This is a genomic window from Paeniglutamicibacter psychrophenolicus (genome assembly GCF_030812255.1).
Lineage (GTDB): Bacteria > Actinomycetota > Actinomycetes > Actinomycetales > Micrococcaceae > Paeniglutamicibacter > Paeniglutamicibacter psychrophenolicus_A.
Genome location: NZ_JAUSSH010000001.1, coordinates 516,753 through 574,423 on the forward strand (window position 1 = coordinate 516,753; position 57,671 = coordinate 574,423).

Consider the following 57,671-nt stretch of genomic DNA (forward strand, 5'->3'; position numbering starts at 1 on the left):
CTAGGCGGGTGGCGGGATGGGACTCGAGCACAAGGTCGCGAACCTGTCCCTGCACGAGGCCGGACGCCACCAGATCCGCCTGGCAGAACACGAGATGCCCGGCCTGATGTCCCTGCGCGCCGAGTACTCGGCGGCGCAGCCGCTGGCCGGTGCCCGCATCGCCGGCTCCCTGCACATGACGGTGCAGACGGCCGTGCTCATCGAAACCCTCGTCGCCCTGGGCGCGCAGGTCCGCTGGGCTTCCTGCAACATCTTCTCCACCCAGGACGAGGCCGCCGCCGCGGTGGTCGTGGGCGCCGGCACCCCCGAAAACCCCGCAGGGGTCCCGGTCTTCGCCTGGAAGGGCGAATCCCTGGAGGACTACTGGTGGACCGCCGAACAGATCCTCACGTGGCCGGGGGCCGGGCAGCACCCGGAACTTGGCCCGAACCTGATCCTGGACGACGGCGGGGACGCCACCATGCTGGTGCACCTGGGGGCGCAGTACGAGGCCGCCGGCGCGGTGCCCGGACCCGAGGCCGCCACAAGCCACGAGCACGCCATCGTGCTCGACACCCTGCGCGCCTCCCTGGCCGGCGACCCGGGAAAGTTCACCCGCATCACCGCCCGGATCAAGGGCGTCAGCGAGGAAACCACCACCGGGGTGATGCGGTTGAACCAGATGGCCGCCGCCGGCACGCTGCTCTTCCCGGCGATCAACGTCAACGACTCGGTGACCAAGTCCAAGTTCGACAACAAGTACGGCATCCGCCACTCGCTGCCCGACGGGATCATGCGCGCCACCGACGTGCTCATCGGCGGCAAGGTCGTGGTCATCTGCGGCTACGGTGACGTGGGCAAGGGCGCCGCCGAGGCCATGCGCGGGCAGGGCGCCCGCGTCATAGTCACCGAGATCGACCCGATCTGCGCGCTGCAGGCGGCCATGGACGGCTACCAGGTCGCCCGCCTGGAATCCGTGTTGGGGCAGGGGGACATCTTCGTGACCACCACCGGCGGCCACGACATCATCACCGCCGCGCACCTGCAGGGGATGAAGGACAAGGCCATCGTAGGCAACGTGGGCCACTTCGACAACGAGATCGACATGGCCGGCCTGGCCCGGGTCCCGGGCGTGCGGAAGGTCGAGATCAAGGCCCAGATGCACGAATGGACCTTCGCGGCCGGGACCGCGGCGGAGCGCTCGGTCATCGTGCTCTCCGAGGGCCGCCTGCTGAACCTGGGCAACGCCACCGGACACCCCTCGTTCGTGATGTCCACGTCCTTCGCCAACCAGGTGATCGCGCAGATTGAGCTGTTCACCAAGGCCGGCACCGGGGAATACGCCAAGGCCGTCCACGTGCTGCCCAGGGTCCTCGACGAGAAGGTGGCCCGCCTGCACCTGGCGGCCCTGGGCGTGGAGCTGACCGAGCTGTCCGAGGCCCAGGCCGCGTACCTGGGCCTTGGGGTCTCCGGGCCGTACAAACCGGAAACGTACCGCTACTGAGCGATGGCTCCGGGCGGCCGCCAACCGTGGCCGCCGGAGGGTTTCCGGTGCCGCCGTGCGCACCGCGATCCCGGACGTCAACCGACGTTGGCCAGGCAGGTTCCGGACAGGTCACCTTGCCGACACGCGGGGGCCAAAGCCGCCAGTGGGCCCCGGGGGAACCGTTGGCTCGATAGTCTTGGGACTGTGTGTTTGGCAGTGGTCGGCAAGTGTCCGGTGCTGCCGTGCACCGCACGCGCACCGCATGTCAGAGTTTTGAGGGAGAAGCATGGCTGAGCAGGACGAACCGCAGACCGGCAAGCCGGGTACGCCGGCGACCGCACCGGCAGTGCCCGGTCCCGCTGCCAAGGCCGAGGCGAAGCCGGCTTCCGGCTCGTTGAGCGCCGCCGCCGCGGCCGCCGCCGCGAAGATCGAGGCCTCGCTGGTGGCAACGCGCGCCGCCGCCGCGCAGAAGGCCGCCAAGCCGGCCGCCGCCCCGCAGGCAGCTGCCGCGCCGAAGCCCGCAACGTCTTCCCCCGCTGCTCCCGCCGCCGCACCGGCCAAGCCGGCACAGGCTCCGGCAACCGCGGCTCCTGCGGCCAAGCCCCCGGTCGCCAAGGCCGACGCACCGCTGAAGCCCGCCGCGAAGCCGGCGGCCAAGCCGAAGCCGGAGGAACCCGAGGAGGTCGAGGACATCATCGCCCAGATCCCGGTGGAACCACTGCCCGAGACCACCAAGGTCTCGGTGTCCACGGCACCGGCAACCGCTGCCGCACCGGTGGGCGACGACAAGACCCGGACGCTGCCGCGCCCGGGTGCCGCGGCACCGGGTGCCGGAACGCCTCCGCAAACTGCCTCCGCGATCGCCGAGGCCCGCAGCCGCGTCTTTGGCGCCTACACCCCGGTGCCCGAGCCGACCCCGGCCGCGCGCGAACGCCGTGCCGCCCGCGAGGCCGCCCTGGATTCCAAGCCTCCGCTGGCCCGCACCCTGCAGGTGCTGCTGGCGATTGCCTACCCCTTCATCTTGCTGATCCTCGCCATCCGGCTGATCGCCAGCCCGATCTTCCTCTGGATCGCCTACCAGCGACCCGGCTTCCCGGCCGACGGCTTCGGGTTCACCACCGCCGACAGGCTGACCTACGGGTCCTACGGCGTGGACTTCCTGAACAACGTCGCCGACAACCGGTACCTGGGCGAATTGCGGTTCCCCAACGGCAACCCGCTCTTCCTGGGCACCGAGGTCCAGCACATGGCCGACGTCAAGAACGTCATGTCCTTCACCTACCTGGGCGGAATCGTCCTGGGCGTCATTGCGGTCATTGCGCTGGCCTACCTGGGCAAGCGATATGCCGGCGGCATCCGCCGCGGGCTCTTTGCCGGATCCGTGGTGACCCTGGTGCTGCTGGCCGGGCTGACCACCGTGGCGATCCTGGGCTGGGACAGCTTCTTCACCACGTTCCACGAGATCTTCTTCGCCCAGGGCAACTGGACATTCAACTACTCGGACACGTTGATCCGCCTGTATCCGCCGCAGTTCTGGGTGGACGCCGCGATCGGCATCGCCGGGCTGGTGGTGCTCACCGCGCTCATCACGCTGATCCGCACCTGGCCCACGGCCAAGCGCCGCGAGGCCGCACGCCTGCGCCAGGAAAAGCGCGTCTTCGGACTGTAGCCGCCGCCACGGCGGACCACGACACGATCCCCCCCCCGGGGGTGCCCCACGGCAGCACCGGGAGGATCTGTGCGTTCCCGGGTGGTTCTCAGCGCTCGTAGAGTGCGTCGATCACCGCGGAGTAGTCGGCGATGACGCTGGCCCGCTTGAGTTTCAGGGACGGGGTCAGGTGCCCGGATTCCTCGGTGAGCTCGGCGTCCAGGACCGTGAACTTGCGGATGCCCTCGGCCTTGGACACCGTCTCGTTGGCCGCATCCACGGCCGCCTGGATCTCCGCCAGCACCCGCGGGTGCACCGCTGCCTGCGCCAGCGAAAGCCCGCCGAGCGAATTGGCGCGGCACCACGGGCCGAGCTCGTCGGGATCCAGCGTCACCAGGGCCGCGATGAACGGGCGGTTCTCACCAACCACGACGACCTGGTTGACCAGGCGCGAGGCCCGGATGATTTCCTCCAGCGGGCCCGGGGCCACGTTCTTGCCCCCGGCGGTGACCAGGATGTCCTTCGTGCGGCCGGTGATGCCCAGGAACCCGGAATCGTCCAGGAACCCGGTGTCCCCGGTCTTGAAGAACCCGTCCTCGTCGAAGGCCTCGGCCGTCGCCCGGGCATTGCGGTGGTATCCGGCAAAGACTCCGATGCCCTTGATGCGGATCTCACCGTCCTCGGCGATGCGGATCGTGGTGCCCGGCACGGGGATCCCAACCGAGCCCACCCGCACGTCCCGGGCCATGTTCACCGTGGCCGGGGCCGTGGTCTCGGTGAGCCCGTAGCCCTCCAACAGGCCGATGCCTGCGCCGCGGAAGAAGTGCGTCAGCTCGGTGTTCAGTGCGCTGGCGCCGCAGATCGCGTAGCGGACCCGGCCGCCGAACACCGCCCGCAGCCTGGGGTAGAGCACCTTGTTGAACAGGGCGTGCCTGGCCAGCAGCACGGGGGAGCGGCGGGTGCGATTCCCGCGGGCGCGGGCGTCGGCGGCACGGGAGTATTCGATGGCCACCGACTCGGCCTGGGCGAAGACCTCTCCCTTGCCGGCGGCCTGCGCGGTGTTGGACGCGGTGGTGCGGATCTTCTCGAAGATCCGGGGCACGGCCAGCAGGAAACCGGGCTTCACCGCGGCCAGGTCTTCCACGAGGGTGGATGCGGTGGAGGTGTGGGCGATGGTGGAGCCGGCGTGCACGCAGACCTGCTGCACGGCGCGGGCCAGCACGTGGGCCAGCGGCAGGAACATCAAGGTGCGCTCACCGGTGCCCAGCACTGGGGCCATGTGCGGGGCCAGGTTAACGGCGATCAGGGAAAAATTCGCGTGCGTCATCATGCAGCCCTTGGGCCGCCCGGTGGTTCCGGAAGTGTAGACCAGGGTCGCCAGGTCCTGCAGGCCGGCCGAGGTCCGTGCGGCCTCGAGTTGTTCGTCGGTGAAGGCACTGCGGGAGCCGGCATCCACCAGGTCCCTGAGCCCGGCGGACGGAATGCCCTGCGGATCGGCATCCGTGCCGTCCTCGAAGGCGAGCACCGTGACCTGCTCGCCGAGGGCTGCGGCGGCCTGGTCGATCACCTGCGCGCGCCGGGGGTCCTCGGCAAAGGCGAGCCGGGCCCCGGAATCCCGGAGGATCCACTCGACCTGGAACGGGGAGCTGGTTTCGTAGATGGGCACCGACACCGCGCCGGCGAACCAAATGGCCTGTTCGGCCAGCGCCCATTCGTAGCGGGTGGAGGACATGATCGCCACGGTGTCCCCCGGGGCGAGGCCGTGGGCGAGCAACGTCTTGGCCAGGGACCGGACCGAGGCCGTGAAATCGGCGGTTGACACGTCGATCCACGAGGCGCCGCGCTTGACACTGAACAGCGGTGCCGAATCCCCGCGGGCCAGGCGCGCCAGCAGCAGGTCCGTGGTGTTCGAATCCTCGGGCAGGTCAATGATCAGTCCGGTGCTTGCTTCGCGCATGGTGTGGTGTGTTCCCGTGGTGGTCGTCATGTGGTGTGGACCATAGTCTATGTTACTGACGAGTAATCAACGGCCTATCCCCAGCTGGGCATCCAGATGTGGATGCGCCAATTCTCGTACGTGATCATGTCCCCGGTCCACACCGGCAGGAAGAACGCGGACACGGCCACCACCAGCGCCAGGAAGATCCCCACGCCCCACAGCACACGCCGCCGGTGCCAGGGGACCTGCTTGTCGGTGGGCAGGAACCTGCCCAGCACGTAGGCCAGGGCCAGGACCATGAACGGGGCGAAGGGCAGGGTGTAGAAGAAGAACATGGTGCGGTCCGGGTAGGCGAACCACGGCAGGAACCCGGCGGCAACGGCGGCAAGGATCGCCCCGGCACGCCAATCCCGCGCCCCGATCCAGTAGAACAGCACCAGCAGCAGGGCCAGGGTCGCGGACCACCACATGATCGGATTGGGCAGATCGGTGATCGCCTGGACGCAATTGGCGCGGGTGCACCCGAATTCGCCGTTGCTGCGCGACTCGTAGAAGAACAGCACCGGGCGACCGGCAAAGAGCCAGCTCCACGGCGAGGATTCCCAGCCGTGCGGCGAACCCAGTCCCTGGTGGAACGCAAAGGCGGCCCGGTGGTACTCGGCCAGGGAGCGGAACACATCGGGCACCCAACCCCAGATGTCCGAGGGGTTTTCCACCGCCCACTGGCGGTAGCGGCCATCGGCGGAGCGCAGCCAACCGGTCCAGGTGGCCAGGTACACCGCCGCGGCCGTGGGAATGATCAGCGCGAATGCGGGGATCCCGTCGCGGAACAGCCCGGCGATAACCCAGTGTCGGATCCCGGCGCGGCGCCGTGCCGACAGGTCCCAGAGCACGGTCATCAGCCCGAAGACGGCAATGAAGGACAGCGCGGACCACTTCACTCCGGCCGCGGCCCCCAGCATCACCCCGGCGACCAGCCGCCAGGGGCGCCACCACAGCCATGGCCCGTAGGCCAGCAACCTGTCGGAGGGCCGTGAACCATCCGCAGTGGACAGCGCCCGGGCCAGCTTCGCCCGCCCGTGGAAACGGTCAAGGAGCAGCGCGTGGAAGCCGGCCAGGATGAAGAACATCAAGAAGATGTCCAACAGCCCGGTGCGGGACATGACGATTTGGTGGCCATCCACCGCGGCCAGCAGGCCGGCAATCCCGCCCAGCAGCACCGAGGAGAACAGCTTCTGGGCCACCAGCGCGCACAGCAGCACCGACAGCGTGCCAAAGAGCGCTCCGGAAAAACGCCAGCCCAGCCCGTTGTCGGTCCCGAAAAGCCACATTCCGGCGGCAATCAGCCACTTGCCCAGCGGGGGATGGACCACGAATGAAGCCGATTCCTTGGGCTCCGGGTGTCCGGAGATGAACGCCTCGTTGGGGTTTTCGCCCCACTCCAGCTCGTAGCCCGCGTGCATCATGGTGTAGGCGTCCTTGACGTAGTAGGTCTCGTCAAAGATCAGCAGGTGGGGGTGGGCGAGGTTGGTGAAACGCAGCACCGCCCCGAGCATCGCCATGGCCAGCGGAACGATCCAGCCCCAGGCCCCGGCCCGGTGCAAGGGGCCGGACAAGCGGTCCCCCAGGGCCTGGATCCCGAAGGCGTCGGCCGGGGTCTGGACCCAGCGGCGCGTTCTGTGCATGGAAGCGGTAGTCACCGTCAATACTCTACCGGCGGCCCCCTGCGGGACTTGGAGGCACGCGCGGGCAGTAGGCTTGGGGCGTGGAAACTCAAGAAACCCCGGGCCAGATCGTCCTTGCCGCGACCCCCATCGGCAACCTTTCCGACGCGTCCCCACGCCTGATCGAGCTCATGAAGAGCGCGGACATCGTGGCGGCCGAGGACACCCGGCGCTTCCTGCACCTGGCCACCGGGCTGGGCGTCCGGGTTCCCGGGCGGCTGATCAGCTACCACGAACACAACGAAACCCACCGGCTCACCGAGCTGCTCGAACTGGTGGCCGGCGGCGCCACGATTCTGGTGGTCTCCGACGCGGGCATGCCCGCGGTCTCGGACCCCGGGTTCAAGCTGGTCGAGGCCGCAGTGGCCGCCGGCGTCACGGTCACCGCGGTGCCCGGGCCCTCGGCCGTGCTCACCGCCCTGGCCCTGTCCGGGCTGCCCACCGACCGTTTCACCTTCGAGGGCTTCTTGCCCCGCAAGGCCGGGGAACGCTCCAAGCGCCTCGAGGACCTGGCCGCCGAGCAACGCACCATGGTCTTCTTCGAGGCCCCGCACCGGCTGGATGCGATGATCCGCGCGCTGCGCGACGCCTTCGGACCCGAACGCAAGGGTGCCATCGCCCGGGAACTGACCAAGATGTACGAAGAGGTCATCCGCGGGAGCCTCGACGAGCTGCTGCTCTGGGCCGAGGGCGAGGTCCGCGGGGAAATCGCCGTGGTTGTCGCCGGTGCGCCTGCCGGGGAACCGGCCCGTGCGGTGGACCACGTGGCCCAGGTGCAGCAGCTGGTCGCCGAGGGCCTGCGGCTCAAGGAAGCGGTGGCTGCGGTGGCCGAGACCGAACGGGTGTCCAAGCGCGAACTCTATGCGGCGGTGCTCGAGGCCCGCGCCTGAGCCCTGCGCCCCGGAATCGCCGTCGGTGCGCCCCTTGGGGTACCTGCACAAAACGGGGGCTGCGTCATAGTGCAGTTGGAAATTTACAGTGACTTGCCGCGGCACTAGCGTGGAGACCAACAAGAACCTGCACGTTTCGCAACACCCCACCGTTCAAGGGAGAACGCCCCAATGACCATTACCCCCGAGCGCGAAGCCGAACTACTGGCCTCCGTCCCGACCGGTTTGCTGATCAATGGCGAATGGCGCGACGCCTCCGACGGCGGCACCTTCGACGTCGTTGACCCGGCCACCGGAGAAAAGCTTGCCACCCTGGCCTCGGCCACCTCCGAGGACGCCATGGCGGCCCTGGACGCCGCCGACGCCGTGCAGAAGACCTGGGCGCTGACCGCACCGCGCGAGCGTGCCGAGATCCTGCGCCGCGCCTTCGACCTGGTCACCGCCCGCGCCGAGGACTTCGCGCTGCTGATGAGCCTGGAAATGGGCAAGCCGTTGGCCGAGGCCCGCGGCGAGGTCACCTACGGCGCCGAGTTCCTGCGCTGGTTCTCCGAGGAGACGGTGCGCGACTACGGCCGCTACCTCACCACCCCCGAGGGCAAGAACAAGATGATCGTGCAGACCAAGCCGGTCGGCCCGTGCCTGCTGATCACCCCGTGGAACTTCCCGCTGGCCATGGCCACCCGCAAGGTCGCCCCGGCGATCGCCGCCGGTTGCACCATGGTGCTCAAGCCCGCCAAGCTCACCCCGCTGACTTCCCAGCTCTTCGCCGCCACCATGATGGAAGCGGGCCTTCCGGCCGGCGTGTTGAACGTGGTCTCCTCCAAGAGCGCCTCGAAGATCTCCGGCCCGCTGATGCAGGACGACCGCCTGCGCAAGGTCTCCTTCACCGGCTCCACCGCCGTGGGCAAGATGCTCATGAAGGACGCCGCCGACAAGGTGCTGCGCACCTCCATGGAACTGGGCGGCAACGCGCCGTTCCTGGTCTTTGAGGATGCCGACCTGGACGCCGCCGTCGAGGGCGCCATGGCGGCGAAGATGCGCAACATGGGCGAGGCCTGCACCGCGGCCAACCGCTTCCTGGTCCACGAGTCGGTGGCCAAGGAGTTCATCTCCAAGTTCTCCGCCGCCATGGGCGCGCTGAAGACCGGCCGCGGCACCGAGGCCACCACCAACGTTGGCCCGATCATCGATTCCGGCGCACGCGACGACATCCACGCCCTGGTTGCCAAGGCGGTCGAGGCCGGCGCCGTGGCCGAGACCGGCGGCGCCCCGGTCGAGGGCCCGGGCTACTTCTACGCACCCACCGTGCTGTCGAACGTTGCCAACGACGCCGAGATCCTGCGCCAGGAGATCTTCGGGCCCGTCGCCCCGGTGACCACCTTCCGCGACGAGGCGCACGCCATCGAACTGGCCAACGCGTCGGAGTACGGGCTGGCTTCCTACCTCTACTCGCGCGACATCAACCGCCTCCTGCGCGTGGCGGAGCAGATCGAGTTCGGCCTGGTCGGCTTCAATGCCGGGGTCATCTCCAACGCCGCGGCACCCTTCGGCGGCGTGAAGCAGTCGGGCCTGGGCCGCGAAGGCGGCGCCGAGGGCCTGGCCGAGTACACCACCACCCAGTACATCGGCATCGCCGACCCGTACGCGGCCCGCTAAGCGGCCCACCGGCACGCCGACGGCGGCGCTTCCCGCCCTTCTTCGCCCAACCACCCACCGGTTGGGCACAGGGGGACCAAGGGGCGCCGCCGTTTTCTTGTTGCCCGGGGCGCACCCCGGCCGGCGATCCCTAGTGGTACGGGTCCTCGAAGTCGTGGGCCAACAGCGTGCGCAGGTAGGCACCGTAGCCGCTCTTGCCCAGTTTCGCCGCACAGGCCTCCAAGGCCCCATCGTCGATCAATCCGCGGCGCCAGGCTACCTCCTCGGGAACCCCGACCTTCAGCCCCTGCCGGGCCTCGATGGTGCGGATGAAGTTCGAGGCGTCGTTGAGCGAATCAAAGGTCCCGGTGTCCAGCCACGCGGTGCCGCGGGCCAGCACGTGCACGCGCAACGAGCCTTCCTCCAGGTATTGGCGGTTGATGTCGGTGATTTCCAGTTCCCCGCGCGCCGAGGGCTCCAGGTCCCGCGCCCGGTCGATCACCGAGTTGTCATAGAAATACAGCCCGGGCACCGCATAGTTGCTGCGCGGCTTGGCCGGTTTTTCCTCCAGCGACACCGCGGTGCCCGCGGCATCGAATTCCACCACGCCGTAGGCGCCCGGGTCCTTGACCCAGTACCCGAAGATCGACGCCCCGGAATCGGCATGGAAATCGGCAAGCTGCGACCCGAAGCCCGGACCGTAGAAGATGTTGTCGCCCAGCACCAGTGCCACCGGTCCGTCCCCGATGTGCCCGGCGCCGATGATGAAGGCCTGGGCCAGCCCGTCGGGCGAGGGCTGGATGGCGTAGTCGATGGTGATCCCGAACTGCGATCCATCCCCCAGCAGCCCGCGGAACTGGTGGGCATCGGCAGGGGTCGTGATCACCAGCACCTCGGTGATCCCCGCGAGCATCAGCGTGCTCAGCGGGTAGTAGATCATGGGCTTGTCGTAGACAGGCACCAGCTGTTTTGAAATCCCGTGCGTGATCGGATGCAAGCGCGATCCCGTTCCCCCGGCAAGTATGATCCCCTTCATGGCCCCATCCTAGGCACACCTAGTCACGGATGGGGAGGGGCGATAGCCTTGCAATCATGAAAAGAATCCTGGTTACCGGGGGTGCGGGATTCATTGGGGCCAACTTCGTGCACTATCTGATCGAGCACTCCGACACGCATCTGACCGTCCTTGACTCGCTGACCTACGCCGGAAACCTGGCCTCGCTGCAGGGAATAACCGGGCCGCGGCTCACCGTGGCCATCGGCGACATCACCGATGCGCCGCTGGTCGACGAACTCGTCGCCGCCTGTGACGCCGTGGTGCATTTTGCCGCCGAATCCCACAACGACAACTCGCTCTTCGACCCCAGGCCGTTCCTGGACACCAACGTGGTGGGCACCTACACGCTGCTCGAGGCGGTGCGCCGCCACGATGTGCGTTTCCACCACATCTCCACCGACGAGGTCTACGGGGACCTGGAACTCGATGACCCGAACCGGTTCACCGACACCACCCCCTACAACCCCTCCAGCCCGTACTCGGCCACCAAGGCCGCCTCGGACATGCTGGTGCGGGCCTGGGTGCGTTCCTTCGGCGTGCGGGCGACCATCAGCAATTGCTCCAACAACTACGGCCCCTACCAGCACGTGGAGAAATTCATCCCGCGGCAGATCACCAACATCCTGGCCGGGGTGCGGCCCAAGCTCTACGGCACCGGGGCCAACGTCCGGGACTGGATCCACGTGGAGGACCACTCCTCGGCGGTGTGGGAAATCCTGCGCCACGGCACCCTGGGCAAGACCTACCTCATCGGCGCCGACGGGGAAAAGTCCAACCGCGAGGTCCTCCAGTCGATCCTGGGGCTCATGGGCCAGGACCCCGACGCGTACGACATCGTCGCCGACAGGCCGGGCCACGACCTGCGCTACGGGATCGATGCCTCGGTGCTGCGCACCGAACTGGGCTGGCGCCCGGCACACCAGGACCTGTCCGCCGGCCTGGGCCAAACCATTTCCTGGTACCGCCAGAACGCGTGGTGGTGGGAGGGTGCCAAGGCCGGGACCGAGCAGCGCTACCTGCTCCAGGAGGCCGCCCACGCGGCGCAAGGCATCGCGGCACCGGAGAACGGGGCGGGGGAGTGAACAATGCACCGATCGTGCAGGAAACCGGGATCGCCGGCCTGCTGCTGGTCCACCTGCCGGTCCACGAGGATGCCCGCGGCTGGTTCAAGGAAAACTGGCAACGCGCAAAAATGGTGGCGGCCGGGCTGCCCGATTTCCGCCCCGTGCAAAACAACGTCTCCTTCAACCGCCTGGCCGGGACCACCCGCGGCATCCACGCCGAGCCCTGGGACAAGTACGTGGCGGTCATCGGCGGATCCATCTTCGGAGCCTGGGTGGACCTGCGCGCCGGGGCGGGCTTCGGGGCGAGCTTCAGCGCCACGCTGGGCCCCGGGCAGGCGGTCTTCGTGCCGAGCGGGGTCGGCAACGGCTTCCAGACCCTGGAACCGGACACGGGATACAGCTATCTGGTCACCGAACACTGGTCGGAAAGGGCCCGTTCCGGATACACCTTCCTGAACCTGGCGGACCCGTCCGCCGGCATCCCCTGGCCGATCCCGCTGGCCAAGGCCACCGTCTCGGATGCCGATCGGACCCACCCGATGCTGGACGCGCTCACCCCGGTGGGCCCGCGCAAGACCCTGGTGCTCGGCGCCAACGGGCAGCTGGGCCGCGCCCTGGCCGCCCTGGCACCAGCCGACGACAGCTTCGAATTCGCCGCTCGCGGGCAACTGGACATCACCGATGCCCGCCAGCTGGCCGCCCTTGACCTCTCCGGGTACCGGGCGGTGATCAACGCCGCCGCCTACACCCACGTCGACGAGGCCGAAACCCCGGCCGGGCGCAGGGCCGCCTGGGCAGCCAACGTAACCGCCGTGGGGCAGCTGGCCGCAGCCTGCACCGCACACGGGACCACGCTGGTGCACCTATCCAGCGACTACGTCTTTGACGGGCGCAAGCCCGGCTACACCGAGGAGGACGCCCCCTGCCCGCTGGGGGTCTACGGGCAGACCAAGGCCGCAGGGGACGCGGTGGTGGCGCAGGTGCCGCGGCACTACCTGGTCCGCACCAGCTGGGTGGTGGGGGACGGGAAGAACTTCGTGTCCACCATGGCGCGCCTGGCCCGCGCGTCGGTGAATCCGAGCGTCATCGACGACCAATACGGACGCCTCTGCTTCGCCAGGGACCTGGCCGCCGGCATCCTGCACCTGCTCGATTCGCAGGCCCCCTACGGGACCTACAACCTGACCAACGAGGGTGATGCGGTCTCCTGGGCGCGCATCGCCGCCGAGGTCTTTGAGGCCCTGGGCCACGACCCGGGCCGCATCACCGCCACGAGCACCGATGCCTACCGGGCCGGGCACCCCGCAATGGCCCCGCGCCCGTTGCACAGCACCCTGGAGCTGTCCAAGCTCAAGGCCACCGGATTCACGCCCCGGGACCAGTTCGAGGCCCTGGCCGACTACCTGGCCGCCGGCCTGCCCGAGGCGTAGCCGAAGGGCTCCAGCGGGCGCGGGGCAAAGAGCGAACGCGGCCACAGCGCCCGGCCCAGGCGCTCGCCGGGGCCCATGCCGGCGGCCAGGGCGTGCTTCACCCCGGACAGCGCCTCGGCCAACACCGCGGTGTCCGGCTGCCCGTGCCCCGGCGCGTAGCGCATCCGTTCGTAGGCCTGGGCCAGGACGGACAGGTCCCCGGCAGCGCTCGGCAGGATGCGGGCCAGCCGGCGGGAGTAGTCCCCGGCCGATTCGTCGTGGCGCATGGGCGTCGAATGGTCCAGGCCAAGGGCCACCAGTTCGGCCCACGCCGCCGCGGCGCCGGTTTCCCTGCCGTAGTGCTGGTCGAATTCACCTCTCCGCCGCATGCGGGCCAGCCGTCCGGTGCGCTGGATGCGGCGGGCCGCCCACGGACCGGCACCGGCCAGCAGCACGATCAGCACCAGCGGCAGCAGGCCGGAGAAGGGGGTCCCGGAGTCGGGGCCGGAGCCCGGGGCCGCGGCCGGGGTGCTCGCGGAGGACTCGGCCGATGACGGCCCGGAGGCCGAGTTGGAAGGGTTGGTCAGGCGCGGGTCTTCGGCGGAGCTGGCGGTGGACGCCGGAAGCGCCGGCGCGTAGGCCGGCGGGACCCCGCGCCCGGGTGTCGGCTCGAAGGCGACCCAGCCGGCGCCGGGGAAGTAGAGTTCCGGCCAGAGGTGGGCGTTGCGCGAGTTCACGATGTATTCGTTCAGTTCCGCGCCGTTCTGCCCGGTGATCTTCACCCCGGTGGGGGTGCCGGGGGAGTAACCGGTGACCAGGCGGCTGGGGATGCCCAGCTCACGGGCCATCAGCGCCATGGTGGAGGCAAAGTGGATGCAGTACCCGGCCTTTTCCCGCAGGAACGCGTCAATGACCTTCATCCCGCTGCCGTCGTAGCCGTCCTCCACGGGGGTCTTTTCCGAGTAGGTGAACACCGTGGAACGCAGGTAGTCCTGGATGGCGACGGCCTGCCCGTACGCCACGCCCCCGGCCTTGGCCACGGCCGTGTTGGTGGCCTCGGCCAGCGAATCGGGGGTGTCCTGGGGCAGCGCCAGGTACTCCTGGTCGACCTCGGCGAAGAAGCCGCCGGGCATGGAGGCCGACAGCTCCCGCAGCGACTTTGCGGTGATCTCGGGGTTCACGCTCATCACTGTGTAGTCCTCGGCCTCCGGGGTGGCGCCCTTGGCGGCGCGCAGCGTCCCGGTGTCGGGGCTCCAGCCCCAGGAACCGCCCAGCCCGCTCAGGGTGATGGCGTTGGCCGGCAGGGGCATCCACGCTCCCCGGTACTTGTCGGTGACCACGCGGGTGAAGGCCGGCTGGGCGGCCTCGAAGACCGTCGGGAAGGCACGGGTCACCAGGTTCTCGGTGGCCGGGACCCGGTAGATGTCCGGATCCGGTTCCCACCGATCGGTCGTGAGGTCGCCGGTGACCGAGGTGCGCAGGTAGACGGGGGTGTGCGAATCGGTGAAGTAGTGCAGCACCGTGCCCGAGGTCCGGTTGCGCAGGTCGTTGCCCAGGGCGATCATCGGGTCGATGTTGGTGGCCAGCTGGCCCCAGGAGGGCCGGGTGCCCTCGGTGAGCATGCCCTTGGAGAAGCCGGGGATGGCCGAGGGCAGCACCAGCAAGGCGGCCAGCGCCCCGGCGATGATCGCGGTGCCCTGCAGCAGTGCCGAACGCGTCCCCGGCCCAGGGGTTCCCCGCCCGCCGGAGCCCGGATCCGGCAGCTCCATGGCCCGGCGCCCGGACCCGGAACCGTCCTGCCAGCGGGAAGCCGCCAAGACCAGCAGGTAACCCACCGCGGTGACCGACACCGTGCCGATGCCCGCCCCGTTCGCCTCGAAGAGCGAGGAGATCGAAAGCAACATGGCCAGCGGCAGCCCGGCCAGGGCCGCGGCCCGGATCTCGAAGGCCAGGGCGTCCACCGCCAGGGCCACCGCGGCCACCCACACGCATACGGAAAAGACGATCACCCCGGTGCTTTGCACCGGGGGCACCTGGGAGCCCATTTGGTCGTTGGCCAGCGCCCACACCCGCAGCAGTGCGCGGTAGGTCGAGGCCGTGGGCACCACGCCCAGCCAGGCGGTGTTGGCGAAAAACAGGAAGGTCAGCACGGCCACCGCCACCACGGCTCCGGCCGCGGTGCCCAGGTAGCGGCGGGCACCAAGGGCCCGGACCAGGTTGGTGGCCAGCACGATGGCGCCGACCACCGCGGTGACCTGCAGCATCCAGCCCCAGTCGCTGACGACCCCGTGCAGCGAGGCGGCGGCCCCCAGCACGGCCACCAGCACGGCGAAGGCACAGAAGGCCGCGGCCGGCAGTCTCCGGGCCGGTGCCCGGCGGCGTGGCGCCGGCGGGTCGGGGTTCGGGACCCGTGGCTTGTCCAGGGTTGGTGTGCTCATGAGGTGCGCCCCAATTCGGCCCAGGCTTCGGCGAGACTGGATTTCGGGTTGACGGCAACGGCCGCCCAGCCGGCCTGCCGGAAGCGGGAGATGACCGGGGCGAGGTGTCCCTCGCGGTTGGCCACGCACAGCACCGTGACCTTGCTGCGGGCGCCAACCACCTCGAGCCAGCTGTCGGCCTGCGCCTCGGTGATCTCGCCCAGGATCAGCACCAGCCGGTCCCCGCGCTCGCGCAGGCGTTCCTTCAGGGCCGCGGCCAGCGTGGCCCGGGCCGGTTCGCGGCGTTCCCCGGCTGCGTCCTCGAGTCCCAGCGCTGCAAGTGCCTGCTGCATCCGCGCGGTGGCGTGGGGCCCGGCAAAGAGTTCCGCGGAGTCCTCGGTGCCCGAGGCCGAGACGGCGTTGATCGAGGTGCCGCGGTGGTCGATCAAGTCGATGCCGAACCCGGTTTGGGCCAGGTAGGCGCCGATGCCCAGGGCCGCGTGCAGCCCCCATTCGAAGCGGCGGCTCGAGTCCTTGGGGGTGGAGGTGAATTGCGGGATCTTCAGCACCGGTTCGGCGCCCACGCCCTGGGCGAGGAACGCGGCGCGGGAGCGGTCCAGCATCAGCACCGCGCGCGGGGTGGCCCGGTAGTCCTCCTGGCGCACCATCAGCGTGCCCTTCCGGGCGGTGGCCGGCCAGTGGATGCGGCGCACGGTGTCCCCGGGGCGGTATTCGCGGGTCATCACCTCGAAGGAGTCCGGGGTCAGCCGGCGGTTCGAGGCGGCCTGCCCGTGGGAGCCGTGCTCGCCGGGAATGCCGGTGGGTTCGAGCATCTCGCACACCGGCAGCGCCAGCAGCGCGCTGGGCGCATCCAGGGCCGCGGGCCGGGAGGCCAGCCCGAAGACGTCGCCGACCTGGGCTCGGACCGGCCCGATGGAGTAGATGCCGCGGGTGGCCAAGCGCAGCCGGTATTCGTACCAGCTGCCCGAGCCCCCGGGGCCGGGGATGGCGGTGCGCGAGGGGTAGCGGAATTCCGGGCCCGCCCCGAAATCCTCCGGCAGGGTGTCGCGCAGCGTGACCGGCCCGGCCCCGCTGCCCCGGTGGGTGATGTGCAGCCGCACCCGCACCCCGGAGTCGGTGGTGGCCTGCTGCGGGTTGAAGGTCCTGGTGACGTCCAGCTCGGAATTGCCAAAGCGCAGCAGGAAGGCGGCCAGCAGCGGGGTGAGCAGCAGGAACAGGGAGATGGCCAGCAGCTCGCGCCGGCCCATCAGGAAAGCCAGCAGCAGGGCGATCGCCCCGGCGGCAAAGAACCCCCAGCCGCGCGCGGTGAGGAACCCGAGGTGGACCTTTTCGCGCAGCGTTGCGGGTTTTTCCGCGGTGATCCAGCGGTTGCCGGACGGGGATTCGCGGAACTCGTTGGGTTCCGCCGACGGGATGCTCATGGAGGTCGCTGCCTTGGCCTGTGATCTACCGGCTAGCCGCGGGCCCCGGCGCGCACCGGTATCGCGTTGAGGATGGAGACCAGGATCGATTCGGCGTTCGAGCCGGCGGCCTCGGCCCGCCGGTGCAGGATCAGCCGGTGCCCCAGGACCCTCGCGGCGATGTTGCGCACGTCCTCGGGCAACACATAGTCCCGGGCGTTCAGTGCGGCCTCGGCCTTGGCTGCGCGCAGCAGCTGCAGCAGGGACCGCGGGGAGGCGCCCAGGCGGATGTCCGCGTGCTCGCGGGTCGCCCGGCCCAGGGCCACCACGTATTCCTTCACCGGGTCGGAAACGTAGACCGCGGCCACGGTGTTGATCAGGGTGTGCAGCGATGCCAGGTCAAGGACCGGGCGCAGGTCATCCAGCGGCGAGGTGGACTGGTGGGTCTCGAGCATCGCCATCTCGGCGGCGGCATCGGGGTAGCCCATGGAGATCTTGGCCATGAACCGATCGCGTTGCGCCTCGGGCAGCGGGAAGGTGCCCTCCAGCTCGATGGGGTTTTGCGTGGCGATCACCATGAACGGGCTTTCAAGCATGTGGGTGGTCCCGTCGACGGTGACCTGTCCCTCTTCCATGCATTCAAGCAACGCCGACTGGGTCTTGGCGTTGGCCCGGTTGATCTCGTCGCCGATCACGATGTGCGCGAACACCGGTCCGGGCCGGAACTGGAACTCGTGGGTGTTCTGGTTGAAGATCGACACCCCGGTCACGTCCGAGGGCAACAGGTCGGGGGTGAACTGGATGCGGTGCACCGTGCAGTCCACCGACTTGGCCAGGGTCTTGGCCAGCATGGTCTTGCCGACCCCCGGCACGTCCTCCAGCAGCAGGTGGCCCTGGGCCAGCAGGACGATCAGCGCGGTGCGCGCCACCTCCGCCTTGCCGTCGATCACCGTGGCAATACCGGCCAGCACTTCTTCGCAGACCCGGCCGAATTCATCGGCCGGAAGAATCTGGGACTCGGTGGAAAGCGACATGCAAGGTCCTCCTGGAACGCATCCGTACGGTGGAAGGTATGTGAATCTCCTTTCCAACGATACCGTCATTGGCGTGCGCTGCGTCACGCTGGGGGGCACCGGAGTGCCGGGCCGCGTACGCTGGATGGGCCAACGGCCATCGGCCCGTAAAACCGGGACACCAAACGAAGGGGGAGAAGGCACCCATGCCAGTCTCAAAACAGCAAGCGGACCTCGGCGCCACCCTGGGTGTGCCGACCGCCTACCTTCGGCCCGATGCCGGGCACGAACCGGGCGCCCCGAACCGCAGCGCCCAGGACGAGCACGGCAAGAAGCGCAACCTCTCCTACCCTCCGGCACCGGCGCCGCTGCCCTTCGGCGTCCCGGACAACCACACCCACCTGGACTTCCGTGACGGCTCGGTGCACGTCACCGTCGCCCAGGCCCTCGACGCGGCCAGCGCGGTCGGTGTGCCCGGGGTCGTCCAGGTCGGCTGCGACGTGGAATCCTCCGAGTTCGCGGTGCGTGCGGCCACCGAGGATTCCCGGGTGCTGGCCGCCGTGGCGATCCACCCCAACGACGCCGCGCGCCTGGCCGAGGCCGGGGACCTTGACGCGGCCATTGCGCGCATCGAGGAACTCGCCGCCCACGAGCGGGTGCGCGCCGTGGGGGAGACCGGACTCGATTATTTCCGCACCCGGGAGCCGGGCCGCCCGGCCCAGGAGCACTCCTTCCGCGAGCACATCCGCATTGCCCGCGAGCATTCCAAGGCCCTGCAAATCCACGATCGTGACGCACATCTCGATGTGGTGCGCGTCCTGCGGGATGAACCGCTTCCCGAGCGCGTGGTCTTCCACTGCTTTTCCGGCGACGCGCAGCTGGCCGAGATCTGCAACGAAAACGGCTGGTACCTCTCCTTCTCCGGCACCGTGACATTCAAGAACTCGCACGACCTGCGTGCGGCATTGTTGGTGGCCAGGCCGGAATTGGTGCTGGTGGAAACGGACGCCCCGTTCCTCACCCCGCACCCCTACCGGGGACGGCCGAACGCCAGCTACCTGATCCCGCAAACCGTGCGCTTCATGGCCGAAACCACGGGGGTGGACCTCGAGGAATATTGCCGTGCCCTGGCCGCAAACACCCGGCGCGTCTACGGGGACTTCTAGCCGGTTTCATGCACAAGGCAAGCACGAAGTGCTTGCGGCCTTATTACGATTCGGTTACGGTAGTTCTTTAGTAGCCGGGATCGGGGAAGGTTCCCGGGTGCATTTGATTCTGCACGGGGCGTGTTCGCAAGCGCCCCGGCGCAACATCGATGAGATGACAAAGAATTGGATTGTGCTCGCACCAACCAATGAGCACACGGTGGGCTGCGCCCGGTTTCTGCCGGGGGCAACCGTTCACCCGCCGTGTGGCATTGCTGCCCCCGTGCCCGGGATCGACCGAAGTTTGGAATCCTGTGCAGAATGCCCTTAAGAATCGCTGGGTGAAAGTCGGCGCGCAAGCAGCCGTTTTGACCGCGTTGATCCTCGGCCTGGTCATGTTCGTCGGTGCCGGCAAGACCATTGCCGTGGCCATCGACGGCCAAAGCCAGTCCGTTTCCACGCGCGCCGCCACCGTCGGCGATGTCTTGAAGGACTCCGCAATCCCCGTGGGGGACCGCGACGTGGTCACCCCGGCACTGGATGCACCGGTTGCCGACGGCGCCCTGATCGACATCAAGCGCAACAAGTCCGTGAACGTGAGCATCGACGGCGTCGACCGCGTCGTGCACACCACCGGACTGACCGTCGCCGATGTCGTGGACCAGCTGAACGTTTCGGAAAAGGCACAGATCGCCCAGGGCCCGGCACTCGCCCTGGCCGCACTGTCCACCCCGATCGACATCTCCACTCCCAAGGACGTCTCGATCAAGGTCGACGGCAAGACCAAGAAGCTGAACACCACCGCCGAGACCGTTGAGGCGGTGCTCGAAGAGGCCAAGCTCACCCTGGGCAAGGACGACGAGCTCAACGCCAAGGCCACCGACGCGGTCACCGACGAGATGAAGCTCAAGATCGTGCGCGTCGAGACCAAGACCGTCACCAAGACCAAGGTCGTTGCCCACGGTACCGACACCACCAAGGACTCCGACGCCCTGGTTGGCTCCAAGAAGACCCTGGTCAAGGGCAAGGACGGCGAACGGACCCTCACCTACACCGTGACGCTGCGCGACGGCAAGGAAACCGACCGCAAGCTCGAGGCCGACAAGCTCACCACCAAGGCCGTTGACGCCGAGGTGTCGGTGGGCACCAAGCCCAAGCCCAAGCCGAAGCCCAAGTCCACCAGCACGCCCGGCAGCGTTTCGGCCACCTGGTCCGCGCTGGCCAAGTGCGAGTCCGGCGGCAACTGGTCCATCAACTCCGGCAACGGCTACTACGGCGGGCTGCAGTTCTCCGCCAGCAGCTGGCGCGGGGCCGGCGGCGGCAAGTACGCCGCCCTGCCGCACCAGGCCACCCCCGCCGAGCAGGTCGCCACCGCCGAGGTGCTGCGCCGCAGCGGCGGCTGGGGCCACTGGCCGGCCTGCTCCAGCAAGCTGGGCCTGCGCTGACATCAACACCCAGGGCCCTCGGGTCCGGGCGCCGGAGGCTCCGGTGCACACCAGAACACCTTGACCAATGGGTTCCGCCAATACCGGGCGGGGCCCATTGGCCATTTCCGCCAACCGTGCCCTGGCCCGCCCGGGCAAACGCCCCGGTCCGCGGGCGCCGGGCCCTGAACTAAGATTGAACCGTGACTTCCGTAGAATCGACCCCGCCACCACTGCTCGGCGCCACCGAGATCCGCCGCCTCGCCGGCGAACTCGACGTGCGCCCCACCAAGACGCTGGGGCAGAACTTCGTCATCGACGGAAACACCATCCGGCGCATCGTGGCCACCGCCAAGCTGGACCCCGCCGAAACAGTGCTGGAGGTCGGGCCGGGCCTCGGCTCGCTGACCCTGGGCCTGCTGGATGCCGCCGCCCGCGTGGTCGCGGTGGAAATCGACCCGAAGCTCGCCGCGCGGCTGCCGCAGACCGTTGCCGAAATTCGTCCGGAGAAGGCGGAAAACCTCACGGTGGTCCTCTCCGATGCCATGAAGGTCACCGAGCTGCCGCACGCGCCCACCGCACTGGTGGCCAACCTGCCCTACAACGTCGCGGTGCCCGTGGTGCTGCACCTGCTCGAGCACTTCCCCTCCCTGCAACACGGCCTGGTCATGGTCCAGGACGAGGTCGCCGACCGCATGGCCGCGGGCCCGGGCAACAAGACCTACGGCGTGCCCTCGGTCAAGGGCGCCTGGTACGGCACCATGCGCAAGGCCGGTGTCATCGGCATGAACGTGTTCTGGCCCGCCCCCAAGATCAACTCCGGGCTGGTCGGCTTCGAACGCGGCAACCCGCCGGCCACCACCGCCACCCGCCAAGAGGTCTTCGCCGTCATCGACGCGGCCTTCGCCCAGCGCCGCAAGACGCTGCGCGCCGCCCTGGCCGGCTGGGCCGGATCCCCGGCGATGGCCGAGGCCGCGCTGCTGGCCGCAGGAGTCGACCCGCAGGCCCGCGGCGAAAAGCTCGGCATCGCCGAATTCGCCGCGATTGCCGAGGCCAAGGTCGCATCCGTACCCGGTACCCCATGACCCACACCGTCGTTGCCCGTGCCCCGGGAAAGATCAACTGCTACTTCAAGGTCGGCCCGCCCCGGCCGGACGGCTACCACTCGGTGGCCAGCCTGTACCTGGCCGTCTCGCTCTACGAGGACGTCTCGGCCACCGCACGCGCCGACGAGGAAATCCAGGTGTTCCTGCACCCCGATTCCACCGCGGTCGCGGACCCCGAGTCCTTCCCGCTGGGCCCGGACAACCTGGTCGTCAAGGCCGCACTGATGCTGCGCGAACACACCGGGCACTACGCCGGGGTCGATCTGTGCATCACCAAGCGCGTGCCGATCGCCGGGGGCATGGGCGGGGGATCGGCCGATGCCGCCGCCACCCTGGTGGCCTGCAACGCCCTGTGGGGCACCGGGCTGAACCGCGAGGAACTGGCCAGGCTGGGCGCACGCCTGGGCGCGGACGTGCCATTCGCGATGCACGGGGGCGCAGCCGTCGGCCTGGGCGTCGGCGACGAGCTGGCCCCGCTGCTGCTGCGCACCCGCACCGACTGGGTGCTGGTCCCGGCCTCCTACGGGCTGTCCACCCCCAGGGTCTACGGCATGCTCGACCGGCTGCGGGCCAACGAGGAGGTCACCACCCCCGTCGAGGTCGATCCGGCCATGGTCGGGGCGCTGCTCGAGGGGGACCTCGACGCCCTGGCGCCGCTGCTGGCCAACGACATGACCCGCGCCGCCCTGGCCCTGGCCCCCGAACTCGGCGTGGTGCGCGACCTGGGCGAGGCCGCCGGCGCGCTGCACGCCCTGGTCTCCGGATCCGGCCCCACCCTGGCGCTGCTGGCTCGCAACCCGGACCATGCAGCCCAAATCATCACCCAGCTTTCGGATGAGGCGGGCGTGGCAACGCTGTGCGTCCACGGCCCGGTCCCCGGCGCCAGCATCCTGCCCGCCGTCATCGAAACCCCTTAACAAAAGGAGCACCACACCGTGGCCCACCTGCTCGGCGCCGAAAACGTCTCGATGTCCTTCGGCACCCGTACCGTCCTTGACTCGCTCTCGCTGGGACTCGAGGACGGGGACCGCATCGGCATGGTCGGGCGCAACGGCGACGGCAAGTCCACGCTGATGCGCCTGCTGGCCGGCCGCATGGGCCCCGACGAGGGCCGGGTGACCAAGCGCGGGGACGTGCGGGTGGCCTACCTGGACCAGACCGACGTACTCGACGGTGCGCTCAGCGTCGGCGAGGCCATCGTGGGGGAGGCCGCGGACCACGAATGGGCCTCGAACCCGCTGGTGCGCGAGGTCATGGGCGGGCTGGTCGGCGAGGTCGACTGGCACGCCGAGGTCAACTCGCTCTCGGGCGGCCAGAAGCGCCGGGTCGCCCTGGCCAAGCTGCTCATCGGCGACCACGAGGTCATCATGCTCGACGAGCCCACCAACCACCTCGACGTCGAGGGCGTCGCCTGGCTGGCGGCGCACCTGAAGAACCGCTGGCGCGCCAACCAGAACGGGCTGCTCGTGGTCACCCACGACCGCTGGTTCCTCGATGAGATCTGCACGCGCACCTGGGAGGTCCACGACGGCACCGTGGACCCGTTCGACGGCGGCTACGCCGCCTACGTGCTGGCCCGCGCCGAGCGCGACAAGACCGCCGCCGTGGTGGAGAACAAGCGCCAGCAGCTGGTCAAGAAGGAACTGGCCTGGCTGCGCCGAGGTGCCCCGGCCCGCACCGCCAAGCCCAAGTTCCGCATCGAGGCAGCCAACACGCTCATCGCCGACGTGCCGGCCGCCCGCGACACCGTGGAACTGAACAAGATGGCCACCGCCCGCCTGGGCAAGGACGTGCTCGACCTGGAGAACGTCTCCCTCGACTTCGGGACCGGCAAGCCGCTGTTCAACAACATCACCCTGCGCCTGGCCCCGGGCGAACGCCTGGGCATCGTGGGGGTCAACGGCGCCGGAAAATCCACGCTGCTGCAATTGCTCAACGGGCAGATCGAACCCACCTCCGGGGTGATCAAGCGCGGCAAGACCGTGAAGACCGCGATCCTCACCCAGGAGGTCAAGGAGCTCGACGAGATCAAGGACATGCGCCTGATCGAGGTCATCAAGGCCGAACGGATGTCCTTCGAGGTCGGCGGCAAGGAAGTCTCCGCCGGTCAGCTCGCCGAACAGCTGGGATTCGGCACCGACAAGCAGTGGACCACGGTCAAGGAGCTCTCCGGTGGCGAGCGCCGCCGGCTGCAGCTGCTGCGCCTGCTCATCGGCGAGCCGAACGTGCTGATGCTCGACGAGCCGACCAACGACCTGGACACCGACACCCTGGCCGCCATCGAGGACATGCTCGACGGCTGGCCAGGAACCCTCGTGGTGGTCTCCCACGACCGCTACCTGCTCGAGCGCGTCACCGACCACCAGCTGGCGCTGCTGGGCGACGGCAAGCTGCGCGGTCTGCCCGGCGGCGTGGACCAGTACCTGGAACTGCGCGCCGGGGTGCACGGCACGACCAACACCGGGGCCCCCACGGACAAGACCGGTCCCGCCGCAACCCCGGAGGCCGCCGGACCGACCGAGGCCGAAAAGCGCGAGGCGCGCAAGGAACTGAACCGCGTCGAGCGCCAGATGGGCAAGCTCGAATCGCTGATCAAGAAGCTCCACACCGAGATGGCCGTGGCATCCGAGGCGATGAAGTTCGACCACGTCGCCACGCTCAACGCCACCCTGCAGGGTGCCCAGAGCGAGAAGGACGAGCTGGAGATGGCCTGGCTGGAGGCCGCGGAGACGCTCGGGGAGTAGCCCGGTCGCCCCACCGGGCGGCACGCGTGCGCAAGGGTCCCCGCAATCAATGCGCATTTGTCCTTGAGGGGCCCGGGAGGTGCCAGGAGCATCGCCTTGGACGGCCCGGGAACAGCGTCGTGTCCCCCGGTTCCAGGCCATGTGACGATCCGGTCAGGATATTGCCCGTGCCGGTGCGCTGCCCGGGGCCGGGGGCTCGAGGCCCGCGTCCAGCAAGTCCGGAAGCCTGGTCTGCGCCGACATCAACCAACGCGGCAGGACCCAGGATCCCAACCGGCCGCGCCCGGCGCGGCGGGTGCCGTGAGCCTTCGCCGTGGCCGCGGTGACCCGGCCGGACCAAGGCACCGGGCTCCATCCCGGCGGCCACCTGCAGCCTCGGGCAACTGCGCCCGGGAGGAATCCACAGGGACCGACATGCCCGAATCCCACCCGTTCGTGGTTAGAATCACATATACAACATTGACGTGGTGCAAGGGGGGAAAACGCAATGGAGATTGGCCGGGGGGCGGCCGACGACGCATATGCCGGGGGGAAAACTCCGGAAACGATCGTTTCCGGAGCGAGCTGGGAACATTTCATCCGCGACGACCTCGTCGATCAGGTTTGTCACGCCGTGCTGCAGGAGTCGGGCGCAGTGCTGGAAGGGGAACCGGGCACTGGAAAAGCGCCGTTGGCCGCCGCCGTCTTGGCACGGATCCGCGACAGGGTCCACGTGATCCAACTGGGTAGCCACGAGCTCCGAGACGGGAACGAGGGGCTTGGGGGCCTTTTGGCGAGCCTTTCGGCCGACGACCCCGGGTCCGAGCGCGAGGTCATGGAAGCGATCCGCCGGCTGGTCGCCGATTCCTCCGGGGGAATGCCCGTGTTGCTCCATATCCCCGACTTCAAGGTTCTTGCCGGACAGGTAGCCGGAGTACTGGCCGGGCTTGCGCTGTCGGGCACCTTTTCAATCCTGGCCATCTCCGGAAACCACGTGGGCGAGAACATCTCCAAGCTGGTGCAATCCATCCGGCTGAAACGGATCTATCTTGAAGCGCTCTCGCTGGACCAGACCCAGTGGCTGTTGGAACGCGTACTGGGCGGGGAACCGAGCAGGGCGGCCGTTTTCGCCCTTTGGTCCGGGGCGGCCGGGCATCGCAGGCTGCTGGAAACCTTGACCTTGGACTGGCACGACGCAGGTTTCCTCTCCCGCAGGGATGGCGTCTGGGTGGTGGCCGGGAACCATCCGCCGGTGGGGGAGCGGACCGCCAGGGCATGGCGGGAGATGCTTGAGGTCCTGCCCGAGGAGCAACGGGAATTGGTTGAGCTGGTCGCCTTGGCCGGCAGGATCCCGCTGCATGATTTACTGGGCCTGGTTTCGATCGATGACGTCGATGTCATCCATGATCTGGGTTACCTCCGGTTCGGCCGAGACCATTTGCGGGCCGTCAAGCTGCGCGGCACCTGCTCGGCCGCCGCAGTGGCAGAACAGGTGCCGCCGGGGCGCGCTGCCATGTTGCTCGAGCGCCTGAGCACCACTGTGTCGGGTCCGCTGCCCGTCGGCGCCGCCCACCTGTATTCCTGGCAGGTTGTCGCTGGCATGAACCCCCGGAATGACCTGGCCGTTGAGGCTTCGGAACACTGTTTGGGAACGGGGGACGTGCAGGGCGCGCTCGGGTTCCTGGACGGTGTTGCCGATCTGTCCTCGGATCCCCGGTATCTCGACGCCTACATGCGTGCCCTGCATGCCGCGGGCCACGTGGAGCGGGCCCACGACGAGCTGGAATTGCACGGGCTGGCCGACTGGGTCTTGGACGGCGGCGACCACGATGCCGGGCAGCTGGCCGGGCAGCTGGCATCCCGCCACGGTTTCCGGCTCGCACTGACCTCGTTGCAGGTCGCCGCCGAGGCGCGCAACATTTCCGACACGGTCCTGCACGAGGTCTTCAGCGGCCTCGTCGACCGCATCGGAGAGGCCCGCACCTCCGGGAACCCGAATCCGGAGGAGCTCGACGAACGCTCCGCGACCGCCCGCCTACATCTGCTGGAATTGGCGCACCGGCACGGCCAACCGTCCTGGTGCGCCGATTTCCAGTATTCGGACGCCTCCTTGGAGGGGGACCGCCTGTGGCGGTGGCAGTTGCTCCTGAATTCCGCCGCGGTTTCCCTCGGCGATGTGAAAACCGGCATCCAGCGAGGGCGCGAGCTGACCCTGCTGGTCCACCAGACTGCCTCGTCGGGCTCCCAGCGGCTGGCCACGCACGTGGGCCTGTTCACGCTCTGCATGGTCGCCGGGGAATGGGCGGCAGCGGCCGAGGTCATCGATGGATCCTGGATAGGCGGACGGGAATCCAGCCGCCTGGACGACACCAGCAACCTGTATGCGGGAGTGGTCCTGGCGCTGCAGGGCCGTCCCGACGAGGCCCTGGCCAGACTCGAAAACGAACTTGTCCAGCGCAAGTTCCTCGACGCCGAGGGCGTCCACGGAGTCGGCCTGGCAGCGGCCGCTTATGCCAGCGCCCGCCGCAAGGACTTCGAGGACGCCGAGCGCCTTCTGTATGCGCTCAACGACGTGGAGGACACCCTCTGCAGGCCTCCCATGGACGTGGTGCGGGCGACCAGGCACCTCCGTGCCCTGACCGAGGCGGAATTGGGGCATTTCAGGGAGGGGATCGGGGATCTGATGTCGGTAGCGGCGCAGGACCGGGAATGCGGTCGGATTTCGTGGGAACTGTTGGCGCTGTCGGCAGCAGCGATGCTGAAGCATGAGCCGGCGTTCGAGCTGCTCGAGGAGCGGGCCGGGGCCTCGACCGGGAGGTTTGCCACAGCCTGCCGGCAATACGCGGCGGCCCACCGGCACCGTGACCTTGAGGAGTTGCATGTGGCGGCTCGTACGTTTGAACTGCTGGGGCACCCGGAATTGGCGAGCGCGGCCAAGGGATCCGTGCCCGTGCCCGCGCCAGGCACGAGGGCGGACCGGCATGGGAACCGAATCCTTGCGGAGCCCGCCAGACGTGGACCAGATGTGCCGGAAGGCAGACCTGGCCCCACGGGCCTTGCTGGCCGCTTCAAGTCCCTGTCGCTCACGTCGCGACAGGTCGACATCGCGGGATTGGCTGCGTCGGGAAAGAGCAATAAGGAGATAGCCGACGATTTGGAGCTGTCGGTACGCACCGTGGAGAGCCACCTGTACCAGATATACTCGCGCCTTGGCGTCACCAGGCGTGAAGAACTCAAGAATGCGCTCGCCCGAACAGGTGAATGAGCGCGAATCACTTGCGTAGTTACTTAAGTACAATTGCTTGACTCAAGTACCGTTTCACAGAGACTACTGGTGATAGTCGCGGTGCTTGTGCCTAGCATGTAGAAGAGTAGTTATCGGTTGGCTGTCTTGGGGGCAGCCTTGATTTGAGCCGAACCGCTATTGGGGAACGGATGTCAGAGAATCATGAATACAGGTGAGGGCTACGTCTTTCAGGACGGGTCCCGTCTTGGAAGCCTGCTTTTGGGGGAGCCAGGGTCGGAAACAGAACCACGCGAAACGGCAAGTGCCCGCTTGGGGCGGGCGCTTGCCGAGAGCACCTATGCAGGTGTGCTGATCAAGGGCGAGTCAGGCAGCGGCCGACGTGCCTTGGCCGACACCGCCGCACAGAAATACGCACCCGGCCGTTCGCACATCAACGTGGTGGGGACCAGATACGGCAAGGGAATCGATTACGGCGCCATCCTGTTCCTGCTGGCGGAGGCGGAGGTGGAATCGGACGAAAACAGTTCCATTGGGGCCATCATGACCGGATTGACCCGTTACTTCAATCAGCAGCGCAAACCGCCGCTGGTGTTCATCGAGCACCCCGACGAACTTGATCCTCTCACCGGGAACCTGATGTCGCAGCTGGCGCTGCACGGCTCCATCTTCATCGTTGCCATCTGCGACAACCAGCATGGCCTGGGGGCCGACCTGGACGCGTTGATGAGGTCGAGCAAGCTGCTGACCATCGAGGTCGGTCCGCTGAGCCTACCCGAGGCCGGTGCGCACATGGCCCGGATGCTCGGGGGACCGGTGTCCAATTTGGCCGCGGGGACGCTCTGGCATGCCGCTGAGGGAAACCAGTCGTGGCTTGACGCCCTGATCCGCGAGTCCGTGGACACCGGGGTCCTGCGCTGCATGGGTGGAACCTGGGTGTTCACCGGCGAGCGGGTGCCGCTCGGCGGCGCGGTGGGACAGTTGGCAGCGAGCAGGATTGCCCGGCTGAGCGCCGAGGAGCGCCGCGTGATGCACATCCTGGCCCTGCAGCGGCACGTCCCCACGGGCCTGTTGCGGCATTCCTTCCCGGATGCGCTGGACTCCCTGTTTGCGGCCGGATACATCCAGGCATCGCCCACGCAGGCGGGGACGGTTCGGCTTGCCAGCCGGATGCTGCGCTGGAGCATCCGTGAAACCAGTGGCGTGACATATCGGCTGGTGGACACGTATGCGGACGCCGGTGCCGAATCGGAACAGGCCATGCTCCTGGCCGAACCAACCGACGTCACGGGGGCGCGTTGGGTGATGCGCTACGACGCATGCGAACGAGAGGTGCGCCGCTTGGTCCGTGGTGGCCGGCTCGACGAGGCACAGCGCGTTGTGGCAGAAGTCCACCGGAAGCTAAGGGCCGAACCCGGGCCGGCGCGACAGTCTCCGGAATGGGGCGCCATGAATTCGGACATGCTGCTGCTGCGCTCGGCCCTGGCCGGCCGGAGCGGGGACACGGCGGGACAGTCCAGGCTGGCCGGCGAATTGCTCGGCGCCAAGGGCGCCTCGTCGAGGGCCTGCCTTTCCGACAGCCAGAGGTACCTGATCACCGCCCAAATGGCGGAGGCCGAGGCACTGGGCCACGGTCAGGACAAGGCCGTCCGGCTCGTCGGACAGGTGCTTGCCGAGATCCGGGAGAACGGTTCGGGCCGGGGAGGGGAACCGGCTGTTGCCGCTCGGCACGTCCCGGCGCTGGTCCGCTCGCTGCTGGGGGCACTCGTGGCGGCCGGCGCGTGGACGCAGGCACGCGAACTGGCGCAATCGATCCTTTCGGGAAGCTGCCCCCACCCCGAGGCCATCGCCATGGCCGGAACATGGGAGGGTCTGCTGGCACTCCTGGACGCCGACACGCAAACGGCACTTCCCTACCTCGAAACTTCCATGCGGCAACTGGAGGCTACGGGGGACGAGGGGGAACTTCACCTGGTCGGGAGCGCCCTGGCCCTGTGCCGCGCCGAGTCCGGACAAACTGCGGAGGCCGCCGTGTTGCTGCATGACCGCCCCGATAGCAGTAAGAGCCCGGACCGCGGAGCGGGCCCGACGTTGGGAATGCTCTTTCGGAGCCTGGCCGGTGCCTACATTGGCACTCCGCAGGCGACGCTCGAGCGGACCCGGGAACTGGCGGTGCTGGCCGGCGAGGTGGAATCCCCGATGCTGCGCATGCTGGCGTTTGGGCTTGCCGCACAACTGGGGTGCGAAGACGGACCGGCGCTGCTGGCCGCGGCTGCCTCCACGGTGCAGGGGCGCCTGGCGGACGGCACGCGGCTGCTGGCGGACGGGGTGATCCTCGAAGACCCGGCAACCGTGGCCACCGGCCTGCGGATCCTTGTCGAGGCGGGCTACTCGCGCATGGCGATGCCGCAGCACAACACCTTTGCGGCCATGCTCACGATGCCCGATCGGCGGCAACTGGCCCACATCGTCCTCGAGCACCGCAGGGCACGCGCACGGTGGCGCCCCCACCCCGTGGACGGGGTTCCGCGCCACAGCCAGTTCGGGGACGTCGCGGAGCTGGGATTGCTCACTCAGCGCGAGCGCGACATCGCCGCGGCAGTGGTGGAAGGGCTGAGCAACCTGGAGATCGCCAAGCGCAGCGCCGTGTCGATACGCACCGTGGAGGGGCACCTCTATCAGGTGTACGCGAAGCTCCGGGTCAAGGGGAGACGGGAGTTGGTCACCCACATCTCCACCCTGGGACGCGGCGACGCGGAGTCCTCGCGATGAGCCCCGTGTTGGGCGGCCGGGTTGCGGAATTGCGCTGGGTCCGCTCACTGGTGGCTGACGGACGGAACCGCAGCGGCATCATTGTGGCGTCACCCGGGATGGGGAAGACGGCATTGGTCGAGGCCGCGCTGGAGTCCGAACTCGGGCAGCAGGGAACCGCGGTGCGCCGGGTGCTACGGCTCCATGGCAGTCCCGTGCTCTCCGGCATGGCATTTGGCGCCCTGGCTCCGCTGCTTGGCTCGCTGGGCGGAGCCTTGGACGAGGCCCGCGTGCTGGGCGAGCTGATGGTTTCGCTCAGGCCGGGACCGCACGAGCACGGCGGGGCCTTGCCGCTGCTGGTCATCGACGACGCACAGTTCCTCGACCCGGCCAGCAGCTTCGTGATCTCCCAATTGGTCCAATCGGCCACGGTGGGCATCCTGCTGCTGAGCACCGACATCCGCGGCGTCGATGGCGCCCTGGACGCGATTTCCGACGGAGCACAACTCGATCGGTTGGTGCTGAACGGCCTGGACGACACAGCCGTGGCCGAACAATGCCGGCTCGTGCTCGGCGGCGGGGTCAGTTCCGGGGCCGCGTCCATCATCAGGTCCGCGACCACCGGCAACCCGTTGCTGGTCAACGGATTCGCGCTCAGCGCCCGTGCCCAGGGCGTGCTGGTGCAGCGCGCCGGGATCTGGGTGCTCACGCGCGTGCGGCCGGAACCGGACACGGCCCTGCGGGACATGGTCCGCGGATTGCAGCAGCGGATGCCCGCCACGATGCAGCATGCGCTGGAACTGCTGTCCCTGGCCGGAAACCAGGGCCCCGCCACGCTGCACCGCCTGACGGGGGTGGACCCGGCGAGCCTGGGCCAATTCGGGATCACCGAGACGCTGGGGGACCACACCGTGCACATTGCCAGCCCCCTGTATGCCGAGGTGCTGCGTTCCCTGGTTCCGCCGGGGCGAAGCGACCAACTGCGGCAGCTCTGGCTGGCGGACCGCGGCGATGCGGCACCGAGCGAGACCTTCCTCCAGGTCCTGTGGGCCGTGGAATGCGGCGAAAGGATCCGCGAGGAGGTCCTGCTGGACTCGGCCAGGCAGGCCAACAACGCCATGGCCTACGAATCCGCATGGAAGCTGGTCCAGGTCTTGTCCCCGGCCTCGGGGAACGTGGAGGGGACCCTGGAGGAAGCCCGGGCGGTGCTGGGCATGGCCCAGCCGCACACCGCCCACTCGATCCTGGAATCGCTGCTCGAAACGCTCGGCGATCCGGCACAGCTTCCCGCGATCATGGCCCTGCGCGGCATTGCCGCCCGGCAGACCGGCGAACCGACTGCCACGCTGGTCCGGATGCACCGGCGCTGGCAGGCAAAGTCCGCGGAGCTGCTCCGGGGGGTGCCCGAGGGTCCCGGCAAGGACGCGCTCGCCCTGCGCAACGCGACGGAGCTGGAGCTGGAGGAACTCTGGATCGGATACCGCGACCCGATGCTCCGCCCGGGGCTCCTGCACCGCGCCGAAGCCCTGGAACAGAAGCATCGCCTGGATCCGGCCACGGTGCTGGGGGCAAGGACGATCCGCGCCATGGTCCTTGCCGGGGAGGGAATCCTCGGTCAGGCCGCGGTCCTGCTGCGCGAAGCGCTGGAAATGGCCGATGATTCCCCCGCGGCCCACCGGGCACAGCGGATGGAGGGCGCGGTCACGTTGGCCCTGGTGCACATCTACGAGGGCCGCTACGACCTGGCCCGCGGTGTGGTGCAAGGCGAGCGAAACGGTCGTCCCGAGGAGCTCATCCAGACGCACGGCTCGTGGCAGCTGATCCTGGCACTGGCCGGAGCGGTGGAAGGCAACATGGAGGCTGCCCGGAAAATCCTGGCGGAGGCAACCGAGGAGCTGGCCGTGTTCGACCCGTTGCGACTTCGGCCGCTGGCGCTGGGCCTGCGCGTCTTCGTCTCCCGCGAACTCGGGAGGACAGGGGCCGCGGGGCAGGTGGACGGCCTTGACGCTGCGCTGGCCGAGCTGGGACAGGAGCCGCTGCGGGAAGGGGACGCGCGCGATGCGATGGCGCGGGCCTGGCTGACGGATCCGAACGATCCTGCCGCGGCGGAACGCTACGAGCAGCTTGCCGCAACCGTACGCACATGGGGCAACCGCGTTGCCGAGCGGGAAATCGACTACCTGGGCTGGCGCGCGGCACTGGCCGCCGGACGCGGCAACGGTGCGGCGACGGCCAGGCTGGCCGGCTCGGCGGCGGCGGTGGAAGGCGCACGCTCCGCCGCCATGGCCTTGGCACTGGATGCCTACGAGGACGGAGGAGCCGAACGCCTGGAGGAGGTTGCCGTGCAGCTGCATGCGCGCGGCGAATCGGGGATGGCCCTGGAGCTCCTGGCGCACGCGGTGCTGCGCAACGCCGGCACCCGCGGGGAACGCAGCCGCGGCATCGCCGTGAGACGGCTGGGGAACTGGCTGCGCGACCTGGGCGGAAGTCGCTGGGGGGTATTGGCCGAAGCGCTGTCGGGAAGCGAGCTGACGGTGCGCGAACAGGAAATCGTCGACCTCGCGGCCCAGGGGAAAAGCAACCGCGAAATTGCGCGCGAATTGATCGTCTCCCAACGCACGGTCGAGGGGCACCTGTACCGGATCTTTGCCAAGTGCGGGATCACCGATCGGTCACAGCTTTCCGAGCTCCGGTAGGACGCCGGTCACCAGCCGGGCCCACCACCACTGCGCCGAAGCACCCGCGAGTATGCCTGGCAGTAGTTGTCCCTGCACTTGGAGTACTTCCTACGCGTGCTTCCCGGCGGGGTTCTTCATAGCTTGTGAGGAGAACGCCTCCCGTAGCGGGATCGTTCGATTCCGAGCCACTACCCGTGACCCATGCAGCCAGTATTGCGGGGATGCGGGATGCGGCCGGTGAGAGGCACCGCGGGCCACCGTGCCCCCAGCGCATGACCCGGTGCCGCAGTGAGCGGGGACCGGCGGCTATCGAATCACCACCAGGTGGCGATTCATCCCCCAGCAGCCGCCGGTCCCCTTCTTTTTTGTCCATCGGAGGGGGGACGCACGGCGAGGGGGCCCGGGGTTGCCCGATAACACCGGCGGGTCCCGAAGCGCTCGATGCCGTAGCCGAAGCCCAGAAGGAGTCCGCCCCCGCCCGCGGTCTTGTTCCCATGGGCGGCGCGGATCTTCTCCGCCGCCGGATCGTCTCCACCGTGCGAGCCCGCCGCGCGGGACGCCCAGGCAGGCCCACGTTAAGCAGACCCACGCAAGCCACCGCGGCACGAAGCCCGCCGCCGGTCCGGATTCCCCGCGCCGGGCAGCGACGCCACGGAACCAGGCCCGGGGTTCCCTCGAATCCCGTGGATTTCCGGCATTTTTCCTGCAGGAACCTGCGAAGATGCAGGGGCACCGGCGGGTCTGCCGATCCCCAGTACCGCCTCAGTAGCGAAACGCGCAATCGAGTAGGGGACACTGCCAACCGCCATTCCCGCTTCCCAAAGTCGAGTGGCGTATCAGGGTGTGGCAGGACCCAAAGCTGCATAGTCTCGAATTGTGGTCCGGATACGGTCGGTCCACGCAGGTGCCGTTTGGGGGCATCGCCCGCAGGCCTTGGGGGCTGGGCGGGTCAGGGAACGCGCGGAAGCGCACATATTGGGGGAATCTGTTGTGGTGCACCTGAACGAACCGGCCGACAATACCGGTGCCTTCGGAAACCTTTTGGCCGGCTCGGCGCGCACCTTCCGGCCCGCACGGTCGGGGGAAGCCGTTGCCGGCGCGCCGGCGAGGCGCTGGCGCCAGCGGTACACGACGCGGCTGGCCGTCTCCGACTCCGTGGTCGTTTCCGCGGTTTGCGGCGCAGTGGCCCTGACCGCCGCGGAGGGGGAACCCGCACCCCTGGCAACGGGTCTGGTGCTGGCGCTGTTCTGGCTGACCCTGCTGGTCGTCTACCGCACCCGCTCGCCGCAATGCATCGGGGTGGGGGCCCGCGAATACAAGCGGGTCATCGACACCTCCTGCGTCGCCCTGGGATGGGTCGCGGCACTGGCCGTGGTGGGCGGGGCACCCGGCCTGCGGCGCTACCTGCTGGTGGCCTTCCCCCTGGGGGTTGCCGGGCTGCTGGCCGAGCGCTGGCTCTGGCGGCACTGGCTGGTGCGGGCGCAGGCTAGGGGCCATGCCCTGTCCCAGGTGCTCATCGTCGGGGAACCCCACGACATCAACTACGTGGTGAACCAACTGGAGAAGAAGTGCGGACCTGCCTACAAGGTCGTGGGCGTCGTGCTTGACCACGGGGACCACACGCTGCTCGGGCCAACGACGGTACCGACCTATCGCGGCATGGACGCGATGGCGGGGGCCGTGGCGGAATCCGGCGCTGACGCGGTGGTGGTTGCCGGACACCTGGAGGGCGGCCACCGCGCGATCAGGGACCTGGGCTGGAGGCTGGAGGAGTCCGGAACCGAATTCATCCTGGTGTCCTCCCTGACCAACGTCGCCGGACCGCGCATCCGGATGCGCCCCGTCGAGGGGCTGCCCCTGATGCACGTCGAGTTGCCGAACTTCGACGGGGGACACCACCTGGTCAAGCGGGCCATGGACATCGGGCTCTCGGCCTTGGCCCTGGTCGCGCTGCTTCCCGTCTTTGCGGTGCTGGCGCTGCTGATCAAGGCCGACAGCCCGGGACCGGTGTTCTTTGTCCAGGACCGGGTCGGGCGCCATGGCCGGACATTCAGGATGTTCAAGTTCCGTTCCATGGGCGTCGACGCCGAAAGCCGCAAGGACGGGTTGCGCGGCAGCAACGAAGCCGCCGGACCGCTGTTCAAGATGGAAAACGACCCCCGGGTCACCAAGGTCGGCACCTGGATGCGCAAGCACTCGCTGGACGAGCTGCCGCAGTTCCTCAACGTCCTGCTGGGCAACATGTCCATGGTCGGGCCGCGTCCCCCGTTGCCTGACGAGACATCGGTCTACGAGGGAAGCACGTTCAGGCGCCTATACATCAAGCCCGGGGTCACCGGGCTGTGGCAGGTCAACGGGCGAAGCCTGTTGACCTGGGAGGAAAGCGTCAGGCTGGACCTCTACTACGTCGACAACTGGTCCGTCACCGGAGATCTGATGATCATGTGGCGAACCTTCAAGGTCATGATCAATCCGGTGGGAGCATTCTGATGGACAACGGCACAAACCCCCTGAAGGTCGCGGTCATTGGCGCGGGGTACTGGGGGCCGAACCTGGCCCGCAACTTTTCCGCCGCCCTCGACTGGGAACTGGTGGCGATCTGCGACAAGGACACCGCGCGCGCCGCGGCGCTGGCCCGCAAGGTCGGCTTCCCCGCCGTCGTCGGGTCCGTGGACGAATTGCTCACGGGCCACGACGTCGACGCGGTGGCCATTGCCACCCCGGCGCGCACCCACCACGCCATCGCCATGCAGGCGCTGGCGGAGGGAAAGCACGTGCTGGTTGAAAAGCCGCTGGCCGACCGCGGGGACGCCGGCAGGCAAATGGTCGCCCTGGCACAGGAGCGCGGACTGGTCCTGATGGCCGACCACACCTATTGCTACACCCCGGCGGCGATCAAGATCCGGGACCTGGTTTTTGGTGGGGAACTCGGCGAGATCCTCTATATCGACTCGGTCAGGATCAACCTCGGCCTCGTGCAGCCGGATGTCGACGTCTTTTGGGACCTGGCCCCGCACGACCTGTCCATCCTCGACTTCATCCTGCCCGGCGGCCTGCGGCCGCTGGAGGTCTCTGCCCACGGTGCGGACCCGCTCGGGGCCGGCAAGGCCTGCGTCGGGTACCTGACGATGCCGCTGGCGGGCGGGGCGATAGCCAACATCCACGTCAACTGGCTCAGCCCGACCAAGATCCGCAAGATGGTCATCGGCGGCAGCCGCAAGACGCTGATCTGGGACGACCTGAACCCGCAGCAGCGCATCAGCGTGTACGACCGCGGGGTGAACCTCGACTGCCAGGAACTGGTCAGGGGAGATGTCACCGAACGCACCGAGGCGGCCATCTCCTACCGGCTGGGCGACACCTGGTCGCCCTCGCTGGAGGAATTCGAACCGCTCGGGCGGATGGTGGCCCAGTTCCACGCCAGCATCACCACGAAGCTGCCCTCGCCGACCGACGGCAGCGCCGCCCTGCGGGTGCTGGCGGTGCTGGAGGCCGCGAGCCGCAGCCTCGCCGAGGGCGGAAGCAACGCGGCGGTCGACGGGTCGGGAATCGAACTTCAGGAGGTACTGCGGTGAAACGGGGGATGGACATGGAACAGCATCGGAAGGCAACGGCCGGACAAGGCGGAAGGGACCCGGCCAGGGAGCTGGCCGGCAAGGACATCCTGGTCACCGGCGGGGCCGGCACCATCGGCTCGGAGATCGTCGACCAGTTGGTCGCCGCGGGGGCCGGGCACGTCGATGTCCTGGACAACCTGGTGCGCGGGCGGCGCGAGAACATCGAACGAGCCCTGGCCTCTGGCAGGGTCTCCCTCGTGGAGGGCGACGTGAGGGACGTGCGGCTCGTGGGCGAACTGTCCGCGGGCAAGGACATCGTCTTCCACCAGGCCGCCATCAGGATCACCCAGTGCGCCGAGGAGCCGCGCCTGGCCTTCGACGTGCTGGCACAGGGGACCTTCAACGTCCTGGAGGCCGCCGTTGCCGCCCGGGTGCCGAAGATCGTGGCCGCATCCAGCGCCTCGGTGTATGGCACGGCCGAGGAGTTTCCCACGGGCGAACGCCACCACCCGTACAACAACGACACCTTCTACGGCGCGGCCAAGACCTTCAACGAGGGCATGGCGCGCAGCTTCCGCGCGATGTACGGGATCGATTACGTGATGCTGCGCTACTTCAACGTGTACGGGCCGCGCATGGATGTGCACGGGGCCTACACGGAGGTGCTGGTGCGCTGGATGGAACGCATCGCCGACGGGCTTCCCCCGCTGGTTTTCGGGGACGGCAGCCAAAGCATGGACTTCATCTTCACCCGGGACATCGCCCGGGCCAACCTGCTGGCGGCCGCGTCCCCGGTCGCCGAGGGGACCTACAACATCGCCCGCGGGGAGGAAACCACCCTGCTGCAACTGGCCACGTCGCTGCTGCGGGTCATGGAATCGGACCTTGCGGTGGAACACGGCCCGGAGCGCGCGGTCAACGGCGTGGTGCGGCGGCTGGCCGACACCGCCGCGGCCAGCGCCGACCTCGGCTTCACCGCCTCGGTCGGCCTGGAAGAGGGCCTGCGCGAGCTGGTGACATGGTGGCGCCCCCTGCGCGAGGAAGTCGCGGCCGGACGCCTGGCCGGGTCCAAGGCGGGGGCGGGGCTGAAATGAACACCGTCCCGTCGGTCGCCGCACCGGCAACCCTTGAACGCATCAATGTCATGAAGCCGTGGCTGGGCGAGGAGGAAGCCCAAGCCATCGTCGAGGTCGTGGCCTCCGGTTGGGTGGCCCAGGGCCCAAGGACCGCCGCCTTCGAAGCGGCGTTTGCCAAGCACCAGGGGGTCGCACACGCTGTTGCCACCTCAAGTTGCACCACCGCGCTGCACCTGGCCTTGCTCGTGGCGGGGGTCAAGGCCGGAGACGACGTGCTGGTTCCCTCCTTCTCCTTCATCGCCACGGCCAACGCGCCGACCTATGTGGGTGCACACCCGGTCTTCGTCGACGTGGAAGCCGGCACCGGAAACGTCAGTGTTGAAACCCTCGAGCGGGGATTGACCGTGGCGACGAGCGCCGTCATCGTCGTCGACCAGGGCGGCATGCCTGTCGACTTGTCGCCCATCCGCCGCTGGTGCGACAGCCACGGGTTGAAACTCATCGAGGACGCCGCCTGCGCCGCGGGCTCAACCTACCACGGCGAACCGGTGGGTCGCGGCGCGGACGTCAGCGCCTGGTCCTTCCACCCGCGCAAGCTGCTGACCACAGGCGAGGGCGGCATGCTGAGCACGAACAACGCCGCCTGGGCGCAGCGGGCCCGGAAGCTGCGGGAGCATGCCATGGGGGTTTCGGCCGCTGAACGCCACACCGCGCTCGTCGCCCCGGCCGAAAGCTATGCGGAGATCGGCTACAACTTCCGCATGACGGACCTGCAGGCGGCCATGGGGCTGGTGCAGCTGGGCAAGCTGGATGCGATGGTGGCCCGGCGCCGCGAACTCGTGGGCAAATACCGGGTGGCCATGGAGAACATCGATGGCCTGGAACTCGTCGCAGACCCGGATTACGGTACCTCGAACTTCCAGTCCTGCTGGATCCGGGTGGAGCCCGGCTACCCGCTTGACCGCGAGGGAGTGCTGGCACATCTGGCAAAACGCGGGATTTCGGCCCGGCGCGGCATCATGGCCGCGCACCTGCAACCCGCCTACGCCCATATACGGGCCGGCGAGCTGCCGGTCACCGAGGCACTGGCCCGCGACACACTGATCCTGCCGCTGTACCACCAGCTATCCGACACCGACCAGCAGCGCGTCATCGACGCGCTCGCGAACCCCAAGGAGTAGGCCATGGCACGGATCCTCTTGCTGGCCGCCGGTGGACTGGCGCGGGAGACCGCTTCATCCATCGCGGACACGGGCGACCACGAGGTGGTCGGCCTGCTCGATGACTCCCCGGCACTGCACGGCGGCCTGGTGGCCGGGGTCCGGGTGCTCGGTGGCATCGATCTGGCGGCCGGGCGCAGCGAGCTGTTGCTCGTGTGTGCCGGCAACGGCCAGATTCGCCGGGTCATCGTGCACCGGCTGCGGATGCTGGGAGTCGGACCGGAACGATACGCCGGCCACGTGAGCCGCAGCGCCAGCCGGGGCGCCAGGTGCTCGCTAGGCCCCGGCAGTATCGTCCTGCCCGGGTGCGTATTGACCTGCGATGTCACCCTCGGGGCGCACGTGGTGTTGATGCCCCGGGTGGTGCTGACCCACGACAACCACCTGGGCGACTTCGCGACACTGGCCGCAGGCGTCGTCTTGGGCGGGGGAACACGCATCGGGGCCGCCGCCTACCTGGGGATGAACGCCAGCGTGCGGCAGGACCTGGAGGTCGGTGACGGAGCGATCCTTGGCATGGGCGCCGTGCTGCTCCAGGACCAGCCGGCCAACTGCACCTGGGCCGGGAACCCGGCGCACTGGCTGGGCCCGGCACCACACAACTCATCGGATATGCAGCGCCATGCGCTGGCCGGGACCGCAGGGGAGCGATAGCCATGAAGATCCTGGTTTGCCCGCACCAGATGGGCATGGGTGGAAGCCAGCTCAATGCGGTGGAGATGGCGGTGGCGGTCAAGCGCCACGGGCACGAGGCCGTCGTCTACGCCCCCGAGGGGATCCTGACCGACGCCCTGGAGTCCATGGACGTTCCCTGGATACCGGCCCACGACGCGCGCCTGCACGGCGGGCGGTGGGCCACGCGACTGGGCCAGGTGATCCGCAGCGAGGGCGTGGAACTGGTCCACTCCTACGAGTGGCGCCCCTGCCTGCAAGCCGCCTTCGCCGGCGGACTGCGCACCCCCATGCTGATGTCGGTCATGGCCATGGACGTGCCACGTTTCCTGCCCCGGCACCTGCCCCTTGTGGTCGGCATCCCGGCCCTGCAACGGCGGATGATGGCCGAGGGACGGACCGCGTACCTGCTTGAACCTCCGGTGGACATGAAGCGGTATTCGACACGCGACGTGGACGGCGCCAGGAAAAGGTGGGGAATCGACCGGAAGGAGATCGTCATCTCGGCCGTTTCGATGTTGACCACCGACCTGGAGAAGTTGCAGGGAATCCTCTCGGCCATCGCCGTCGTTGACCGGCTAGCCGGCACCACGCCGGTCAGGCTCCTGGTCGCCGGGGACGGGGAAGGCGCCGCGACGGTGAACGAGCGTGCCGAGCAGGTAAACCTGCGCCACGGTCGCACCGTGATCCAGCCGGTGGGCTTCCAGCTCGACCCGGTGCCGGTCTACGAGGCGGCGGACATCGTCCTGGGCATGGGAAGCTCCGCGATTAAGGGCCTGGCCCACGGCAAGGCCCTTATCGTCCAGGGCGAGGGCGGATTCTGGAAGGTGGCCGACGAAACGACCGTCGGCGGGTTCATGGACAAAGGGTGGTTCGGCAGCAACGGCGCCGGTGCACGCGACCTGCTGGCGGGATTGGCCGACCTTGTCGGCGACGAGCGCAAGCGCCACCGGCTGGGCGTCCTGGGGCGCTCGCTGGTGGAAGGGCGCTACGGGCTCTCGCACGCGGCCGCGGAGCTCTCGGGCATCTACGTCGAAACGGCCATGCGTCCGCGGCGCCTCGGTGAAACGACGATGTCCCTGGCCCGCAGCGCGGCGACCAGCGCAAAGTACTTCGCCACGATGCAGCTCGGCGGCGTCGTCGAACGCGAAAAGTGGGCGCGGCAGGGGGCCACGGCATGAGCGCGAACCGCATTCCGCTGGTGGATTTGGGAGCCCAGCAACTTGAGATCGATGAAGAGGTCTCCTTGGGGCTCAAGGAAGTCTTCGCCACGACCTCCTTCATCGGCGGCGCGCCGGTGGGCAGGTTCGAGTCGGCCTACGCCGGCTACCTGGGGGCTCGGCACTGCATCGGGGTGGCCAACGGCACCGATGCCCTGGAACTTGCCCTGCGGGCCTCGGGCGTGCGGCCGGGCGGGGAAGTGATCCTGCCGGCCAACACCTTCATTGCCACCGCAGAGGCGATCTGCCGCATCGGGGCGGTCCCGGTGCCGGTGGACGTTGATCCCGAGCACCTGCTGATCGATCCGGTATGCGTGAAGATGGCCGTCTCGGCGCGGACCGAAGCCATCGTGCCGGTCCATCTCTTCGGCCAAAGCGCCTTCGTGGAGTTGTTGGAGCCGATCGCCGCGCGCTGCGGCGCGAAGATCGTCGAGGATGCGGCCCAAGCGCAGGGCGCAACCAGGCACGGACGCAATGCCGGAACACTTGGTACCGCCGCGGGAACCAGCTTCTATCCGGGCAAGAACCTGGGTGCGGCCGGCGACGCCGGGGCGGTCATCACCAACGACGAAGCCGTGGCGTCGAGGGTGCGGCTCCTTTCGGCGCACGGCAGCGTTCAGAAATACCGCCACGAGGCCATGGGCATGAATTCCCGCATGGACACGATCCAGGCCGTGGTGCTCAACGCCAAGCTCGCCCGGCTTGCCGCCTGGAACGAGCTCCGACGCCGGGCCGCGGCCCGCTACGACGAACTTCTGGCGGGCATTGAGGGCTTGCAGTTGCCCACAGTGGCGGCGGGGAACAACGACGTGTGGCACCTGTACGTGGTGCGCGTCGAGAACCGGGACGCGGTCCTGGCCTCGCTGATCGAGGCGGGCATCGATGCCGGGATCCACTACCCGAGCCCGGTGCATCTGACCGGTGCGCTTGCCCACCTCGGGCTTCGTGCCGGATCATTCCCGGTGGCCGAGGATGCCGCCGGACGGATTCTGTCGATCCCGTTGTTCCCGCACATCACCGAGGATCAGCAGCAGCGGGTCGCCGAGGCACTCGAATCGGCAGTGCGGCCATGAGCGGACGAAGGAGGGGCACTGTGCAGCCGCGGCGGGCAGGGCCGCCCGGAGCCTCGAATGCCCTGGGATGGAGCCTGCTGAACACCATGGCATCGCGCTTTGCGACCCTAGGGATCGGAATCGTGCTGGCCCGGGTGCTGGGACCGAGTGAGTTCGGGACCTTTGCCGTGGCCTTGGTCGTCCTGATGGCCGTGCTGAGCTTCAACGAGCTGGGCGTGAGTCTGGCGATCGTGCGGTGGCCGGGCGACCCCGCCGTGATCGCACCGACCGTGAACTCGATCTCGGTACTGGCCAGCCTCGTGGTCTATGCCGCTGCCTATGCGGCCACACCCGCCCTGGCCAATGCCATGGGCGACCCCGGTGCTGTCGAGGTGGTGAGGTTGCTGCTGCTTAGCGTCCTGGTCAACGGGGCGGTGGCGACACCCGCCGCGCTGCTGCAGCGCAGGTTCCGCGAACGGACGCGTATGGCCATCGACCAGGCGAACGTGTGGATCGGGGCGGCAGTGTCTGTCGTCTTGGCCATCGCCGGCATGGGCGCCATGTCATTGGCCGTCGGGCGGCTGGCCGGAAGCGCGGTTTCGGGAATCATGTTCGTCAGGTCCTCGCCGCTGCCTTACCGGTTCGGCTGGGACAGGAGCGTTGTTCCGGCACTGCTGCGCTTTGGCCTGCCGCTGGCCGGAACCAGCATCATTGTTTTTGCCGTCGGGTACGCCGACCAGCTCATTGCCGGGTCGCTGTTGGGTTCCACGGCCCTGGGCTTTTACGTGCTGGCCTTCAACCTCTCCAGCTGGCCGATGAGCCTGCTCTCGCAGCCACTTCGACGGGTCGCCCCGGCAACCTTTTCCCACCTGCAGGCCGACAAGCAAGCCCTGCGCAGGGCCGTCACCATGATTTTCGGCTTGCTGGCAGCCTGCACCCTGCCGCTGTTCGCCTTCGTCTCGGGGGCCGCGGCGCCGCTGGTACGGTTCATTTACGGGGACGCCTGGTTCCCGGCTGCTGCAATCCTGTCCTTCCTGGTTTTCTCGGCATTGTGCAAACTGCTGTACGAGATGGTCTATGACTATCTGGTGGTGCTGGGGAAGTCGGGGACGGTGTTCCTCGTCCAGGGTGCCAGCCTCGTCGTGATGGTTCCGGCGCTGGTGGCAGGTGCCCGCATCGGTGGCCTGGTCGGCCTGGCCATCGCCCAGGCCGTGGTGTCGTGGGCCGTCATCCTTCCCCTGTACCTGGTGCAGTTGTCCCGCGCCGGGGTGGGTCTCCGGGCGGTGGCGCGCCGCTGTGCGACGCCGGCCGGCGTCGGCCTGCTGGTGGGTGGATCCTCGTACTGGATGTCCACCGAATTCAGCTCCCCGCTGGCAACTCTCGCCGTGGGAGGGGCGCTGGTGGCCATCGCCTCGGCTTCCCTCCTGTACGTCCGCCGCAGGGATATTTTCGAACTCCGGGGAATCGGAAGACCCGCGGAAGAACACGTGTCGCATCCAGAAGCAGCGGGAAATGAGCGTCCACAGTGAAAATACTTGTCTTTGCCCATGATTACGGCGTCGGCGGAAGCCAGCTGAACGCCATCGAGATCGCTGCCACCCTGCGGGACATGGGACAGGAAACCATATTGTTTGGCCGCCCGGGGCCACTGAACAAAAGGGTTGACGAGCTGGGGCTGGAATTCATCGAGGCGCCCGTGCACCGGGGGCGGCCCTCGCCGGGCATTGTCCGGGCCCTGACAAGGACCATCGACCAGCGCGGCATCGATATCCTGCATGGCTACGAATGGCCCCCCGCACTGGAATGCAGCATTGCATCCAGGCTTCGGCCGCGGACCAGGAGCGTGTCGACCGTCATGTCGATGTCGGTGGCACCCTTCCTTCCCATGGCGGTTCCCTTGCTAGTCGGAACGCAGGCCATCGCCCACTACGAAAGGCTGCAAGGCAGGCAGACCGTGGTGGTGCAGGAACCGCCGGTCGACCTCGACTTCAACCGACCGGATGGCCGCGGGGGCCAGACCGAGTTTCGGCGGAGGTGGGGCCTGCGATACGACGCGCCCATTGTCGTGATGGTTTCCCGGCTCGCCCACGAGCTCAAGCGCGAGGGGATCCTGGCCGCGATCCAGGCCCTGGCTCTGGTGCCGGCGGACCGGAAGATCCAACTGGTAATCGTCGGAGGAGGACCGGCCGAGACAGAGATCCGGCTGGCGGCCGAGAAAGCCAACAAGGAACTGTCCGGCCACCGCGTGGTCCTCACCGGGGAAATGGACGACCCGCGTCCGGCTTATGGCACGGCGGACGTAGTCCTGGGCATGGGTGGATCGGCACTGCGCGGGCTCGCCTTCGGCAAGCCCCTGGTGGTGCAGGGCGAAAAGGGGTTCTGGCGATTGCTGACGCCGGGTTCGCTCCCGGACTTCCTGTGGCAAGGGTGGTATGGGATTGGCCAGGATCCCTCCGAGGGGCAGGCCAGGCTGGCGGGAATACTCGATGGCCTGCTGACGGACACCGAACGCGCAACCGAACTGGGGCGTTTTGGCCTGCAAACCGCCCGTGAGCGGTATTCGCTGAAACAGGCCGCCGAGATCCAGCTGGGGGTCTACGAAGCGGCACTGGAGCGGAAGCCGGAGCCCTCGCACCAGCTGGCAATGGACTCGGCCGCCGCCCTGAAATTCCTTCGCTACGAGTCGCGCCGCCGCCTGGCCAGGCTGCGGGGGAGGCAGACCTCGGATGACTTCAACGCCAATCCCGTCGCCATTTCCCGTCCCGAGGTCGTGGCACATGGTTGAGAAAGCAGCGGAGAGAGCCCCCATGATCGTCTGGATCGCCGGAACGGGCTGGGATTCGGTTCCCGGGACCGACAAGCGCCTGGTGGGGGAGCTGGCGAGCGACCACCAACTCATTTGGGTCGATCCCCCGATCCGCTTCCCGCTGGGACGGCCACGGGATCCGGTCAGCATGCAAGGCGGAAGCATCGGGGAGAACATCATCCGGGTGCCGGTCCATACGCTTCCGGGGATCACCAAGCCAGTAGTCAGACAGCTGACAACGCTGCGCCTGAACAGGGCAGTTCGCCGAGCGGTGGCCGAGGCGGGGACCGAGCCCACGGCCGTGGTGGTGTCGTTTCCGATCGCCGAGTTCCCGCGCGGCCTCCCCGGCACCAAGATCCTCTACGTGACCGACGATTGGCTCGGCGGATCCTCGTTGATGGGGTTTTCCGGCTCCCACGTCAAACGCGTCCTTGCGGCAAACATCGAATCCGCGGACATCGTCGCGGCGGTGACACCGGGCCTGCTGGAACAGCTCGGTGAACTGGGCCCCGTCCGGCACGGCGTGGTCTTGCCCAACGGGTGCCTGCCCTTGGGCCCGAGCCCGGCGGGTACAGTTCGGGGCCGGGAAATCGGCTTGGTCGGACAGCTCAATGAGCGCCTCGACATGGACCTGCTCGAGGCGATGTGTCGAACCGGTGAACAAATACTTGTGGTGGGGCCGCGCCGTGACAGGGGAGCCGGATTCGGCAAACGGCTGGACAGCTTCTTGGCGGCAAAAAACGTTGACTGGGCCGGATCGGTGCCCGCGGCGGAGTTGCCGAAGTACTTCGCGCGGATGAAGGTGGGGGTCACTCCATACGTCGATTCCCCGTTCAACCGCGCCAGCTTTCCCCTGAAGACCCTTGAGTACCTCTCCGCCGGCGTCCCGGTGGTCGCAACGGATCTTCCGGCCGTAAGATGGCTCGACTCGGACCACGTCCAGGCCGCCGCAAACACCGAGGATTTCCTGGCCAAGATCGCTGTGCAGCTGGACGGACGGTGGACAAGGTCCGCCGAGCGCCGCCGTCGGCAATTTGCCGGGGAACACAGTTGGGCGCATCGAGCGGCAGACTTTTCCTCCATTATCGGGACCGGCGCCCGAAGTGCCAGGGCGCCGGATCCGGCCGGCAGGGAATATCCACAGCAGCGAAATGAGGGAATCGATGTTCGGCAACAGCACACCACCACGGCGGAGGCCATCCATGGCCGTGGTCACCCCAAGCTACGCACCTGACATGCAACTTTGTCGTGAGCTGAATGAATCGGTGTTGAGGTACTCCGCGGCCGACATCGAACATCACGTCATCGTTCCGGAAAAGGACCTTACGCTTTTTGCCGGCCTGGCAGGCGAGCGCACCAAGATCCACGGCGTCAACGCCCTGCTGCCCAGAACGATGCTGAAGCTGCCCTTGGTCAACGGGTGGATCAATGTGGTCAGGCCCTTTCCGCCGCTGCGCGGCTGGATCGTTCAGCAACTAGTGAAGCTCGCGTTTGCGGCATCCTTGGATACAGACATTGCCCTACTCACGGATTCGGACATGGTGTTCATCGACCGCGTGGAAGCAGGGGCGTTCTCGCACATGGGTACGGCCTCGTTTTACCGGCTGGAGAACGGGGTGGATGACACGCTGCCGCGGCACCGCCAATGGCATGAGGTCGCCCACCGCCTGCTGGGGCTGGCCCCGCCGCCTCCGGGGTTCCTGCATGACTACGTGGCGTGGCCCTGCCCGTGGAGCCCGGCAATCGTGCGAAGGATGCTCGACCGGGTTTCCGAGGTGACGGGCCAGCACTGGGCAACCGCCATCGGACGCGAAATCCATTTTTCGGAAATGATTTTGTATGGAGTGTATGTCGATCAAATCCATTCACGGACTTCCGAGGTCGTCTCGACCGACTCCATGAGGTGCCTGAACTATTCAGAGGAGATACCCATGGATGAAGCGGGCGTCAGATCCTTCCTCAGGCGAATCGACGAGCGCGACCTGGCCGTGATGATCTCCGCGAAATCGGGTGTTTCCCTTGCGCTTCGGCAACGGATGCTCACGCGCATCCAGCGCTAGGTCGCTGCGGCCATGGGACGGACAAAGCGAATCCGCCGGCAAGGAAGCGTACCAGGCCCGGAAAAATGGGGCGGTTTGGATTCGCATCCGGCGGGACGCTCGGGTGATGGAAGGGACGCGGCCTGGGGCCGGGGATGTGGGAGGTTTCGAGCCCTTTCGGTTGCTCCATCGAACGGATAGGGTTGGTTGATATTGGGGGAATCATGAACGCTGGGGATTGCATAATGATCGAGTCCATGTGGGCTGCCGGGAACCGGTGGAGCCTCACCGTTCCCGCGCGCCTGCAGCTGGGCCACCGAGCGGGCCACCCTCCGGGGTACCTGTCCGAAACCTGGCGACCATGAGCACGCCATCTGTACCCGGTGGACGTGTGGTCCGGGCAAAACGGCGGAAACAACGCGGGCTCGCCCGGACCGGAGCGTGGGCCGGAAGCGAGCGCCCCGGCGCCGGAACCGTGGGCCGTCTCTGGCTGCTTCAAGCGGTGGCCTTTTCAATTTTCGCGTTTCCGTCCAGCATGGTCATCGCGCCCATCGGAGCCGCAGGCACGGTCCCTTTGATGTTGGCAATCTTGTTGTTCGTTTTTTGGGGCGCCGCGGTGTTGTTCGGGATGCAGAATCCGCTGGCCTCCGGCAACCCGGGCCGGATGGCATTTTGCGTCCTCGCCCTGGCGACATGCGCGTCCTATGCCGCGATGTTCTCGGGATGGACCGGGGGGAGCACCGTCGCTGCCAGGGCGGCGGCGGACCGCTGGGTGCTGCTTCTAGTTGGCAGCGCGGGCATCATTCTGGTGGCTTCCCAATCGATCAAGACCCTCGACGATGTCATGCGCATTGTCAGGCCCCTCCTGGCCGGGGCATTCGTTTGTTCGGTGATCGCGGTCATCCAGTTCTTCCTAAGGATCAATCCCGTTGAATGGATCCAACAGCTCATGGTCGGATTCACATACAACGGCGGGGACACGGCATTCCAGGTCCGCGGTACCTTTTTGAGAGTGGCCGGGACAACATTCACATCGATTGAATTGGCCGTCGTATCGGCGATGCTTCTCCCGCTTTCGGTATGGAGGGCGCTGTACGACAAGAAGGGAAGAAAATGGTTTCATTGGCTGGGAACCTGCCTGCTGGGGTTTTCCCTGGTATCAACAATTTCACGTTCCAGCGTCCTCGGATTGATGATCATCGTCATTGTCTTCGTCCCCTTCTTGCCGCGTATTGCCCGTCAGTGGTCTGTTGTTGTGGTCCCGATAGCCATCGCGCTGGTGTTCCTCACGATCCCGGGTGTGGTCAGCACGCTGGGGGACGCCTTGACATCCGGAAATTCAGACCCCTCCATAAGCACGAGAACCAACAACTATCCACGGGTTGCCCGAATGATAGGGGAGCAGCCGATCCTCGGCGCAGGTCCGGGAAACTTCATGCCAGAATTCGCCATCTACATCCTTGATAACCAGTTCCTGAACTCCGCCGTGACGCTGGGACTTGTCGGGATGGGCGCCACGATCGTGTACCTTTCGGTGCCGGGCCTGGCTGCTCTGGTGGCGGCCAGGGCTGCCACGGCCGGGGTCCTGCGGTGCTTGGCCGGTGCTGTGGCAGCCGGATCGTTGGTGGCCACGGCCTGCTCGCTGACATTCGATTCCCTGTCCTTCCCGGTGTTTGCCCTTACCTTTCCGATGCTGGTCGGCCTCGGCGGCGGGATCTGGAAACTTGTGCAAGAAGAAAGGGCTGGACATGCTGCCGATGGCATCCGCGGAACCTGGACCTAAAAATACATCAATTACCTCAATGCCGGTCTCGAAAAAATTTGGAGGACGACCATGGACCCGATAGCAGTTCTAAAAACAATCTGGACGTACAGGTTTTGGGTCTTGCCCGTGGTTGTGTTGACGCTGGTTGCCGGGGCATATGTTTATCAATTTGGCCCCAGGTCCTACGAGGCCACGATGAGCGTGGCCATCGTCAACCCAACGATCCCCTCGGACCGGGACATTGAGAGGAACCCCAAACTGGAAAAGGTGAACAAGGACAACCCCTATCTTCGCTCCTTCGACAATTCGTTGATTACCGATGTGATCGTTACGAGGCTGAATTCGTCATCGACGGCCAAGGACGTTGAGGCGGCCGGGCTGGGGCCCGAGTATGCAGTCGGGCAGGGCGTGAACAGCAACGGATTCGTCATCGATATCAACGGTATCGGCAGCAGCCCGGAAAAGGCGGGTGCCACCGCCCGGTTCCTGGGCAAGCGCCTGCAAGAAGACCTGTACAGCGCGCAGAAGGTGAACGGCGCCGACGATTCCTACCTGTTCACCTCACTGGTTATTGTCGAGCCCGGAAAACCGGTGGAACAGTTCTCCAGCCGGTTGCGCTCGCTGATCATGGTTGCCCTTGGTGGTGGCATCCTGCTGCTGGGAACGTTGTCCGTGGCGACGTCCGTTGGTCGATCGCGAGCGGAGCGTGCGCGGCTGCGTTCGGAATCCATGGAGCTTGAGGAGCCGTCGAATGTTCAACGAATCGCCGATGCAACCACTGCCAACGAGTCCTCTTCGAAATCTCCTGCAAATTCGGCCCGTAGCCGACGGCAAGCAGCCGCCGGCGGTGGCGATTAGATTTTCCAGGGGTTCCCGACAAGGCCGCCGCCGGTGGCTTGGCCCGGGGAGCGGTATCGCATCAATCGATAGACGGATACATGAAGGACAATGCCATGACAAGGATCGGTTACCTCATTCCTGAATACCCCGGACAAACCCACAGCTTCTTCTGGAGGGAGTTGCTGGAGCTGAGGCGCATGGGCATTCTTGCCGATGTGGTCTCCACCCGTCCTCCACGGTCAGGAAGCGTCGGGCATGACTGGGAGACGGAACCGGATGCCCACGCCTACTACTTGATGCCGTTGAAGGTGCAGGCGGCCCTTGCACTTGCCGGAGGTCTGGCACCGGCACTGTGGGACCGACGGGCGAGGGACAAGTTGAGGCACTTGGTGTCCGAAATGCATGTGGCTGCGCGAGCCGAACCACGCGGAGGACTGGCCCGAAACCTTGTGATACAGGCGGGATTGATATGTGCCGGGGCGGACCTCACACGGCTGGCCGAGGCCAGGGGAATAGCGCATGTCCATGTCCATTCCTGTGCCAACGCCGCCCAGGTGGCGCTGTACGCCAAGGTCATCTCGGGACTGACATACAGCCTTTCCCTGCATGGTTCCCTGGGGGACTACGGGCCAAACCAGCCGTCAAAATGGCGCAATGCATCGTTCGCCCTGATCATCACGAAGGTGCTTTTGGAATCGATCAAAGTGGAACTGCTTGGTTCGCTTCCTGCGCAAGTAGCCATTGCACCGATGGGGGTGCAGACCGATCTCTTCAAACGTTCAAGCCCCTACCAGGCGTTTCAAGTAGGAGGGGAATTGCGACTGGTCAGTTGCGGACGCCTGAATGAGAGCAAGGGGCACGACCAGCTGATCCGCGCAGTTGCGGAATTGCGAAAACGCGGGCTTTCGCCGAAGCTGCACATACTTGGTGAAGACGAATCCGGAGGCGGGGGCTACCGTCGCGTTCTCGAACAACTGATCATGGACCTGGACATCGGGGACTCGGTTGAACTGCTGGGTTCCCTGCCGGAGACCGAAGTGGTGGCGCAGCTCCAGCAAGCCCACGTCTTCGTTCTTGCCAGCCATTCCGAGCCGCTTGGCGTTGCGATAATGGAAGCCATGTCGATGCAACTTCCGGTGGTCGTGACCGGAACGGGGGGAGTCCCGGAGCTAGTCGAAGACGGTGTCAGTGGTGTTCTGGTTGAACCCGGAAACCCCGCCGGGATCGTGGAGGCCGTCACTCGAATGGCGCAATCGCCAGCACTGGCCACGGCCTTGGGGAGGGCCGCACGGGAAAGGGTGGTGGACAGTTTTCAAAGCTCGCGCAGTGCCAAGGTGCTGGCGGCATTGGTCGAGTTCCCGTGCCGGCAAGATGGGAAGGACCATGGACAACGGTGAAGCCGGGAACCCGCCAGCGCCCTGTCTCGGCGGGGCGATGAGCCCTTGAACCGGACGCTGCTTCGTGCCCATCCCGGGCTGGCCCTGGCCATGCTGGTGGCAGCGACCGCCGCCTGCACACAGGTTCCCAGCGAGCCACAGGTCGTACCGGAGCCGACTCCCACGCCCGCGGCATCGAGTGTGGTGCCCTCCGGGGTGCCCACGGCCGAGTCCGCTGATCCTTTCCGGACCCTGCCGTCACTGCGTCCGGTGGACGGCGGCGACGGCTATCTTGACGGAAAAGTCCACCCGTTTCCCGACCAGGAATCCTTCTTTCCTGTTGCGGTGTGGCATTCAAGCGTGATGGACGCGGGACAACTAGAGCTGGACCGTGCGGTCGGGATCAACACCTATGTCCAACTGACTCCGGACTCGGATGTGGACCTCATCCGGCGTGCCGGGATGCAGGCCCTGACGAGTACCGCGTCCGGGGCGGCGTCCGGATTCGTCTTGCCGGACGAGGTGGACATGTGGGCCAGGGCAGGCGACGCACAGTGGAGTGGAAACTATCCGGGCGAAGGGGACATCTGCGTGCCGTCCTCGAGCACGTGTGGGTTCACCGTACTAGCCAAGGCGCTGGAGCAGGCGCCGAAGGATATAGCGGTGTATGCCAACTTTGGAAAGGGAGTAACGTTCTGGGAACCCGACGAGAGCGCATCGAAGTTCGTTAATTCGTATGCGGACATCGTCTCCGCCGACAATTATTGGTTTACGGATCCGAATATTTGTAATCCCGCCGAGGGCGGGACCCTCCTTGAAGTACCGGCCGAGCTGTCTGCGGTCGAATGCCGGCGGGCGGCGAATTACGGTTGGACGGTCGAGCGGCTTCGGTCATTGGCGAAACCTGCCGGTTCGAAGCCGGTCTGGGCCTTCGTGGAGGTTGGTCACCCATTTTCGGAAGAGGATAGCCCGGCAATCACCATCGAGCAGATTCGAGGTGCGGTGTGGAGCAGCCTGATCCACGGTGCCCGCGGAATCGTCTACTTCAACCACAGTTTCGGCGGCGACTGCGCATCACAGAACGTTCTCCGTGACTGCGGCGAAAAGCTCCGAGGCGGCGTAGCGAAGATCAACAGCGAAGTTTCCCGGGCTGCCCCCATCCTTAATGCGCCGTTTCTGGACAACGCAATTGTTCCCGAGGGCCGGATCGATGCTTCCGCAAAGGCCTACGCGGGAGACATATACATCCTGGCAGCACCCACCCAAGCGAGCACGCAGGCCTTCCGCATTACCGTGGCATGTTCATCGCAAGACAGCGCACAAGTGGTGGGGGAAGACCGCTCCGTTCGACTGAAGGATGGCATTCTCGAGGATGGGTTCGCCGGGGGCGATGCAGTGAGGATCTATCGGATCGCAGGGAAAGGTTGCATCCCAGGCACCTGACGCGTGCGGCCGGAACCTGCGGCCGGAACCTGCGGCCGGAACCTGCGGTCCCCAATCTTCCGGGGGCATGAAAGGAACCCAAGTGCACGGTGTTACGCCTGGCTTGGGTGTCTGCATTGCCTTCGCGCCGGCGGGAGCGAAGTTTCCGACGAGCCATTGCAGCTTCGAAGCATGTTCCATCCCGCGAAGTCCTGCCACGTCACCGCTTCCCGGTGCCATCCCGGCTGCTGTCATCCCGTTCCCAGGCCGTGGGACCTGCGGCGCCGACTCGACCGCGGCGCAACCGTGCCGCCACGGCAAACCCCGCATAGCAGAGGGCATCGATGGCGCTGGCAGGACTGCGAACGGACGAGAGCAATGCCTTCAACGTATGGTGTGCCGTCTGGCTCGGTGCCGCGCCGCTTGGTTCCGGTGCGGCTAGGCGACCCAATTCCGCCTTGCCCCTGTAGTTGCGCCTCAGCACAGCCATGAGTCCCTTGACGTTTCGTGGTGTGACGACGATAACCGGCGGGGTGTGGAGCACTGCCTTTTCGTTCCACCCGAATTGCTGGTCAACAAACAGGTCGTCGGCGGTGACCGCGGGGAATTCGGCGAATCGGACATGGCCTTGCTCGGTCAGGGCGTAGGCCCCGGCTCCCCAGAGGGCTTCATGGGTGGATGAGATGCGGCGCCGTGCCCGGTAGAAGGCCCTGACCGGCCAGCTGGCGCTGCAGTCGTCGTAGCGGAATGAGGGCCGGGCCGCCAAGACGTCGCCCTTCCCCAACCGGCTGAAAACCATGCGCAAGGTGGTTGGACTCATGGAAATATCAGCATCGAGGTAGAGCCTGGGCCAGTGCGACGCGGTCTTATCAGCGGCGTTCAAGGCTGCGACCTTGGAAGCTGTTTCCACTTCCAAGACGACGACTCCCGTGAAGGTCCGGGCAATGGCGGCAGTGTCGTCATCGCAACCGTTGCAGGCGACGATGACCTCTACGCGGCCCGTCCCGAGGACCGGGGCGAGGCAGGCCAGGGTGCGTCCAATGACGGCGGCCTCGTTGTGGGCCGGAATTATGACGGTTCCGACGGGAAAGGCCTCGAGCACACGCACCATATGTTCGGTGGCTGTCGGGCCGGGGAGGGACTCCCAGCTGGCTTCGTCCATGATGGTGCGGAATATCGACAGGCGGGTTGGCTTGTAGAAGCGCAGGAGCTCGGTCAGTGCCACGCCGTTGCGAAACCATGTTGCGTAACGGGCATCATGGTACTTGCGTACGTACCGGACCCGGTTTACGGCAAGGAGGGCATTGAGTTCGGTGGACGTACCTGAGCCGCCGCCATGGTGAACCATCTGCGCGAGCGGCTCGTACCACGCTGTTTCGCCGGCTTCACGGGCCCGCTTGAAGTAATCCACTTCCTCGGAATACAGGAAGAACTGCTCGTCCCAGTCGCCGATTCGCTCTGCCAGGTCTGCCCGAACCATGATTGCTGCTCCGGTGGCCCATTCGATGCGGTGGGCATTCTGGTAGCTTTCCAACGCGTAGTCCGTTTCGGCCAGCCAACCGGGGCGGGTGGGGAACTTGGAGCCGAGGAAGGCATCACCGAATGCCGTAGCCACGGTCGGCTCACGCCGCAGCGACATGCTGGTCGAACCGTCCGACTCGAGTAGCTGGGGCACGACCAACCCGGCGTCCGAGGTGACGAGGCGCCGGTACAGAGCCGCGATCGACCCCGGAAGGACCTCCAGGTCCGGGTTCAGGACCAGGACGGAGCTGGCCTGGCCGGAGACGCGATGCGCGGCATTGATCCCGGTGGCATAGCCGAGGTTGCCACCGGTTGAAAGTGCATATGCATCCGGGTACTTGCTCAGGGAATGGAGGGTGCCGTCCGTGGAATCATTGTCGGCGACGATCACGCGAAGGCGCAGCGACCTAGCCTCGCGCCGAAGACTCGCCATCAGGGTGTGGATTGCCGGCTCGCTGTTGTAGGTGACGACGTACACCACGACATCCGCCGGTTCACCGTCCGGCACAAACTTGCCGTCGGGAATCCCCGTCAGCAACGGGGCGGCAGGTTGCCGGGGAACGAGGTCCGACACCCCGGTCTGGATCACAGAGCTGTGGCGGCGCAACTGCAGGAGGCTGGGTGGATCATCCAGCAGGTACCTGCGGGCGAGCCGTCGTGGCTCGAGGGCCAGTCGCCAAGCCCATTCAAGTCCGTTTCCGCTGGCCCAGGCTGGGGCCCTCATCATCGCGCCGGCCAGGAAATCCACAACGGCGCCGAAGGCCAGCAGCACATTCGCCCCGGTTTCAACGCCGTACTTGGCCATCCACAGTTCCTGCCGGGGCTTTCCCAAACCGACCACCAGCAAATGGGGCCCCGCTTCGCGGATCGTGCGTGCCAATTCCAAGGAGTCGTTGTGGTTTGCCAAGGTCGCCCGTTCGGGGGACCACATTCCGGCAATGATCAGTTTTGGCCGGGTAATGGTGAGGCGCCGCGACAACAAACGTTGTATGAGGTAGGAGCCACCCAGAAAGCCCACCGAGACACCGGCTTCCTCTGCCGCGTCCAAGAGGGGGCCGATCACGTCGCTGCCGGCAAGCCGCGGCCAATTCCGCCCCGTCAACCGGTTGGCCTGGGCCACCAGCGGTGCGCCGTCCAAAAGCGTGAGCCACTCCATCGTTCCCTGCATGCCGGACGAAGCGGCATCCATCGACGGGGGTTGACTCGTGGGCCGCAAGGAATTACCCACCGTTCCGTGCCATCGGCCGCCCTTGCCGAATTGGGCAATGTGGTCGAGGTTTGCCGAGATCACCGAAATCGGTGGCAGTGACTTGGGCCGGCCCTCATCGTCAAATCGGTGGGTGCGCCCCATGAGCCGTTGGATGGCAGATGATTCATCAAAGAGATCAACGACCACGTCGGCCAAGTCCACTCTCAGGTGTTCATTGGTCAATTTCGGTCCCTCCGGGAGTAGCTGGTTGGGTTGGCAGTAGCAGGAACGGGACTGCGGAAGACAGATACCCGGCTCATGTCTTGGGTCCAGAGATCGAGTTGCGCGTCCGGTGGCGCATTGAAACCCAGACGACGGAAATTACGGCCCCGATGACCGTGCCGGTGAGATTGCAGAACACATCGCGCGCCGTGGCGCTTCGTTGGCTCAGCGCCACGAACTGGAAGAACTCGATCAGCACGGAGAGGCCGGCGCCGAAGGCGACCGCCAGCCACCACCGACGCCGGGGCATCAGCAGCCCGAGCATGAATCCAATGGGAACGAAGAGCACGACATTTGCTGTGGCCTCCAGATGGCCGAACCGGATGCCCGAAAGCCCCGTCACGGAATGCAGCCGGCTCAGTGCGGACTCCGCAACCTGGGGTATGCCGAGGTCCGCTATGCGGGCGCTGAACACCAATACCCCCACGAGCACGAGGTACAGGAATAACCACGGGGCAACGGACTTCTTTGGGTGATTTTGCGCCATGTCTAAGAGACTCCCGGCACTCGGCGATAGTCACGGCGGCCGGGTTTCGGACTCGGGACATTACGGTTCCGGGCGGGGCCGTAGTTGCCCCACCACCATCCACCGCGTGCCAAAGCGAGGAAATCTCGCGCGCGTGGAAGTGGCCGCCATCCAGGTTTCCGGGGTCGGACACAGAGCCAGCCTGCGTTCCATTGACCGCCGGAACACAGCCGATTCGGCGTGTTCGCACCACCGCTCCGATTACCCATCCCAAAGTGACCCCAAGCCCCCAAGTAAGGTGCCGCCATCGATTGCACGACGACGTCGCCTCTTGAACATAACGGAGGGCGAAGAAAGAGGCCAGCGGATTCGATGCACTGCCATACCCAACTCCACCTCAGTATCGGCCTAAGTAGTACGTGGTTCGGTTCACCGGAGGGGGGCTGCCGTCGGTTGCCGCCGTGCAGTGGCTGCCTGAGGACAGGATGCCCGATGGCATTCTGCGGGCGCCGGGTGTGAACGAGCCCTCACCGACCCAGGAATCCACGGCGAACCCCGCACGTAGCGTTCCAAGGCACTGCGCCCAGAGCACCGCAGGCGACAGGCGCTGTAGGGAGACCAAGCTGCTCACATGGGGCGCAGGTTTCCATCCGTTTCCTCGTACCGGCGGCCGGTTTCCGGACAGACCCAATGCCCCTCAGCGGCATTCAGGGGGTGCCCGGCCTCACCCACCCAGCCGACCCTGCGTGCCGGCACCCCCGCGACCACGGCGTACGCGGGCACATCCCGGGTCACCACCGCCCCTGCCGCAACTGTTGCCCAGGCCCCGATGACCAAGGGCGCGATGCATACCGCCCGCGCACCGATGGCCGCCCCGACTCCAATGCTCACACCCACCACGTCCCAATCGTTGCCGTCCTTCAGCGAACCATCGGGGTTGATGGCCCGGGGGAATTGGTCATTGGTCAGCACCGCGGCGGGGCCGATGAAGACGCCGTCGGCCAGCACCGCAGGCTCATACACCAAGGCGTAGTTCTGGATCTTGCAGCGATCCCCGAGCCTTGCCCCGGGGCCGATGTAGGCCCCGCGGCCGATATTGCATTCGGCCCCGATGACGGCACCTTCGCGGACCTGGGCCAGGTGCCAGATCCGGCTTCCCTGCCCGATCATTGCCTGGTCGGAAACATCTGCGCTTTCCATGATCATGTTCACGGGTGGATTCCTTTGCAACAGGCCTCCCCAGTGTCGGCCACGTGAGACAACTGTGGAGCAGGCACAGGCGACTTGGCAAGCCTTCCCGGGCCGCGGCTGCGCACACAGCCGGAGTGCCGGGACCAGTACCAGGCTTCGGCATCAAGTGGTGTCGTGAAATTGCAAGTAGTCCAGAGGGCGAAGTCGAGTAGTCGATCACGGTGCCGCGCGCATCGGGAAAATCTAAGGTGAGTCCCAAGGGCTGTTTGAAGTGCCGGCGGTCCGGGGCATGGGGACGGCATTCGTGGCATTGGGGGATCCTACGTGAGTACGCAAGCACGGATTGCGCGTTGGCCGGATCCGGTTGCGCCCATGCGAAACCACAGGGCGGGAACCGAGAGAATGGGGAAACGCATGCATTCCTGCTCCCGTTTGGCCAAGGCGACCGCCGTAGCCGACGAACCGTCGGTTGCCCGGTTGCACGGCGCCGACAAAGGGAGAGTGAGATGCTGAGCATCGGATACGCGGCGGGGGCCTACGACCTGTTCCACATCGGCCATCTCAATATCCTGCGGCTGGCCAAGCAACGGTGCGACTACCTGATTGCCGGGGTCGTCTCGGACGAGATGTGCGAGTACTCCAAGGGGATCAGGCCGGTGATCCCGGAACGGGAACGGCTGGAAATTGTCCGGAACATCGGCTTCGTTGACGAAGCCGTCCTGGAAACGCTTCCGGACAAGCTCGATACCTGGCGGGAAATCGGTTTCACGGTCTTCTTCAAGGGCGACGACTGGCGGGGAACGCCCCGCGGGCTCGACCTTGAAGAGCGGTTTCGCCAGGTCGGCGTATCGGTCGAGTATTTTCCCTATACCCTGCACACTTCATCAACCAAACTGCGACTGGCCCTCGAGAACCTGGATCGCATTTCACGAAGCCTCTAACAGGCCCGTTGGCAGCCATGCATGGCATGGCTGCCGAGGCATCAGCCTCCCCATAGCGGGGTCGGCGGCAGGCGAGTTCCTGAACGCAGGGATTCGGCCCCCCAGCTGCCGTCGACCCCTTCACCAGGGCCACCCGCCCGACGCAAACTCGGTGCGGGAACCTCGGCCCACGACGGCGGGCCCCTTGCGGGGCCCGCCGTTCGATCTTTGGCGGATCCGGTTTTCCGGCAGCCTGAGCGTCCACGGTCGCCCGGTGCATCCTGGGGGACGGGCATCCAAGCCG

The 57,671-nt window shown here is 67.2% G+C and carries 40 protein-coding genes (1 of these 40 only partly in view); 31 read left to right on the plus strand and 9 right to left on the minus strand.

Going from position 1 to position 57,671, the window contains the following annotated elements; translation table 11 throughout:
- From J2T21_RS02330 to J2T21_RS02340, 3 genes are all read left to right on the plus strand, one after another.
- Positions 1-4, plus strand: partial view of a Trm112 family protein gene (locus J2T21_RS02330; RefSeq protein WP_307578024.1) — the 3' portion only. Its footprint begins 194 nt before the window's first position; only the last 4 of its 198 coding nucleotides appear in the window; its start codon lies off the left edge, out of view; its stop codon occupies positions 2-4.
- A gap of 12 nt (positions 5-16) precedes the next feature.
- Positions 17-1,483 (plus strand): adenosylhomocysteinase, encoded by a 1,467-nt coding sequence (ahcY, locus tag J2T21_RS02335; RefSeq protein ID WP_307578026.1) that lies wholly within the window; start codon positions 17-19, stop codon positions 1,481-1,483.
- A 268-nt stretch (positions 1,484-1,751) separates the two neighbouring features.
- Positions 1,752-3,134 carry a TIGR01906 family membrane protein gene (locus J2T21_RS02340; protein WP_307578028.1) on the plus strand — a complete coding sequence of 461 codons (1,383 nt, stop codon included), beginning with the start codon at positions 1,752-1,754 and terminating at the stop codon, positions 3,132-3,134.
- A gap of 88 nt (positions 3,135-3,222) precedes the next feature.
- Here J2T21_RS02340 and J2T21_RS02345 read toward each other — a convergent pair whose 3' ends face one another.
- Together J2T21_RS02345 and J2T21_RS02350 are read right to left on the minus strand one after the other, a co-directional pair.
- Complete coding sequence (locus J2T21_RS02345) at positions 3,223-5,100, minus strand: AMP-dependent synthetase/ligase (RefSeq protein ID WP_307578030.1); 1,878 nt, start codon at positions 5,098-5,100, stop codon at positions 3,223-3,225.
- A 44-nt stretch (positions 5,101-5,144) separates the two neighbouring features.
- Positions 5,145-6,752, minus strand: coding sequence for a dolichyl-phosphate-mannose--protein mannosyltransferase (locus tag J2T21_RS02350; protein WP_307578032.1), 1,608 nt, complete (start codon positions 6,750-6,752; stop codon positions 5,145-5,147).
- Positions 6,753-6,817: 65 nt separating this feature from the next.
- Here J2T21_RS02350 and rsmI point away from each other — a divergent pair, with 65 nt between their 5' ends.
- Together rsmI and J2T21_RS02360 are read left to right on the plus strand one after the other, a co-directional pair.
- Positions 6,818-7,666, plus strand: coding sequence for a 16S rRNA (cytidine(1402)-2'-O)-methyltransferase (rsmI, locus tag J2T21_RS02355; protein ID WP_307578033.1), 849 nt, complete (start codon positions 6,818-6,820; stop codon positions 7,664-7,666).
- A 171-nt stretch (positions 7,667-7,837) separates the two neighbouring features.
- Positions 7,838-9,322, plus strand: a complete 1,485-nt coding sequence (locus J2T21_RS02360; protein WP_307578035.1) for an NAD-dependent succinate-semialdehyde dehydrogenase — start codon at positions 7,838-7,840, stop codon at positions 9,320-9,322.
- A 130-nt stretch (positions 9,323-9,452) separates the two neighbouring features.
- On the opposite strand, the gene rfbA is transcribed toward J2T21_RS02360, so the two are convergent.
- Positions 9,453-10,337, minus strand: coding sequence for a glucose-1-phosphate thymidylyltransferase RfbA (gene rfbA / locus J2T21_RS02365; RefSeq protein WP_307578037.1), 885 nt, complete (start codon positions 10,335-10,337; stop codon positions 9,453-9,455).
- Between the two features lie 56 nt (positions 10,338-10,393).
- Here rfbA and rfbB point away from each other — a divergent pair, with 56 nt between their 5' ends.
- Both rfbB and J2T21_RS02375 read left to right on the plus strand, forming a co-directional pair.
- A complete protein-coding gene (rfbB, locus tag J2T21_RS02370; RefSeq protein ID WP_307578040.1) occupies positions 10,394-11,440 on the plus strand; it encodes a dTDP-glucose 4,6-dehydratase in 1,047 nt (348 codons plus the stop codon).
- Positions 11,437-12,852, plus strand: coding sequence for a sugar nucleotide-binding protein (locus J2T21_RS02375; protein WP_307578042.1), 1,416 nt, complete (start codon positions 11,437-11,439; stop codon positions 12,850-12,852). Before rfbB ends, J2T21_RS02375 begins: the two co-directional genes overlap by 4 nt.
- Here J2T21_RS02375 and J2T21_RS02380 read toward each other — a convergent pair.
- The 3 genes from J2T21_RS02380 to J2T21_RS02390 are packed head-to-tail and all read right to left on the minus strand — an operon-like array spanning position 12,822 to position 17,703.
- A complete protein-coding gene (locus J2T21_RS02380; protein WP_307578045.1) occupies positions 12,822-15,269 on the minus strand; it encodes a transglutaminase TgpA family protein in 2,448 nt (815 codons plus the stop codon). The two genes, J2T21_RS02375 and J2T21_RS02380, sit on opposite strands and share 31 nt — an antisense overlap.
- On the minus strand, positions 15,266-16,690 hold the full coding sequence (locus tag J2T21_RS02385) for a DUF58 domain-containing protein (RefSeq protein ID WP_307578048.1): 1,425 nt from the start codon (positions 16,688-16,690) through the stop codon (positions 15,266-15,268). The genes J2T21_RS02380 and J2T21_RS02385 overlap by 4 nt, the downstream gene beginning before the upstream one ends.
- 32 nt (positions 16,691-16,722) lie before the next feature.
- Positions 16,723-17,703 carry an AAA family ATPase gene (locus J2T21_RS02390; protein WP_307578050.1) on the minus strand — a complete coding sequence of 327 codons (981 nt, stop codon included), beginning with the start codon at positions 17,701-17,703 and terminating at the stop codon, positions 16,723-16,725.
- Positions 17,704-17,888: 185 nt separating this feature from the next.
- Here J2T21_RS02390 and J2T21_RS02395 point away from each other — a divergent pair, with 185 nt between their 5' ends.
- From J2T21_RS02395 to J2T21_RS02505, 23 genes are all read left to right on the plus strand, one after another.
- Positions 17,889-18,848: a TatD family hydrolase gene (locus J2T21_RS02395; protein WP_307578052.1), complete on the plus strand. Its 960-nt coding sequence runs from the start codon at positions 17,889-17,891 to the stop codon at positions 18,846-18,848.
- Between the two features lie 320 nt (positions 18,849-19,168).
- Positions 19,169-20,272 carry a resuscitation-promoting factor gene (locus tag J2T21_RS02400; protein ID WP_307578054.1) on the plus strand — a complete coding sequence of 368 codons (1,104 nt, stop codon included), beginning with the start codon at positions 19,169-19,171 and terminating at the stop codon, positions 20,270-20,272.
- A gap of 182 nt (positions 20,273-20,454) precedes the next feature.
- Positions 20,455-21,336, plus strand: a complete 882-nt coding sequence (rsmA, locus tag J2T21_RS02405) for a 16S rRNA (adenine(1518)-N(6)/adenine(1519)-N(6))-dimethyltransferase RsmA (protein WP_307578055.1) — start codon at positions 20,455-20,457, stop codon at positions 21,334-21,336.
- Positions 21,333-22,274, plus strand: a complete 942-nt coding sequence (locus J2T21_RS02410) for a 4-(cytidine 5'-diphospho)-2-C-methyl-D-erythritol kinase (protein ID WP_307578057.1) — start codon at positions 21,333-21,335, stop codon at positions 22,272-22,274. Before rsmA ends, J2T21_RS02410 begins: the two co-directional genes overlap by 4 nt.
- Before the next feature lie 18 nt (positions 22,275-22,292).
- Positions 22,293-24,101, plus strand: coding sequence for an ABC-F family ATP-binding cassette domain-containing protein (locus J2T21_RS02415; protein WP_307578059.1), 1,809 nt, complete (start codon positions 22,293-22,295; stop codon positions 24,099-24,101).
- A gap of 487 nt (positions 24,102-24,588) precedes the next feature.
- Positions 24,589-27,345: a helix-turn-helix transcriptional regulator gene (locus J2T21_RS02420; RefSeq protein ID WP_307578061.1), complete on the plus strand. Its 2,757-nt coding sequence runs from the start codon at positions 24,589-24,591 to the stop codon at positions 27,343-27,345.
- Positions 27,346-27,528: 183 nt separating this feature from the next.
- Positions 27,529-30,096, plus strand: coding sequence for a LuxR family transcriptional regulator (locus tag J2T21_RS02425; RefSeq protein WP_307578063.1), 2,568 nt, complete (start codon positions 27,529-27,531; stop codon positions 30,094-30,096).
- Positions 30,093-32,771: a helix-turn-helix transcriptional regulator gene (locus J2T21_RS02430; RefSeq protein WP_307578065.1), complete on the plus strand. Its 2,679-nt coding sequence runs from the start codon at positions 30,093-30,095 to the stop codon at positions 32,769-32,771. Before J2T21_RS02425 ends, J2T21_RS02430 begins: the two co-directional genes overlap by 4 nt.
- 975 nt (positions 32,772-33,746) lie before the next feature.
- Positions 33,747-35,243, plus strand: coding sequence for a sugar transferase (locus tag J2T21_RS02435; protein WP_307578067.1), 1,497 nt, complete (start codon positions 33,747-33,749; stop codon positions 35,241-35,243).
- Positions 35,243-36,328 carry a Gfo/Idh/MocA family protein gene (locus J2T21_RS02440; protein ID WP_307578069.1) on the plus strand — a complete coding sequence of 362 codons (1,086 nt, stop codon included), beginning with the start codon at positions 35,243-35,245 and terminating at the stop codon, positions 36,326-36,328. The genes J2T21_RS02435 and J2T21_RS02440 overlap by 1 nt, the downstream gene beginning before the upstream one ends.
- Before the next feature lie 14 nt (positions 36,329-36,342).
- Positions 36,343-37,404: an NAD-dependent epimerase/dehydratase family protein gene (locus tag J2T21_RS02445; protein WP_307578071.1), complete on the plus strand. Its 1,062-nt coding sequence runs from the start codon at positions 36,343-36,345 to the stop codon at positions 37,402-37,404.
- Complete coding sequence (locus J2T21_RS02450; protein ID WP_307578073.1) at positions 37,401-38,567, plus strand: DegT/DnrJ/EryC1/StrS family aminotransferase; 1,167 nt, start codon at positions 37,401-37,403, stop codon at positions 38,565-38,567. The genes J2T21_RS02445 and J2T21_RS02450 overlap by 4 nt, the downstream gene beginning before the upstream one ends.
- A 3-nt stretch (positions 38,568-38,570) precedes the next feature.
- The gene (locus J2T21_RS02455) at positions 38,571-39,260 is read left to right on the plus strand and encodes a NeuD/PglB/VioB family sugar acetyltransferase (protein ID WP_307578075.1); all 690 of its coding nucleotides are present in this window, start codon (positions 38,571-38,573) and stop codon (positions 39,258-39,260) included.
- Between the two features lie 2 nt (positions 39,261-39,262).
- Positions 39,263-40,459, plus strand: a complete 1,197-nt coding sequence (locus J2T21_RS02460; protein ID WP_307578078.1) for a glycosyl transferase family 1 — start codon at positions 39,263-39,265, stop codon at positions 40,457-40,459.
- Positions 40,456-41,571: a DegT/DnrJ/EryC1/StrS family aminotransferase gene (locus J2T21_RS02465; RefSeq protein ID WP_307578079.1), complete on the plus strand. Its 1,116-nt coding sequence runs from the start codon at positions 40,456-40,458 to the stop codon at positions 41,569-41,571. The genes J2T21_RS02460 and J2T21_RS02465 overlap by 4 nt, the downstream gene beginning before the upstream one ends.
- The gene (locus J2T21_RS02470) at positions 41,568-43,079 is read left to right on the plus strand and encodes an oligosaccharide flippase family protein (protein WP_373457874.1); all 1,512 of its coding nucleotides are present in this window, start codon (positions 41,568-41,570) and stop codon (positions 43,077-43,079) included. Before J2T21_RS02465 ends, J2T21_RS02470 begins: the two co-directional genes overlap by 4 nt.
- Positions 43,076-44,335: a glycosyltransferase gene (locus tag J2T21_RS02475; protein ID WP_307578084.1), complete on the plus strand. Its 1,260-nt coding sequence runs from the start codon at positions 43,076-43,078 to the stop codon at positions 44,333-44,335. The genes J2T21_RS02470 and J2T21_RS02475 overlap by 4 nt, the downstream gene beginning before the upstream one ends.
- Before the next feature lie 22 nt (positions 44,336-44,357).
- Entirely contained in the window at positions 44,358-45,590 is a 1,233-nt protein-coding gene (locus J2T21_RS02480) for a glycosyltransferase family protein (protein WP_307578086.1), read from the plus strand.
- Complete coding sequence (locus J2T21_RS02485) at positions 45,559-46,416, plus strand: DUF6492 family protein (protein WP_307578088.1); 858 nt, start codon at positions 45,559-45,561, stop codon at positions 46,414-46,416. Before J2T21_RS02480 ends, J2T21_RS02485 begins: the two co-directional genes overlap by 32 nt.
- A 340-nt stretch (positions 46,417-46,756) precedes the next feature.
- A complete protein-coding gene (locus tag J2T21_RS02490; protein WP_307578090.1) occupies positions 46,757-48,178 on the plus strand; it encodes an O-antigen ligase family protein in 1,422 nt (473 codons plus the stop codon).
- Positions 48,179-48,355: 177 nt separating this feature from the next.
- On the plus strand, positions 48,356-49,018 hold the full coding sequence (locus tag J2T21_RS02495) for a chain-length determining protein (RefSeq protein WP_307578092.1): 663 nt from the start codon (positions 48,356-48,358) through the stop codon (positions 49,016-49,018).
- Between the two features lie 80 nt (positions 49,019-49,098).
- Positions 49,099-50,397, plus strand: a complete 1,299-nt coding sequence (gene epsE / locus J2T21_RS02500) for an exopolysaccharide biosynthesis GT4 family glycosyltransferase EpsE (RefSeq protein ID WP_307578094.1) — start codon at positions 49,099-49,101, stop codon at positions 50,395-50,397.
- Between the two features lie 45 nt (positions 50,398-50,442).
- Positions 50,443-51,819, plus strand: a complete 1,377-nt coding sequence (locus J2T21_RS02505; protein WP_307578096.1) for a hypothetical protein — start codon at positions 50,443-50,445, stop codon at positions 51,817-51,819.
- 199 nt (positions 51,820-52,018) lie between these two features.
- Here J2T21_RS02505 and J2T21_RS02510 read toward each other — a convergent pair whose 3' ends face one another.
- From J2T21_RS02510 to J2T21_RS02520, 3 genes are all read right to left on the minus strand, one after another.
- Positions 52,019-54,475 (minus strand): WecB/TagA/CpsF family glycosyltransferase, encoded by a 2,457-nt coding sequence (locus tag J2T21_RS02510; RefSeq protein WP_307578098.1) that lies wholly within the window; start codon positions 54,473-54,475, stop codon positions 52,019-52,021.
- A 349-nt stretch (positions 54,476-54,824) separates the two neighbouring features.
- Positions 54,825-55,277: a VanZ family protein gene (locus J2T21_RS02515; RefSeq protein ID WP_307578100.1), complete on the minus strand. Its 453-nt coding sequence runs from the start codon at positions 55,275-55,277 to the stop codon at positions 54,825-54,827.
- Positions 55,278-55,883: 606 nt separating this feature from the next.
- Complete coding sequence (locus J2T21_RS02520) at positions 55,884-56,462, minus strand: acyltransferase (protein WP_307578339.1); 579 nt, start codon at positions 56,460-56,462, stop codon at positions 55,884-55,886.
- 491 nt (positions 56,463-56,953) lie between these two features.
- On the opposite strand from J2T21_RS02520, the gene J2T21_RS02525 reads away from it, so the two are divergent.
- A complete protein-coding gene (locus J2T21_RS02525) occupies positions 56,954-57,388 on the plus strand; it encodes an adenylyltransferase/cytidyltransferase family protein (RefSeq protein ID WP_307578102.1) in 435 nt (144 codons plus the stop codon).
- Positions 57,389-57,671: the final 283 nt, after the last annotated feature.

Bases quoted from the DNA above. Each gene is read 5' to 3' on its own strand.
- J2T21_RS02430 (WP_307578065.1), top strand. From the start codon at position 30,093: ATGAGCCCCGTGTTGGGCGGCCGGGTTGCGGAATTGCGCTGGGTCCGC.
- J2T21_RS02470 (WP_373457874.1), top strand. From the start codon at position 41,568: ATGAGCGGACGAAGGAGGGGCACTGTGCAGCCGCGGCGGGCAGGGCCG.
- rfbA (WP_307578037.1), bottom strand. From the start codon at position 10,337: ATGAAGGGGATCATACTTGCCGGGGGAACGGGATCGCGCTTGCATCCG.
- J2T21_RS02360 (WP_307578035.1), top strand. From the start codon at position 7,838: ATGACCATTACCCCCGAGCGCGAAGCCGAACTACTGGCCTCCGTCCCG.
- J2T21_RS02490 (WP_307578090.1), top strand. From the start codon at position 46,757: ATGAGCACGCCATCTGTACCCGGTGGACGTGTGGTCCGGGCAAAACGG.
- J2T21_RS02385 (WP_307578048.1), bottom strand. From the start codon at position 16,690: ATGAGCATCCCGTCGGCGGAACCCAACGAGTTCCGCGAATCCCCGTCC.
- J2T21_RS02510 (WP_307578098.1), bottom strand. From the start codon at position 54,475: ATGGAGTGGCTCACGCTTTTGGACGGCGCACCGCTGGTGGCCCAGGCC.
- J2T21_RS02480 (WP_307578086.1), top strand. From the start codon at position 44,358: ATGATCGTCTGGATCGCCGGAACGGGCTGGGATTCGGTTCCCGGGACC.
- J2T21_RS02455 (WP_307578075.1), top strand. From the start codon at position 38,571: ATGGCACGGATCCTCTTGCTGGCCGCCGGTGGACTGGCGCGGGAGACC.
- J2T21_RS02345 (WP_307578030.1), bottom strand. From the start codon at position 5,100: ATGACGACCACCACGGGAACACACCACACCATGCGCGAAGCAAGCACC.
- J2T21_RS02485 (WP_307578088.1), top strand. From the start codon at position 45,559: ATGGCCGTGGTCACCCCAAGCTACGCACCTGACATGCAACTTTGTCGT.
- J2T21_RS02525 (WP_307578102.1), top strand. From the start codon at position 56,954: ATGCTGAGCATCGGATACGCGGCGGGGGCCTACGACCTGTTCCACATC.
- J2T21_RS02390 (WP_307578050.1), bottom strand. From the start codon at position 17,703: ATGTCGCTTTCCACCGAGTCCCAGATTCTTCCGGCCGATGAATTCGGC.
- J2T21_RS02520 (WP_307578339.1), bottom strand. From the start codon at position 56,462: ATGATCATGGAAAGCGCAGATGTTTCCGACCAGGCAATGATCGGGCAG.
- J2T21_RS02450 (WP_307578073.1), top strand. From the start codon at position 37,401: ATGAACACCGTCCCGTCGGTCGCCGCACCGGCAACCCTTGAACGCATC.
- epsE (WP_307578094.1), top strand. From the start codon at position 49,099: ATGAAGGACAATGCCATGACAAGGATCGGTTACCTCATTCCTGAATAC.
- J2T21_RS02460 (WP_307578078.1), top strand. From the start codon at position 39,263: ATGAAGATCCTGGTTTGCCCGCACCAGATGGGCATGGGTGGAAGCCAG.
- ahcY (WP_307578026.1), top strand. From the start codon at position 17: ATGGGACTCGAGCACAAGGTCGCGAACCTGTCCCTGCACGAGGCCGGA.
- rfbB (WP_307578040.1), top strand. From the start codon at position 10,394: ATGAAAAGAATCCTGGTTACCGGGGGTGCGGGATTCATTGGGGCCAAC.
- J2T21_RS02495 (WP_307578092.1), top strand. From the start codon at position 48,356: ATGAGCGTGGCCATCGTCAACCCAACGATCCCCTCGGACCGGGACATT.
- J2T21_RS02395 (WP_307578052.1), top strand. From the start codon at position 17,889: ATGCCAGTCTCAAAACAGCAAGCGGACCTCGGCGCCACCCTGGGTGTG.
- J2T21_RS02340 (WP_307578028.1), top strand. From the start codon at position 1,752: ATGGCTGAGCAGGACGAACCGCAGACCGGCAAGCCGGGTACGCCGGCG.
- J2T21_RS02465 (WP_307578079.1), top strand. From the start codon at position 40,456: ATGAGCGCGAACCGCATTCCGCTGGTGGATTTGGGAGCCCAGCAACTT.
- J2T21_RS02440 (WP_307578069.1), top strand. From the start codon at position 35,243: ATGGACAACGGCACAAACCCCCTGAAGGTCGCGGTCATTGGCGCGGGG.
- J2T21_RS02515 (WP_307578100.1), bottom strand. From the start codon at position 55,277: ATGGCGCAAAATCACCCAAAGAAGTCCGTTGCCCCGTGGTTATTCCTG.
- J2T21_RS02445 (WP_307578071.1), top strand. From the start codon at position 36,343: ATGGAACAGCATCGGAAGGCAACGGCCGGACAAGGCGGAAGGGACCCG.
- J2T21_RS02425 (WP_307578063.1), top strand. From the start codon at position 27,529: ATGAATACAGGTGAGGGCTACGTCTTTCAGGACGGGTCCCGTCTTGGA.
- J2T21_RS02410 (WP_307578057.1), top strand. From the start codon at position 21,333: ATGACCCACACCGTCGTTGCCCGTGCCCCGGGAAAGATCAACTGCTAC.
- J2T21_RS02380 (WP_307578045.1), bottom strand. From the start codon at position 15,269: ATGAGCACACCAACCCTGGACAAGCCACGGGTCCCGAACCCCGACCCG.
- J2T21_RS02420 (WP_307578061.1), top strand. From the start codon at position 24,589: ATGGAGATTGGCCGGGGGGCGGCCGACGACGCATATGCCGGGGGGAAA.